This is a genomic window from Streptomyces sp. NPDC048644 (assembly GCF_043199105.1).
Classification (GTDB): Bacteria; Actinomycetota; Actinomycetes; order Streptomycetales; family Streptomycetaceae; genus Streptomyces.
On record NZ_JBICVO010000005.1, the window covers coordinates 112,959 to 170,047 of the forward strand.

General features: G+C 72.9%; 51 protein-coding genes, 1 tRNA gene and 2 pseudogenes (1 of these 54 only partly in view). 35 read left to right on the forward strand and 19 right to left on the reverse strand.

What is annotated here, in order from left to right:
- The 3 genes in view from ACGFNI_RS12890 to ACGFNI_RS12900 are tightly spaced (each overlapping or abutting the next) and all read right to left on the reverse strand, a layout consistent with a single transcriptional unit that may run on beyond the window.
- A protein-coding gene (locus ACGFNI_RS12890; RefSeq protein ID WP_393683227.1) for an SDR family oxidoreductase crosses the window boundary here: on the reverse strand, window positions 1-364 show its 5' end (the start). 518 nt of this gene lie to the left of the window's left edge; only the first 364 of its 882 coding nucleotides appear in the window; it begins with the start codon at window positions 362-364; its stop codon lies off the left edge, out of view.
- Complete coding sequence (locus tag ACGFNI_RS12895) at window positions 361-1,332, reverse strand: alpha/beta fold hydrolase (protein WP_393683228.1); 972 nt, start codon at window positions 1,330-1,332, stop codon at window positions 361-363. Before ACGFNI_RS12895 ends, ACGFNI_RS12890 begins: the two co-directional genes overlap by 4 nt.
- Entirely contained in the window at window positions 1,329-2,849 is a 1,521-nt protein-coding gene (locus ACGFNI_RS12900) for a flavin-containing monooxygenase (protein WP_393683230.1), read from the reverse strand. Before ACGFNI_RS12900 ends, ACGFNI_RS12895 begins: the two co-directional genes overlap by 4 nt.
- 217 nt (window positions 2,850-3,066) lie before the next feature.
- Here ACGFNI_RS12900 and ACGFNI_RS12905 point away from each other — a divergent pair, with 217 nt between their 5' ends.
- A complete protein-coding gene (locus ACGFNI_RS12905; RefSeq protein WP_393683855.1) occupies window positions 3,067-3,807 on the forward strand; it encodes a MerR family transcriptional regulator in 741 nt (246 codons plus the stop codon).
- Window positions 3,808-3,817: 10 nt separating this feature from the next.
- On the opposite strand, the gene ACGFNI_RS12910 is transcribed toward ACGFNI_RS12905, so the two are convergent.
- Entirely contained in the window at window positions 3,818-5,002 is a 1,185-nt protein-coding gene (locus ACGFNI_RS12910) for a methyltransferase domain-containing protein (protein WP_393683231.1), read from the reverse strand.
- A gap of 250 nt (window positions 5,003-5,252) precedes the next feature.
- On the opposite strand from ACGFNI_RS12910, the gene ACGFNI_RS12915 reads away from it, so the two are divergent.
- Window positions 5,253-5,690 (forward strand): hypothetical protein, encoded by a 438-nt coding sequence (locus ACGFNI_RS12915; RefSeq protein WP_393683232.1) that lies wholly within the window; start codon window positions 5,253-5,255, stop codon window positions 5,688-5,690.
- 30 nt (window positions 5,691-5,720) lie between these two features.
- Here ACGFNI_RS12915 and ACGFNI_RS12920 read toward each other — a convergent pair.
- A pseudogene (locus tag ACGFNI_RS12920) lies at window positions 5,721-5,825 on the reverse strand (exodeoxyribonuclease III); the annotation flags it as partial.
- A gap of 60 nt (window positions 5,826-5,885) precedes the next feature.
- Between ACGFNI_RS12920 and ACGFNI_RS12925 the strand changes: the two are divergent.
- From ACGFNI_RS12925 to ACGFNI_RS12935, 3 genes are all read left to right on the forward strand, one after another.
- Complete coding sequence (locus tag ACGFNI_RS12925; protein WP_393683233.1) at window positions 5,886-7,469, forward strand: recombinase family protein; 1,584 nt, start codon at window positions 5,886-5,888, stop codon at window positions 7,467-7,469.
- Between the two features lie 35 nt (window positions 7,470-7,504).
- Entirely contained in the window at window positions 7,505-7,759 is a 255-nt protein-coding gene (locus tag ACGFNI_RS12930; protein ID WP_393683235.1) for a hypothetical protein, read from the forward strand.
- Window positions 7,760-8,488: 729 nt separating this feature from the next.
- Window positions 8,489-9,037 carry a hypothetical protein gene (locus ACGFNI_RS12935; protein ID WP_393683237.1) on the forward strand — a complete coding sequence of 183 codons (549 nt, stop codon included), beginning with the start codon at window positions 8,489-8,491 and terminating at the stop codon, window positions 9,035-9,037.
- 201 nt (window positions 9,038-9,238) lie between these two features.
- Here ACGFNI_RS12935 and ACGFNI_RS12940 read toward each other — a convergent pair.
- Together ACGFNI_RS12940 and ACGFNI_RS12945 are read right to left on the reverse strand one after the other, a co-directional pair.
- Window positions 9,239-9,403, reverse strand: a pseudogene (locus tag ACGFNI_RS12940) (XRE family transcriptional regulator); the annotation flags it as partial.
- Window positions 9,404-9,620: 217 nt separating this feature from the next.
- Window positions 9,621-10,424, reverse strand: coding sequence for an exodeoxyribonuclease III (locus ACGFNI_RS12945; protein WP_393683239.1), 804 nt, complete (start codon window positions 10,422-10,424; stop codon window positions 9,621-9,623).
- A gap of 148 nt (window positions 10,425-10,572) precedes the next feature.
- On the opposite strand from ACGFNI_RS12945, the gene ACGFNI_RS12950 reads away from it, so the two are divergent.
- The 7 genes from ACGFNI_RS12950 to ACGFNI_RS12980 all read left to right on the forward strand — a co-directional run bounded on the left by ACGFNI_RS12950 (window position 10,573) and on the right by ACGFNI_RS12980 (window position 19,535).
- Window positions 10,573-11,064 (forward strand): GNAT family N-acetyltransferase, encoded by a 492-nt coding sequence (locus ACGFNI_RS12950; RefSeq protein WP_393683241.1) that lies wholly within the window; start codon window positions 10,573-10,575, stop codon window positions 11,062-11,064.
- 101 nt (window positions 11,065-11,165) lie between these two features.
- Window positions 11,166-12,092 carry an ABC transporter ATP-binding protein gene (locus ACGFNI_RS12955; RefSeq protein WP_393683243.1) on the forward strand — a complete coding sequence of 309 codons (927 nt, stop codon included), beginning with the start codon at window positions 11,166-11,168 and terminating at the stop codon, window positions 12,090-12,092.
- Entirely contained in the window at window positions 12,089-13,105 is a 1,017-nt protein-coding gene (locus ACGFNI_RS12960; RefSeq protein WP_393683244.1) for an ABC transporter permease subunit, read from the forward strand. Before ACGFNI_RS12955 ends, ACGFNI_RS12960 begins: the two co-directional genes overlap by 4 nt.
- A gap of 118 nt (window positions 13,106-13,223) precedes the next feature.
- Window positions 13,224-13,622, forward strand: coding sequence for a GntR family transcriptional regulator (locus ACGFNI_RS12965; protein WP_393683246.1), 399 nt, complete (start codon window positions 13,224-13,226; stop codon window positions 13,620-13,622).
- A gap of 215 nt (window positions 13,623-13,837) precedes the next feature.
- Window positions 13,838-14,680 carry a MerR family transcriptional regulator gene (locus ACGFNI_RS12970; RefSeq protein WP_393683247.1) on the forward strand — a complete coding sequence of 281 codons (843 nt, stop codon included), beginning with the start codon at window positions 13,838-13,840 and terminating at the stop codon, window positions 14,678-14,680.
- On the forward strand, window positions 14,677-15,996 hold the full coding sequence (locus ACGFNI_RS12975) for a glycosyltransferase (protein WP_393683249.1): 1,320 nt from the start codon (window positions 14,677-14,679) through the stop codon (window positions 15,994-15,996). Before ACGFNI_RS12970 ends, ACGFNI_RS12975 begins: the two co-directional genes overlap by 4 nt.
- Window positions 15,997-16,151: 155 nt before the next feature.
- Window positions 16,152-19,535, forward strand: a complete 3,384-nt coding sequence (locus tag ACGFNI_RS12980) for an ATP-binding domain-containing protein (RefSeq protein ID WP_393683251.1) — start codon at window positions 16,152-16,154, stop codon at window positions 19,533-19,535.
- Between the two features lie 79 nt (window positions 19,536-19,614).
- Here the strand turns inward: ACGFNI_RS12980 and ACGFNI_RS12985 are convergent.
- From ACGFNI_RS12985 to galU, 7 genes are all read right to left on the reverse strand, one after another.
- Window positions 19,615-19,687 (reverse strand) — tRNA-Ala (locus tag ACGFNI_RS12985).
- A gap of 72 nt (window positions 19,688-19,759) precedes the next feature.
- A complete protein-coding gene (locus ACGFNI_RS12990) occupies window positions 19,760-20,839 on the reverse strand; it encodes a hypothetical protein (RefSeq protein ID WP_393683253.1) in 1,080 nt (359 codons plus the stop codon).
- A gap of 151 nt (window positions 20,840-20,990) precedes the next feature.
- Window positions 20,991-21,614, reverse strand: a complete 624-nt coding sequence (locus tag ACGFNI_RS12995) for a GNAT family N-acetyltransferase (RefSeq protein ID WP_393683857.1) — start codon at window positions 21,612-21,614, stop codon at window positions 20,991-20,993.
- Complete coding sequence (locus ACGFNI_RS13000) at window positions 21,611-22,114, reverse strand: molybdenum cofactor biosynthesis protein B (RefSeq protein WP_393683254.1); 504 nt, start codon at window positions 22,112-22,114, stop codon at window positions 21,611-21,613. The genes ACGFNI_RS12995 and ACGFNI_RS13000 overlap by 4 nt, the downstream gene beginning before the upstream one ends.
- Complete coding sequence (gene moaC, locus ACGFNI_RS13005) at window positions 22,111-22,593, reverse strand: cyclic pyranopterin monophosphate synthase MoaC (RefSeq protein ID WP_393683256.1); 483 nt, start codon at window positions 22,591-22,593, stop codon at window positions 22,111-22,113. Before moaC ends, ACGFNI_RS13000 begins: the two co-directional genes overlap by 4 nt.
- Before the next feature lie 78 nt (window positions 22,594-22,671).
- Window positions 22,672-23,988 (reverse strand): gephyrin-like molybdotransferase Glp, encoded by a 1,317-nt coding sequence (glp, locus tag ACGFNI_RS13010; protein WP_393683258.1) that lies wholly within the window; start codon window positions 23,986-23,988, stop codon window positions 22,672-22,674.
- Between the two features lie 4 nt (window positions 23,989-23,992).
- Entirely contained in the window at window positions 23,993-24,895 is a 903-nt protein-coding gene (gene galU, locus ACGFNI_RS13015) for a UTP--glucose-1-phosphate uridylyltransferase GalU (protein WP_393683260.1), read from the reverse strand.
- Window positions 24,896-24,976: 81 nt separating this feature from the next.
- Here galU and ACGFNI_RS13020 point away from each other — a divergent pair, with 81 nt between their 5' ends.
- On the forward strand, window positions 24,977-25,570 hold the full coding sequence (locus ACGFNI_RS13020) for a 5-formyltetrahydrofolate cyclo-ligase (protein ID WP_393683262.1): 594 nt from the start codon (window positions 24,977-24,979) through the stop codon (window positions 25,568-25,570).
- Between the two features lie 203 nt (window positions 25,571-25,773).
- Here ACGFNI_RS13020 and ACGFNI_RS13025 read toward each other — a convergent pair whose 3' ends face one another.
- The gene (locus ACGFNI_RS13025; RefSeq protein ID WP_393683264.1) at window positions 25,774-28,491 is read right to left on the reverse strand and encodes a penicillin acylase family protein; all 2,718 of its coding nucleotides are present in this window, start codon (window positions 28,489-28,491) and stop codon (window positions 25,774-25,776) included.
- A 188-nt stretch (window positions 28,492-28,679) separates the two neighbouring features.
- Between ACGFNI_RS13025 and ACGFNI_RS13030 the strand changes: the two genes are divergently transcribed.
- From ACGFNI_RS13030 to mscL, 6 genes are all read left to right on the forward strand, one after another.
- A complete protein-coding gene (locus ACGFNI_RS13030; RefSeq protein WP_393683859.1) occupies window positions 28,680-30,275 on the forward strand; it encodes a potassium/proton antiporter in 1,596 nt (531 codons plus the stop codon).
- Between the two features lie 331 nt (window positions 30,276-30,606).
- Window positions 30,607-31,950 carry an MFS transporter gene (locus tag ACGFNI_RS13035; protein ID WP_393683265.1) on the forward strand — a complete coding sequence of 448 codons (1,344 nt, stop codon included), beginning with the start codon at window positions 30,607-30,609 and terminating at the stop codon, window positions 31,948-31,950.
- 68 nt (window positions 31,951-32,018) lie between these two features.
- A complete protein-coding gene (locus tag ACGFNI_RS13040; RefSeq protein ID WP_393683267.1) occupies window positions 32,019-32,375 on the forward strand; it encodes an FmdB family zinc ribbon protein in 357 nt (118 codons plus the stop codon).
- A gap of 86 nt (window positions 32,376-32,461) precedes the next feature.
- Window positions 32,462-33,295: an S-methyl-5'-thioadenosine phosphorylase gene (locus ACGFNI_RS13045; protein ID WP_393683269.1), complete on the forward strand. Its 834-nt coding sequence runs from the start codon at window positions 32,462-32,464 to the stop codon at window positions 33,293-33,295.
- Between the two features lie 221 nt (window positions 33,296-33,516).
- Window positions 33,517-33,744: a hypothetical protein gene (locus ACGFNI_RS13050; RefSeq protein ID WP_393683270.1), complete on the forward strand. Its 228-nt coding sequence runs from the start codon at window positions 33,517-33,519 to the stop codon at window positions 33,742-33,744.
- A gap of 250 nt (window positions 33,745-33,994) precedes the next feature.
- Window positions 33,995-34,489 carry a large conductance mechanosensitive channel protein MscL gene (gene mscL, locus ACGFNI_RS13055; protein WP_393683272.1) on the forward strand — a complete coding sequence of 165 codons (495 nt, stop codon included), beginning with the start codon at window positions 33,995-33,997 and terminating at the stop codon, window positions 34,487-34,489.
- Between the two features lie 67 nt (window positions 34,490-34,556).
- Here the strand turns inward: mscL and ACGFNI_RS13060 are convergent, their stop codons facing one another.
- Together ACGFNI_RS13060 and ACGFNI_RS13065 are read right to left on the reverse strand one after the other, a co-directional pair.
- The gene (locus ACGFNI_RS13060) at window positions 34,557-34,913 is read right to left on the reverse strand and encodes a hypothetical protein (protein ID WP_393683274.1); all 357 of its coding nucleotides are present in this window, start codon (window positions 34,911-34,913) and stop codon (window positions 34,557-34,559) included.
- 91 nt (window positions 34,914-35,004) lie between these two features.
- A complete protein-coding gene (locus ACGFNI_RS13065; RefSeq protein WP_393683275.1) occupies window positions 35,005-36,474 on the reverse strand; it encodes an alpha/beta hydrolase in 1,470 nt (489 codons plus the stop codon).
- A gap of 318 nt (window positions 36,475-36,792) precedes the next feature.
- Here ACGFNI_RS13065 and ACGFNI_RS13070 point away from each other — a divergent pair, with 318 nt between their 5' ends.
- From ACGFNI_RS13070 to ACGFNI_RS13115, 10 genes are all read left to right on the forward strand, one after another.
- Window positions 36,793-38,112 (forward strand): ATP-grasp domain-containing protein, encoded by a 1,320-nt coding sequence (locus tag ACGFNI_RS13070; protein WP_393683277.1) that lies wholly within the window; start codon window positions 36,793-36,795, stop codon window positions 38,110-38,112.
- Complete coding sequence (locus tag ACGFNI_RS13075) at window positions 38,109-38,990, forward strand: hypothetical protein (RefSeq protein WP_393683279.1); 882 nt, start codon at window positions 38,109-38,111, stop codon at window positions 38,988-38,990. The genes ACGFNI_RS13070 and ACGFNI_RS13075 overlap by 4 nt, the downstream gene beginning before the upstream one ends.
- A complete protein-coding gene (locus ACGFNI_RS13080; protein WP_393683281.1) occupies window positions 38,987-40,171 on the forward strand; it encodes a PLP-dependent cysteine synthase family protein in 1,185 nt (394 codons plus the stop codon). Before ACGFNI_RS13075 ends, ACGFNI_RS13080 begins: the two co-directional genes overlap by 4 nt.
- Window positions 40,168-41,391: a mandelate racemase/muconate lactonizing enzyme family protein gene (locus ACGFNI_RS13085; RefSeq protein ID WP_393683282.1), complete on the forward strand. Its 1,224-nt coding sequence runs from the start codon at window positions 40,168-40,170 to the stop codon at window positions 41,389-41,391. The genes ACGFNI_RS13080 and ACGFNI_RS13085 overlap by 4 nt, the downstream gene beginning before the upstream one ends.
- Entirely contained in the window at window positions 41,375-42,631 is a 1,257-nt protein-coding gene (locus ACGFNI_RS13090; RefSeq protein ID WP_393683284.1) for an MFS transporter, read from the forward strand. Before ACGFNI_RS13085 ends, ACGFNI_RS13090 begins: the two co-directional genes overlap by 17 nt.
- A gap of 26 nt (window positions 42,632-42,657) precedes the next feature.
- A complete protein-coding gene (locus ACGFNI_RS13095) occupies window positions 42,658-43,488 on the forward strand; it encodes a class I SAM-dependent DNA methyltransferase (protein WP_393683286.1) in 831 nt (276 codons plus the stop codon).
- 367 nt (window positions 43,489-43,855) lie between these two features.
- Window positions 43,856-45,364 (forward strand): ABC transporter substrate-binding protein, encoded by a 1,509-nt coding sequence (locus ACGFNI_RS13100; protein WP_393683861.1) that lies wholly within the window; start codon window positions 43,856-43,858, stop codon window positions 45,362-45,364.
- Complete coding sequence (locus ACGFNI_RS13105; RefSeq protein WP_393683288.1) at window positions 45,361-46,314, forward strand: ABC transporter permease; 954 nt, start codon at window positions 45,361-45,363, stop codon at window positions 46,312-46,314. The genes ACGFNI_RS13100 and ACGFNI_RS13105 overlap by 4 nt, the downstream gene beginning before the upstream one ends.
- On the forward strand, window positions 46,311-47,132 hold the full coding sequence (locus tag ACGFNI_RS13110) for an ABC transporter permease (RefSeq protein ID WP_393683289.1): 822 nt from the start codon (window positions 46,311-46,313) through the stop codon (window positions 47,130-47,132). Before ACGFNI_RS13105 ends, ACGFNI_RS13110 begins: the two co-directional genes overlap by 4 nt.
- Window positions 47,129-48,754 carry an ABC transporter ATP-binding protein gene (locus ACGFNI_RS13115; protein WP_393683290.1) on the forward strand — a complete coding sequence of 542 codons (1,626 nt, stop codon included), beginning with the start codon at window positions 47,129-47,131 and terminating at the stop codon, window positions 48,752-48,754. Before ACGFNI_RS13110 ends, ACGFNI_RS13115 begins: the two co-directional genes overlap by 4 nt.
- 56 nt (window positions 48,755-48,810) lie before the next feature.
- Here the strand turns inward: ACGFNI_RS13115 and ACGFNI_RS13120 are convergent, their stop codons facing one another.
- Complete coding sequence (locus tag ACGFNI_RS13120) at window positions 48,811-49,341, reverse strand: AMP-binding protein (protein ID WP_393683291.1); 531 nt, start codon at window positions 49,339-49,341, stop codon at window positions 48,811-48,813.
- 258 nt (window positions 49,342-49,599) lie between these two features.
- Between ACGFNI_RS13120 and ACGFNI_RS13125 the strand changes: the two genes are divergently transcribed.
- A complete protein-coding gene (locus ACGFNI_RS13125) occupies window positions 49,600-50,952 on the forward strand; it encodes an MFS transporter (protein WP_393683293.1) in 1,353 nt (450 codons plus the stop codon).
- Here the strand turns inward: ACGFNI_RS13125 and ACGFNI_RS13130 are convergent.
- Complete coding sequence (locus tag ACGFNI_RS13130; protein WP_393683295.1) at window positions 50,928-52,295, reverse strand: rhodanese-like domain-containing protein; 1,368 nt, start codon at window positions 52,293-52,295, stop codon at window positions 50,928-50,930. The two genes, ACGFNI_RS13125 and ACGFNI_RS13130, sit on opposite strands and share 25 nt — an antisense overlap.
- Window positions 52,296-52,576: 281 nt before the next feature.
- Between ACGFNI_RS13130 and ACGFNI_RS13135 the strand changes: the two genes are divergently transcribed.
- From ACGFNI_RS13135 to ACGFNI_RS13155, 5 genes are all read left to right on the forward strand, one after another.
- Window positions 52,577-53,380, forward strand: a complete 804-nt coding sequence (locus tag ACGFNI_RS13135) for a GntR family transcriptional regulator (RefSeq protein WP_393683297.1) — start codon at window positions 52,577-52,579, stop codon at window positions 53,378-53,380.
- Window positions 53,365-54,165 carry a sulfite exporter TauE/SafE family protein gene (locus ACGFNI_RS13140; protein WP_393683299.1) on the forward strand — a complete coding sequence of 267 codons (801 nt, stop codon included), beginning with the start codon at window positions 53,365-53,367 and terminating at the stop codon, window positions 54,163-54,165. The genes ACGFNI_RS13135 and ACGFNI_RS13140 overlap by 16 nt, the downstream gene beginning before the upstream one ends.
- A 68-nt stretch (window positions 54,166-54,233) precedes the next feature.
- Window positions 54,234-55,445, forward strand: a complete 1,212-nt coding sequence (locus ACGFNI_RS13145) for an FAD/NAD(P)-binding oxidoreductase (protein WP_393683300.1) — start codon at window positions 54,234-54,236, stop codon at window positions 55,443-55,445.
- 189 nt (window positions 55,446-55,634) lie between these two features.
- Complete coding sequence (locus tag ACGFNI_RS13150; RefSeq protein WP_393683301.1) at window positions 55,635-56,351, forward strand: DUF4232 domain-containing protein; 717 nt, start codon at window positions 55,635-55,637, stop codon at window positions 56,349-56,351.
- A 270-nt stretch (window positions 56,352-56,621) separates the two neighbouring features.
- Window positions 56,622-57,065 carry a hypothetical protein gene (locus ACGFNI_RS13155; RefSeq protein WP_393683303.1) on the forward strand — a complete coding sequence of 148 codons (444 nt, stop codon included), beginning with the start codon at window positions 56,622-56,624 and terminating at the stop codon, window positions 57,063-57,065.
- The last annotated feature ends 24 nt before the right edge of the window (window positions 57,066-57,089 follow it).

Genomic DNA, 57,089 nt, shown 5'->3' on the forward strand with positions numbered 1-57,089 from the left:
CGGTGACCGCGCCGCCGATGAGGTTGACCTCGATGACCCGCCGCCAGGCGACCGGGTCGGAGTCGACGAACGGGCCGCCGGTGGCCACTCCGGCGTTGGCGACGACCACGTCGACCTTCCCGAAGCGCTCCTTGACCTCGCCGGCGACCTGAGCCATCGCCTCGTGGTCGGTGACGTCGGCGTACCAGTGGTGGGCCGGTCCGTGCAGCGAGGCGGCGACCTCGCGCAGCGCGTCCGGTTCCAGTCCGACCAGCGCGAGGGTGGCGCCGCGCGCCGACAGCTTGCGGGCCAGCAGTTCACCCACCCCGCGGGCGGCTCCGGTGACGACGACGACCTGGCCTGTCAGGTTCCTGCGTGCGCTCATGCCGCCTCCTCCTTCTTCTGACGCTTGTTCCGCGACGGGGGCCGGTCCGCTGCGGGCGGTGCCGTCAGGTGTCCCGCGACGAGTTCCCGCAGCCGCCCGGACACCGCTCCGGCGTCCTCCAGGGGCACCATGTGGCCGAGGCCAGGAAGTTCCGTCACGCCGCGGCAGTCGGGCAGGACGGAGGCGAGCCGGCGGGCGTGGACGAGCGGGGTGAGCCGGTCGGCGGTGCCGATGACGACCTCGGTGGGCAGCTCCAGCCTGGCGGCGCCGCCGGTCAGTTCGAGGCCGTACAGGACGCGGCCCCAGCGGGAGCGCACGGCGGGCGGGCAGGCGTGCACGATGCGGGCGCACGCCTCGATCTGCGGGGCGGACGCGCCCGCGCCCATCGTGGCGTAGCGCAGGGTCCGCTTGGTGAGCGCGCTGACCGGACCGAGGGGGGCGCGGGAGACCAGCATCAGCTTGTGGGCGCGGCGGCGGCCCGCGGGGGTGCGCAGCGGGATCACCCGGGACTCGGCGGGCAGGTCGGCGCTGCCGGTGCTGCACAGCAGGGCGGCGGCGGCCCGCTCGCGGAACTCGGGCCGGTCGGCGGCGGCCATGATCGTCATGCCGCCCATGGAGTGCCCGCCGACGACGGCGCGTTCGCCGGGCTGAAGCGTGGCGTCCAGGACGGCGGCGAGGTCGTCGGCGAGTGCCCGGGTGCTGTAGCCGCCGGGGGCGACGGCGGGGGTGCGGCCGTGGCCGCGCAGGTCGTAGAGGATCACCTTGTGGTCGTCGGCGAGTTCCCGCACGACCGGTGCCCAGAAGGCGGTGGAGCAGGTCCAGCCGTGTACGAGGACGACGGCCGGGGCGTCGTCGGGCCCGTGGATCTCGGTGTGCAGCCGGGCGCCGCCGGATGAGTGCACGGTCAGTGTCCGGCGCGGGGCGGGCGGTGCGTAGGGCCCGCCGGTGGCGTGTCCGGGGCGGCTCATGCGGCGACCTCCTCGGTCGTTGCGGGGGTGCGCCGCCCGGCCGGGGGGCGCAGCAGTGTGTACTCGGCCAGATCGACCTGCCGGGTCACCCTCTTGAACTCCGCCGTGGTGCCAGGCCAGGCGGTGGTGTTGCGTCCGTTGGCGTCGAGGTACCAGCTGTCGCAGCCGCCGGTGGTCCACACCGTGCGCTCCATCCGCTGCTGCATGTGGCGGGTCCAGTCGGCGACGGCTTCGGGGCGGGCGTCGAGCGCGATCCGGCCGCCGAGTACGTCGAGTTGGCGCAGGTAGTCGGCCATGTAGGTCAGCTGGGCCTCGATCATGAGGATCATCGAGCTGTTCCCGAGGCCGGTGTTGGGGCCGATGATGGTGAGGAAGTTGGGGAAGCCGGCCGCGCTGGCGCCGCGCAGCGCCTCCATGCCGTCCTTCCACTCCTCGGCGAGCGTGGTGCCGTGGGCGCCGGTGACGCGGTGGCCGATCGGCATGTCCGTGACGTGGAAGCCGGTGCCGAAGATGATCGCGTCGGCTTCCGTCTCGCTCCCGTCCGAGCCGATCAGGGTGGAGCCCCGCACCTCCTTCAGGCCCGCCGCGATCACGTCCACATTCGGCTCGGTGAGCGCCGGGTAGTACGTGTTGGAGAGCAGGATGCGCTTGCAGCCGATGCGGTAGTCAGGGCTGAGCTTGGCGCGCAGCTCGGGGTCCTTGACGGCCTTCTTCATGTGGGCGCGGCCGATCACCTCGACCAGACCCAGCTCGTTGGGGCGCTTGGTGAAGGCGCTGACCTGGAGTTCCCTGATGCCCCAGAGCAGGCCGCGGCGGGCCGCGCGGGTGGCGGGGATCTTGGTGTGCAGCCACTGCTCGGCCGCGGTGATCCTGCGGTCGGCGCGCGGCAGTACCCAGGCGGGGGTGCGCTGGAAGAGGCTGAGGTGGGCCACGTCGGGCTGGATGGCCGGCACGATCTGGACGGCCGACGCACCGGTGCCGATCATCGCGACGCGCTTGCCGCGCAGGTCGTGGTCGTGGTCCCAGCGCGCGGAGTGGAAGACCTTGCCGGGGAACGTGCCGAGGCCCGGGATGTCGGGGATCTTGGGGTCGGACAGCGGCCCGGTCGCCGAGACGACCACGTCGGCCACCAGCGGCCCGCTCGCCGTCTCGATCTCCCACCACAGGTCGTCGTTGCTCCACCGCAGGCTGTGCACCTCGGAGTTGAAGCGCAGGTGCGGGCGGAGCCCGAAGGTGTCGGTGACGTGCTCCAGGTAGGCGCGGATGTGCGGCTGCCCGGAGAAGTTCCGCGGCCACCGGGGATTGGGAGCGAAAGAGAACGAGTACAGATGCGAGGGCACGTCGCAGGCGCACCCCGGATAGCTGTTGTCCCGCCAGGTTCCGCCCACCGATCCGGCCCGTTCCAGGACCACGAAGTCGGTGATTCCCTGCCGGCGCAGCCGGACGGCCGCCCCCAGACCACCGAATCCCGATCCGATCACCGCCACCCGCACATGCTCCCGCTCGCGCTCGGCCATGCCGCCGCCTCCCGAGGTCGCTCCGTAGCCGTCCCAACCGCGCCAGCAATCACTGGCACGATTGGAGCGTAGGGCAGCGCCGTACCGAGCGGTAGGGGTTGAGCGGTGGGAAGTTACCGCTGGTTGCACTCCGATCCGCCGTACGTCACCCGCTTAAGGTGAACGCGTGGCTGCGAACGAGAACCCGCACGAGGTGCCCAAGGACCGCGAATTCCGGATGGCCGAACTGGCCGACGAAGCCGGCATCAGCGTCCGTACGCTGCGCTTCTACCGCGAGCGCAAGCTCATCCCCGCCCCGCGCCGCGAGGGCCGCATCGCCTGGTACAACGAGCACCACCTCGCCCGCCTGCGCACCATCGCCGCCCTCCTCGACCGCGGCCACACCCTCGGCGGCATCGCCGAACTCCTCTCCGCCTTCGAGAACGGCCGGGACGTCGGCGAACTCCTCGGCCTGGAGCAGACCTTCGTCTCCCCCTGGTCCGACGAGACCCCGGTCCGCCTCACCCCCGAGGCCCTGGCCGACCACTTCCGCGACGACGTCACCGCCGAAAACCTCACCGCCTCCCTCGACATCGGCTACATCGCCGTCGACGGCGACGAGTTCGTCCACATCAGCCGCCGCCTGCTGGACGCCTCCACCGCGCTCGTCGCCAAGGGCGTCCCGCTCGCCGATGTCCTGGAGGCGGGCCGCGCCGTCCGCACCCACGCCGACGCCATCGCCGGCATCTTCACCACCCTCATCCGCACCCACCTCCTCACCGACCCCCCGAACCACGGCACCGCCCAAGCCCCCCTCACCCCCCAGGACATCGACCGCATCACCCACACCATCGAAGAGCTGCGCCCCGTCTCCGAAGCCGTCGTCGACGCCGAACTCGCCATGGCCATGGACCGCCGCATCCGGGCGGAACTGGAGGCGTGGGTACGGGGATCAGGCGGCCCTGAAGCCGCGCAGTAGGCCCGCGGCCTCACAGCGGCCACGAACCGGCCGGATCATCCAGCCACGCCGCCTGGCCTTCGGCTGACACCGTCAGGCCGAACCGGTCGTGCCCCGGCCGCCCGTTCCCCGTCCACCACCGGAACGCGGCCTCCGCCTCGTCCCACAGCCGCCGCGGCCCGAACTGCCAGACCCGGGCACCGCCGCCGTCCCGGAACATGCAGCACGCCCAGGATCGGTCGGTGAGCCCGTAGAACCACACCGGACGGGCGCCGCCGCGCTTCTCGGCCAGGACACACAGGCAGCCCGGCACCCGCAGCCCCAGCGCGAACTGCTGCGGACCCAGCCGCTCCCCGACGAACTCCGCCTCCGTGAGGCCCGTGGAACTCTCGTCGCCGTCGGCCACGCTGCCGGTGACGTACGCGGCATGCACCACGGGCGGGAGGCGCTGGGCGCGGAGCTTCATGAACTCCACAGGACCGGTGAACCGCCCCGAAGCGCTCCGCCCGTCCGCCGCGACCCGCAGCCCGGCCACCGCGTCACCGTTGCCGAAGTGCGTCCCCCAGGGAGCGACGACGATCCCGCCCGGACGGCACTGCCCCACCCAGGCCCACGGAATCCGCCGGACACCACAGGTGCAGATCACCCGGTCGTACGGCGCCCCGTCCTGATACCCCTCGGCCCCGTCCCCGTGCACGACCACCGCACCACCGCCGAACGCCGCCAGCCTCGCCCGCGCCGCCCCGGCCACCGCCCCGTCCACCTCCACCGTGACGACCCGGCCCCGCCCGGCACGGTGGCTCAGGAGGGCGGCGTTCCACCCCGTGCCCGTACCGATCTCCAACACCTGGTGACCGGGCCGCAGTTCCAGGTCCTGAAGCATCCGGAAGACCACGCTGGGCATGGACCCGGAACTGGTGGGCACCTCCCCCGGCCCCGCACCGGCGTGCCGGCCGTCGTCCCACTGAACGGTGATCGGGCAGTCGGAATCCGCGTACGCCCGCCACACCTCCGGCTCGTCCGCACGGGAAACGGCCACGCTCCGCCCGCTGTCCGCGTCATAGGGCCACATCACCTCAGGCAGAAACGCGCACCGCGGCACCGCCCCGTACGCCCCCGCCCAGTCGGGCGACAGCGCCCCGCCCGCCAACAGCGCACGCCCCAACTCCACGCGCCCGGCGGCGCCTTCCCTGCCCGCCCGCTCGATGCCGTCCACAGCGCCTCTCCTCCACCGGCCGTCACCGGCCCTCACCGCCCCTCCCGCTTTCTTACGTGCCCCACCACCCCACCAGCCTCTCTTGATCCCCCAACTCCCCCTAAAGAGCTACGAGTTATCCCGCCCCGGTGCGACACCAGCCCATTAGCCACGTGTTAGCGGTGCAACAGCAGCGACCTGCACGCTTACTTCTGTTCGCACCCATCACCCGGCTCCGTCGGCCGGGTGGCACTCTCACAAGGGGAACGCCATGTACCGCTCCACCGCCCGCCGGGCCGGCCGCCTCGCCACCGCCTCGCTGCTCGCCGTCGCCGCCGTCGGACTGACCGCCTCCATCAGTAACGCCGCCACCGCACCCGCAGCGCCCGCCGCCCACCAAACGGCCGCCGCCCACGGAGTCAGCGGCACCTGGCACGGCACCCTGAAGTACCTCGCCCCGGGCAAGCTGACCGTCGCCCCGAAGTCCGGCACCGAGCAGGGCTTCTACGTCGGCCCGCACACCAAGGTGCTGGGCGCCGCCGCCATCTGCGCGTCCAACGGAAACGTCACGGTCGACAAGCACGGCTACGGCACCTCGAAGTGCACCGAGGCCCAGCTGATGAAGGCCGCGAAGATGAACAGCGTCGAGGTCCGCGTCACGGTCAAGGACGGCGTGGCCACCACGGTCGCCGAGCACTACCACCCCTGATCGGGCCGGGGCGGGGGCGGCCCTGTCCGATCACACGTCGAACGTCACCGTGACCGGCGCATGATCGCTCCACCGCTCCTCGTGCGAAGCGGCCCGCTCCACGAGCGCCTTCACCGCGCGCTGCGCCAGGCCAGGATGTCCATCTGGTAGTCGATGTGCTATTCGATCGCAACAGATTCCAGTACGCTCCCCGACGTGACGAACCAACTGCGGGCGCTGAGCGCCATCCGACTGTCCGTCAGAACGGATGAAACGACGTCACCAGGCCGTCAGCGCGCTGCCAACTCCAACGAAGCCGCACGCCGTGGCGCCGTCGTCGTCGGCGAAGCGGAGGACCTGGACGTCTCAGCGACGAAGACGACGCCGTTCAACCGGCCGGAGCTGGGTACCTGGCTGGCCCGCCCAGACGAGTTCGACATGATCATCTGGTGGCGCATGGACCGCGCAGTCCGATCCATGGCGGACATGGCGGAGCTGGGCCGCTGGGCGAAGGGCCACGGAAAGCTCCTGGTGTTCGCTGAAGGTCCGGGAGGCGCACCACTAGAGCTGGACATGCGGACCGTGTCACCCGTGTCGGAGCTCATCATGATGATGCTGGCCTTCAGCGCACAGATGGAGGCCCTGGCCATCAAGGAGCGCGTGACCGGCGCCATGGCTGCTCTCCGCACACAAGGCCGATACTCCGGCGGCCTGGTCCCGTACGGGTACGGGAAGGTGGAGAACCCTGATGGCGAAGGCTTCAAGCTGGCTCCCGACCCGGAGGCCGTGAAGGTCCTGTCCGGCATCATCCGGGACGTCCTGGAGGGACAGTCCCTGACCGCCGTCGCCATGGCGCTGAACGAGAACGGCGTACCTGTACCCAGGGACTACCAGGCCATCAAGGCGGGCCGTGAGCCAGGCGGGACCAGGCGAGGTAACAAGATCGAACGCTTCCGCTGGACAGCGGGGACCATGTCGAAGGTCCTCCGCTCCCCTGCCCTGATGGGGTACCGCATCCACCAGGGGAAGCCCGTCCGCGACCGTGACGGAAACCCGGTCCTGATCGGGGAGCCTGTCCTGGCGCGGGAGGAGTTCGAGACCCTCCAGGACCATCTCTCCACTCTGACGCCCCAGAAGAACCGAACCCGTAAAGACACCCAGGCCATGCTCCTGGGCGTCGCAAAGTGCCGTGGCTGCGGCGGGAATCTGTACCTGTCGAAGCGGGCCGGAGGCAGTGACTACAACTGCCGTGCGACGGCCCGAGGCGAGCGCTGCCAGACCCCCGCGGGCATCCGCGCTGACTGGCTGGAGAAGTACGTGGAGGAGCAGTTCCTGGCCCGCCTAGGACACTTCCAGATGACGAAGGTCATCACGCACAAGGGGTACGACCCGACCCCGGAACTCCGGGAGGTGGAGGAGGAGTTGAGGGCGCTCTACGCAGAGAAGGAGAGCCGCAAGTCCCGGACTGGCCGGATGATCTGGCAAGAGGAGGTAGACGCCCTGGAGCGGCGCGCGGAGGCCCTGGAGGCGACGCCCCGGGCAGAGGCTCGGACTGAGGTAGTGGAGACAGGCGAGACGCACGCCAGTTTCTGGGCCCGGCACGACGCCCCTGGCCGCCGCCAGCTCCTCCTAGACGCCGGCGCACGCGTGACCGTGGCGAAGGGCCGTTCAGGCGGAGGGGCTGAGCGGCTGAAAGGCCCAGACCCGGAGCGGCTGGTGTTCACAATCGGGGCCCACGACGACCGGGCAGCGGTGGCGCTCGAAGCCGCGGAGGAGGAGCGCGCTTCCCCTCTCGGCTGAGCCGACGACAACACGTCCTCAACAGAGGAGCCACCATGATGGCAGACACCCATGTCCACGCCTTTCACGTCCAGGAGCTGACGGAACTCCACCGCCTGGCAGGCGCGCTGTGGACGAAGCTCTTGAGCGGCGACAACACCCCCCACCTTCGTGAACGGATCAACAGCCTTGAAGCCGCCCAATCGACGCTTTTGTGGGAGGCACCGGAGCTGATCGCAGCGTGCAGTTCTGCGGCAGAGCGCCGGAGGGTTGCCAGCCGCCGCGTGATGGCCGCCGCTGGCGCCTGGTGATCGACGGAGAGACGGAGGGCTGGCCCTGGGGCTGGCCCTCTTCGTCGTTCCTGGGGCCACTGAGGGCCCTACGGCTCCGATCCTGACGCCGAGGAACGACGAAGATGCGACAGCAGTGAGGCCCTTATTTTCGTTTCGCCCCACATATCAAAAAGATCTACAACTAGCAGCCCTCTTGGGCTTCACCCCGGGACCTGGGACAGAACACGACTTTCGCATCGTCGACCTGCCCAATCCTGTCCCAGCACCCCGCACGACTAGTGATGGGGGAAGTTCGCTTCCCTTCAGCGGCCAGCTGCGATCACGGGCCTCCATTTGCTTGGCCTCTGGTCAGCACCCCTGGAATCGCACCCAGGCGGAGCGCGTCCGGAGGCCATTTTTCGTACTCCGTCAGGTCCAGCGGCCGGCGCCGGATCACTCCCTTGCCTCGCCACGGGTCGACTCCACATCGCCCGTGTGAACGCTTCCACCGACCGCCACGCGCCCAGGGCTTGGTACTGGCGCACAGAGGCCCCGGCTCCAGCTGGCGGGTCAGTTCCTGATGTGGAGTCGGGGAACTGATCCGCTGTCTGGAGTCGGGGCCTTTGCGTTTGCCTCCCGCCGTGTCACCGGCCACCGCCTCGCCTGTCTGCTACGGGAATTAACGAACTACATGCCCTTTCAGACGCCCACATTGAGGTGCCACGCGAGGCAGCTAATGGCATCACGCTGGTCGGCACAATGAGGGCCATGAAGGAAGCGTTGTTGGCCATCCTGGGGGCCGTGTTGGGGTATTCCGGCCACTGGGGTCAGGCATGGCTCGCACAGAGAAGTGAAGAGAAACAGGCACAGCGGGCCCTCATCAGAGAGATACGTAAGAAGCTGATCGAGTTGAGGGAGTGGCCTGCCGGTCACGACCGATGCAGGGTGCTCATTCAAGAGATCGCCGCAGACGCTGGCCTCTTGGCGGACAAGAGGCTCCGCGAGCGAGTAGCGGAGGGCATGCGTTACGCCCGGAGAGGCACCATCGACTCATGGAACGGAGCGCCCTCAACGTTCGGTGGAGACGCCTTCGAGTGCCTCTCGGCAAGACTGCGCGGTGACCGTCGCCTCCCTGCGCTGAGCCCCGACAGAGAGGTGAGTCAGTTCCTCATGGACACGAACGAGCCCCCGCATGCTCACATAGATGATCTAGCACGGGCCATCATGGAGAGGGAGGACACCCGGGGAGAGTTTCAGGCTTGGAGAGCACGTCGTATTGAAGGCTGGAGGCGTGCCCTGCCCTCCAGGTTCCGGTGAGGACGCCCCGTGAGCCCATCTGTGCCACCGATCGATGAGGTCTGCGCTGACCACCGGACCCAACGTACGTAACACATGGCCATCCCCTCGGTCCGGGCCCCGTTAACGACAGACGCTGAGGAAAGACGCCCAGGGCAGGCAGGGCAGGCAGCGGACAACAGCGGCCGCCTGGTCCAGCTGCCCGGCCGCCGGGCACTGTTCGCATGCCCGCCACTGTCCGTGCCCGTACTTCTCTTCCCGGCCACGGGCCGCCACGTTCGCCGAGTCGGCGCCTCCCAGGGCGATGTGTACCGAGCACCCTGACCCCGCCTTCTCCCGCAGGAGGGGGTTCAGCTTCGGGTACACCTCATGCAGGAACACGGCAGCTGCTCGATAACGCCCCCGTAGGCGACTGCGACGAATGCCAAACCAACTGGAGGCAGCTGAACGCCCTTAAGGCCCAGCACAAGATCACCCAGGCCGCACGCCACGCCACAGCGATCAGAGAACACGCCAGCGGCGCCCACGGCTAACCCTCACGAGACACGTCGGCCCCTGGCTTCCGCTGAGGCCTTCGCTATGTACCCAAGGTCACGACGGCGGCCTAGTGGTCGAACACGACCGTCACAGGAGCATGGTCTGACCAGCGCTCTTCGTGCGATGCAGCCTTCTCCACGTACGCCTTCACAGCGCGCTCAGCAATGCCTGGCGTTGTGCAAACCAGGTCGATCCGCCAGCCCGCGTCGTTGTCGAAGGCCCGGCCGCGGTACGACCACCACGAGTACGGGCCCTCGGTGTCCGGGTGCAGGGCGCGGACCACGTCGACGTATCCGCCGGCCGTCTCCGTCAGGACGTCGGTCAGCCAGGCGCGCTCCTCGGGGAGGAAGCCGGCCTTCTTGCGGTTGGCCTTCCAGTTCTTCAGGTCGGCTTCCTGGTGAGCGATGTTCCAGTCGCCGCAGACCACGACCTCGCGGCCGTCGGCAGCGGAGCGTTTGCGCAGGTCGACGAGGTAGGGGAGGAACTCAGCCAGGAAGCGCTCCTTCTCGTCCTGGCGGTCGGTGCCGACCTCGCCCGACGGCAGGTAGAGGGAGGCCACGGTCACGCCGGGCAGATCCGCCTCGACGTAGCGTCCGCTGCCGTCGAACTCCGCCGAGCCGAATCCCACCCGGACCCGGTCCGGCTCGCGCCGTGTGTAAAGGGACACACCGGCTCGCCCCTTGGCCGCGGCCGGGGCGTGCACGACGTGCCACCCGGCGGGCTCGCGGACCTCGTCGGGCAGCTGGCCGGGCTCCGCCCGTACCTCCTGGAGGCACAGCACGTCGGCGCCGGTCTCCGCCAGCCACGGCACGAAGCCCTTCTTGGCGGCGGCGCGCAGCCCATTCACATTCACGGTGGTCACGGTGAGCAAAGCGTGCTCCTCAGGTTCACAAGCGGCTGTCCCACGCGTTCACGGTCGTCACGGTGAGCATCCCGGCACGATACCGAGCCCGCGCCGCCGACCGGGCATCGCGCCGAGCGGCTCCCGCTGCCGCCCGCACACCCGTACGCTTTCCGGAATGGAGATAGTCCCCGTCCGTTACGACCACCCCGACGCGGTCACGCTCGACGCACTGGTGCAGCAGGAGTACCTGCGGCGCTACGGCGACCCCGACATCACGCCACTGGATCCGGCGATGTTCGTGCCGCCGCACGGCAGGTACCTGCTGGCGTACGACGGCGGGCGTCCGCTGGCCACCGGCGGCTGGCGGGTCCAGGAGGACGCGGCCGATGGGTACGCCCCGGGGGACGCCGAGATCAAGCGGATGTTCGTGGTCACGCAGGCCCGGGGGCGCGGCCTCGCCCGGCGCATCCTGGCGGCGCTGGAGGCGGACGCGCGGGCGGCCGGGCGGACACGGATGGTGCTGGAGACCGGCACCGAGCAGCCCGAGGCCCTCGCCCTGTACGCGTCGTGCGGCTACCGCATGGTCGCGAAGGCGGAGAAGTTCGGGCTGTACCGCACGTACGACGACAGCCGGTGCATGACCAAGGATCTGGCGCCCGCCGCCTGACGGGCGCCAGGCCCGCACCCCCTCCCGTTCGTTGTTTGACAGAGCTCCGGGCCGCTCTCCATACTCATTCCACTAATCAACTAGCTAAAGGGGGGATCCGGGTGAGCGACCCGAGCCCATGGGCGATCGAGGCCGAAGGTCTGGGGAAGAAGTACCGCCGCGGCTGGGCGCTGCGGGACTGCTCGTTCCGTCTCGGCGCGGGCCGCATCTGCGCGTTGGTCGGCCCCAACGGCGCGGGCAAGAGCACCTTCCTCGGCGCCGCGACCCGGCTCGTGCAGCCGACGGCCGGCAGCCTGCGGCTCTTCGGCGTGCCGGTGACCGATCCCGCGGTACTGGAACGGGTCGCCTTCCTCGCGCAGGACAAGCCGCTCTACCCCCGCTTCACCGTGGCCGAGACGCTGCGCCTGGGCCGCGAGCTGAACCCGCACTGGGACCAGGCCCTGGCCGAGCGGATCGTGCGGGCGGGCAACGTCCCCCTCACCGCCCGGATCGGCACCCTCTCCGGCGGCCAGCGCACCCGCGTCGCCTTCGCGCTGGCCTTCGGCAAGCGCCCGAAGCTGCTGCTGCTCGACGAGCCGATGTCCGACCTCGACCCGCTGGCCCGGCACGAGATGTCCGGCCTGCTGATGGCCGAGGCCGCCGAGCACGGCACGACCGTGCTGATGTCGTCCCACATGCTGTCCGAGATGGAGGACATGTGTGACTACCTCCTCGTGCTCGCCGACGGCCGGCTGCGCATGGCGGGCGCGACCGACGAGCTGGTGCCCGCGCACACCCTGGTGACCGGCGTGGCCGCGGGCAACGGCGTGCCCGATGAGCTGACCCGGGCGCACACCGTGGTCGAATCCCGGGTCACCGGGCGGCAGTTCACCGCCCTCATCCGGCCGGGCGGCCCGCTCTCCGACAGCTGGGAGGCGCAGTCGCCCGGCCTGGAAGAGGTGCTGCTTGCCTACCTGCGGTCGCCCGAAGCGCCCACGCTGATCGCGGACGAGGCGCGGCTCGACGGTCCCCAGGGCGCCGCGGCGTGAGCGGCACGACGCAGACGGCGAGCCCGTCCCGCACGGAGGGCGATGACCGCGGCGCCGGTCCGGACGCCGGTCCGGCGCGGCGCGGGCTGCTGCACGGCCTCCCCTGGCTGGTCTGGCGGCGGCACCGGGCAGCGCTCCGCCTCGGCCTGCTGCTCACCGTCGTGGCCTGCGCGGTCTTCGCGTACCAGCGCATGGGGATCATGGACTTCCTCGGCGACAAGAGCCTCGGCACGTACGGCCAACGGACCGAGGAGTTCCAGAAGCGGTTCAGCTCGACGCTCAGGTCCGACCTCGCGTTCCTGACCCTCCTGCCCGGCATCATCGGCGTCTTCCTCGGCGCCCCGCTGATCGCCGGCGAGCACGAGCACGGCACGCTCAAGCTGGTCACCACGCAGTCCGCGAGCCGCGGCCGGTGGCTCACCGCCACCCTCGCGCTGCCGCTGGCCGTCGCGGTGGCGTGCACCACCCTGCTGTCGGTCGTCTTCCACTGGATGTGGGCACCCGTCCACGAAATCGCCTTCTCCGGCGACTGGCTGGACAGCGGCACCTTCGAGAGCACCGGCGCGGTCCTGCCCGCGCTGACGCTGTTCATCACGGTCTGCGGCATCGCCTTCGGCATGCTGGTGAAGCGGGTCGTGACGGCGATGGCCCTCACCGCCGTCTTCGCCACGGTCTTCAGCGTCATCTGGTCGGAACGGATCGTCCACCGGCTCGGCACGCTCCGCAACGCGGTCTACCCGTACGACGGCGACGGCCCCGACCTGCCGCGCGGATCCGTACGGATCGACGATTGGGTCTCCACCGCGGGCGGCAAGCTCTTCGGCTTCAGCACCTGCAACGACGACGAAACCGGTGCCTGCCGGGCGAAGCTGGGCATCGTCAACCGCGTGACGCAGTACTTCGACTACGGACAGATGACGGGGATGCAGTGGCTGGGTGCGGGAATCCTGCTGGCACTGACCGTGGCGGTCCTGGCGTTCGTCATCTGGCGGGCCCGCCGGCGGCCACTCTGAGACCCGCCCGGGTCGGCGCTTTGACACCCGGTACCGGCACGCCGATCATCAAGCGGTCGGACAGCACGGCCCATCCGGCGCGAAAGGCGCGCATGGTGCGGGCGGACGAGGCGGAGAGGTGGTGAGCGTGGTCGAGTTCCGTATCGACCGCCGCAGCGGCGTCGCCACCTACCTCCAGATCGTCCAGCAGGTCCAGCAGGCGCTGCGGCTCGGCACCCTGGTGGAGGGCGACCGGCTGCCGACGGCCGCGCAGGTCGCCGCCACCACCAAGGTCAACCCGAACACCACCCTGAAGGCATACCGGGAGCTGGAGCGGGAGGGCCTGGTCGAGCCGCGGCCCGGCCTCGGCACCTTCGTCAGCCGCACGCTGGCCAGGCCCGATTCGGCCGGGGACGCGCTGCTGCGCGAGGAGCTGCGCTCCTGGATGGACCGCGCCCACGAGGCGGGCCTCGCCCGTGAGGACGTACAGGCGCTCCTGAACTCGGTACTGGAGGACAGGTACCCGGGCGCCCGTTGAGACGACGGGCCGGGCGGCGCAGGGAACCGGGTGAGGCCGGAGCCCGGCGGGACCGCAGGGCGACGGAGAGCGGGGCGACGGAGAGCGGGGCGGGGCGCCGGGTGCGCCCCGCCCCGCCGCGCGTCCGGCACCCGGGTTGACCCTCTCCCCACGTCAGGGCGCAGCCTGAGCAGGTGACGGGCCAGGACGGTCCCCCGACGAAAGGCGCTGCCGCGATGAGTTACCCGGTCGGCCAGGTATCCGGATTCGCCGGTGTCACGGTGCGCACGCTGCACCACTACGACAGGACCGGCCTGCTCTCCCCCAGCGACCGCAGCCCGGCCGGCTACCGCCGCTACAGCGAGTCCGACCTCGTTCGGCTGCAACAGATCTTGTTCTACCGGGAGTTGGGCTTCCCGCTCGACGAGATCGCCGCCATCCTCGCGGACCCGCAGGCCGACGTGCTCGACCACCTGCGCGCCAGGCACCGCCTGCTCAACGAGCAGATCGCCAAGCTGCGGCGGCTGGTCGAGGTCGCCGAACAGGCCATGGAGGTCCAGCGGACGGGGGTGCGCCTGACTCCCGAGGAGCGCTTCGAGGTGTTCGGCGAGATCACCTTCGATCTCAGCTACGCCACCGAAACCCACTGCAAGAGGCAGCACAGCGAGGGGTACCGGCGGGCGATGGCACGGGCCGGCGCCCACACCAAGGAGGACTGGGCCGACATCATGGCCGATGCCACCCGGTGGCGGCAGCGCCTCCTGGCCGCCTTCGATACCGGCGAACCACCGGAAGGCCAGGCGGCGATGGACCTCGCCGAAGAACACCGCAGTCACCTCAGCCGCTGGTTCACCGCCTGCCCCACCGAGATGCACGGCCGGATCGCCGACGACTTCGCCGCCGACCCCCGCGCCTTCGCCCTGATCGTCCCGCCGTCCGAGCAGCGCCCCGGCCTCGCCGGATACCTCCGCACCGCCGTGCACGCCAACGCGGTACGCCAGGAGGACGCGCCCGCCGCCGCACCGGAACCGCCCGCCGACGCCACCGCAGGCCGCACCGCACCCCGGGACGCCCGATGAAGATCCTGATCACGGCCGCCGGCTCGTACGGCGACATCGCCCCGTACACCGGCGTCGGCGCCGCCCTCACCACGGCGGGCCACCAGGTCGCACTCGCCACCCACGACTCCTTCGCCCCCCTGGTACGCGCCGCGGGCCTGGAATTCCGCCGGCTGCCCGCCGACCCGCGCACCGGCCGGCCGGGCCGTACGGAACCAGGACCGCAGGCCACGGAGCCCGGACCGCACGCCCAGGCCGCGCCCCCTCCCGGCGTCGCATCCGGCGGCAAACGGGCCCTGCTGCGCACCGCCGCCGCCTTCCTCCAGGAGCTGGGAGGCGGCATCGCCGAAGCCGTCACCCCCGGCACGGACCTCCTGCTGCTGTCCGCCACCACCGCCCCGCTCGGCCGCCACCTGTGCGAGGCGCACGGCATCCCCGAACTCGAACTCCCCCTCCAACCCACCGCGCCCACCGGCGACTTCGCCCCCGTCATGACCGGCGCCCGCTCCCTGGGCCGCCTGGGCAACCGCGCCGCCGGCCGCCTCTCGCTCCGCGTCGTCGACCGCCTCTACACCGACGCCTCCCGCGACCTGCGCGCCCACATCGGCCTGCCGCCCGCCACACCGGGCGCCGTACGCCGCCGCGCCGAGGCGTCCGGCCGGCCGGTCCTGCACGGTTTCAGCGAGGCCCTGGTGGCGCGGCCCGCCGACTGGCGCCCCGGCCTGGACGTCGTCGGAAACTGGTGGCCCTGGCACGACCCCGACGCGCAACTCCCCGCCGACGTCGAGGACTTCATCGCCGCCGGGCCGCCGCCGGTCTTCATCGGCTTCGGCAGCATGGCGGCGGGCGAGGGCGAACGGCTCGGCGCGCTCGCCGTACGGGCGCTGCGCCGCGCCAAGCTACGCGGCATCCTCCAGTCCGGCTGGGCCGGCCTCACCGCGGAAGCCGTCCCCGCGCACGCCGACCGGTCCGACATCCTCACCATCGGCGAGGTCCCGCACGCGCTCCTCTTCCCCCGCACCGCCGCCGTGGTCCACCACGCAGGCGCCGGCACCGCCGCGGCCGGGCTGCGGGCCGGTGTGCCCGCCGTCCCGGTCCCGGTCACCGCCGACCAGCCGTTCTGGGCCGCTCGGTTGGCGTCCGTGGGTGCCGCGACCGCGCCGGTCCCCTTCGCGGACCTGTCCGGCGAAGCAGCCGCCGACCGGCTGGCCGAAGCCCTCATCGAAGCCACCACGAACCCCGCCCTCCGCACCCGCGCCGCCGCAGCCGCCCGCCGTATGGCCACCGAGCACGGCACACAGGCCGTCGTCCACGCCGTACGCACCATCGCCACCTGACACGCCATCATTTTCCGTCGCCATCAGGCCCGTTCCCCCTCCCCCTGACCGGTTCCCACCACCTGGACCGCCCGACTCTGGTAGTCCTTTTCACCGGGGGACGGGCCCGCGCCCGTCGCAGCGACCTCTGGGGCGCCGCAAGGGAGGGGATGGACATGAGCACCACCACGCGCGACGAGATCATCGCCATCGAGCAGAAGGCGGTGGACCGCGCCTACGACTGCTACCACGCGCGACTCGATGAGCTGAAGGGGAATCCGGTCGCGACGGCATCCGCGAGCGGCAAGGACAGCATCGCCAACCGGCTCGGCGCCGAGGAACGCGCGAAGGCGTACGACGGCCTCGGCAACGAATCGCTGGTCATCGGCCGCGTCGACGTGCAGGCCGAGCCGACACCCTTCTACGTCGGCAGGCGCGCCGTGTCCGACGTCCGCACCCGCGACACCGTCGTCGTGCTCTGGACGAGCAAGCTCGCGAAACAGTGGTCCGACGCGCTGCCCGAAGCCCCGGGCGAGGTGCTGCTGCGGCGGCAACTGCGGTGCGAGCGGCACGTGGTCCAGGACTACTTCGACGAGATCGCCATCGCCGTCGCCGCCCCCGTCCCGACGCCACGGCCGCCCGCCGAGGACGTCGAGAACGTCGAGAACGCCGAGAACAAGGCGGCCGACGCCGAACGCGCGACACCCCCCGAAACCGCGCCGGTGCCGCAACCGCCCGCCCCCACCCCGGCGGCCGTCCCCCGCAGGCGGCGCCCCAAGCCCCAGCAGCCCGACGATTTCCTCCTGCGCGAACTCCAGCGCTCCCGCAGCGGCCGGATGCGCGACATCGTCGAGACCATCCGCCGCGACCAGATGGCGCTGGTCACGGAGTCGCCCACCGACGTCCTCGTCATCCAGGGCGGCCCCGGCACCGGCAAGTCGGCGGTCGGCCTGCACCGCGTGACCTGGCTCGTCAACAACGACCACTTCCACGCCCAGGACATCCTCGTCGTCGGCCCGCACCAGCGCTTTCTGGACTACGTCGGCCACGTCCTGCCCACCCTCGGCACCCGCAACGTCAACGCCGTCCAGCTGACCCGGCTGTGGGACGGCGAGGTCCTGGGCTCCGACACCCCGCGGGCGCGCCGGGTGAAGTCGGACGAGCGGATGGCGGCCGTCCTCCGGCGGCGCGTCGAACACGCCTGCCGCCCCGAGGCCGTCGACGCCCTCACCGCACCTCCCGCCTACGAGGGCGACGAGCCGGCGTTCACCGTCACCGCGGGAAGCACCACCCTGCGCGTCCCGCGCACCGAAGTCCTCGCCCTCATCGACGAGGCCCGCGGCGGCAGCGGCGCCTACCGTGAACGCCGCGACCGCTTCCGCAGCCTGCTCGTCGACCGGCTCCTGAAGGAACTCGTCGCCGTCGCCCCGCGCCGCAGCCGCGACGGCACCATCCGCCGTGACCTGGAACGCAACCGCCGCGTCGGGCAGCTCATCGACCGCGTCTGGCCGTCGCCCGGCGCCAGGGAAGCCCTGCGCACCCTCTACGACTCGCCCGACCTCCTCCGCACCTGCGCCGCCGGCATCCTCGACGACACCGAACTGGCGGACCTGCACCGCCCCAGGGGAGCCTCAGCCGACGACGACTCCTGGACCCTCGACGACCACGTCTGCCTCGAAGAACTCCGGTACCTCATCAGCGGCGATGCCCCGCAGCGCTACGGCCACATCGTCGTGGACGAGGCGCAGGACCTCACCCCCATGCAGGCCCGCGCGCTGCGCCGCCGCTGCGCGGCCAACGGCTCGCTGACGGTACTCGGCGACCTCGCCCAGGCCACCGGGCCGCACACCCACACCAGTTGGGACCGGATCGGCACGCTGCTGTCCGACCACGGCGACTGGCGGATCGCCGAACTCAACACCAGCTACCGCGTCCCGGCCGAAATCATGGAGTTCGTCGCGCCCCTGGCCCGCGCGGTCGCCCCCGCACTGCCCTACCCCCAGGCCGTGCGCCACGCGGGCGATGACGCGGTACGCACCCTGGCCACCGAACCGTGGAAGCTCCTCGACGACACCGTCACCCAGGCCATCCGCCTGGTGGGCACCAGCGACGGCCGCACCCTGCGCTCGGTGGCCGTCATCGTCCCCGACGACTCGGGCTGGCTCGACGAGATCGGCCGCCACCTCGACGAGAGCGCCGACCTCACCCGTCAGGGCCGCGAGGCGGTGTCCGTCCTGGCCGCCGCCCAGGCCAAGGGCATGGAGTACGACCACGTCCTCGTCGTCGAACCCGCCACCATCGCCGACCGCGGCCCGGCCGGCCTGCGCCAGCTCTACGTCGCCCTCACCCGCAGCACCCAGAGCCTGACCGTGCTGCACACATCCCCGCTCCCGGAGATCCTCACGACCACGGACAACGCAGCCGAACCGCCGCCCGACGCACCCGGCCCCGGCACCGCGCCGGAAGACCTCCCCGAGATCGGCTCCGACCTCCGCGTCCAGGTCATCGGCCCGCGCCCCGGAGGCCGCTACAAGGTCAAGGCCCTGTCCCCGGAGATCGACCGCCCCCTGGTCCTGGCCGTCCGGCACGGCTCGGTCCCCCCGCGCGCGGGCGACGAACTGACCTGCTGGGTCTTCGCCAACGAGACGAACCACAGCGTCCTGACCACCGACCAGCGCGGGCGCCGCCCCATCTCCCCCAAGATGGCGGAACGCTACGCGGCGGCACTCGGCGTCATCGACGAACTGCTGGCCGGCGACGGCACGGCGGCAAACCCCCGCGCCCGCCTCGCCGAACTCCAGGGCATGGCCCACCGCGTACTCCGCCGCGACCAGCCGGACTGGGTGGCGGTGCGGCGCGTACTCGGCTCCCCCGACCGGCAGGCCCTGGGCGCCCTGCGCGACCTCGCGGCAAGCACCCACCGCGCACTCAAGGACGACGCACTGGACGTCGGCCGCCTACGGGACGAACTGACGGCATCCGGCTGGGCCCCGGCCCTCGCCACGGCACGGGCCACCCTCACGACCCGCCTCGCCGCCACACCCGAACCGGCCCCCGCCCCCGCCTCCCGGCCCGACCAGAAGGAAACCGCGCCCGTGACCACCGTCGAAGAAGCCCCCGCCGCACCGGCCGTGACCACGAAGGAGGCTTTCCAGCACGCCCTGGAAACCGCGGCAGCCGCCGACCGCACCAGCAAGAAGCACGAGGCCGTACGCCATGCCGTGAAGTCGGCCCTGCTGTGGGCTGACCTCCAGCCCGCCGACTCCCCCGTCGTCGACGTCAGCTGCGCCACCGCCGACGGCCTGTTCCTCTACGAGGTCCTGGGCTCCGGCTGCTCCACCTACCCGGACCTGCGCGCGGGAGCCACCCGCCTCCTGGAGATCAACCACACCCTGCCCACCCCGGCCGACCGTCTCCACCTGGTCCTGTGCGAACCCCCCGCCGACGACTGGTCGGCCGACACCGTCCACGCCGTCTTCGGCATCCACGTCCTGTGGCGCACCCAGGAATCCTGGGGCGGCCACGACACGGAATCCGCACTGTGCCAGGGGCCGCGCTAGCACCACCGTGCGTGCGGCTCCTGCCGTACGACACGTCAAAGCCCCCACCGGGCGGACCCGGTGGGGGCTTTGTGTGCGGTGGACCTGAGGGGATTCGAACCCCTGACCCCCTCGTTGCGAACGAGGTGCGCTACCAGCTGCGCCACAGGCCCTTGCGACGAGTGAAACTCTAGCATCTCGTCGGCGGTGCTCGGAAATCGCTTCCGGTGCTGGTCAGCGGAGGGCTACTCGTTCGCGGCGCGCGGCCGGTCGAGGTCGTCGGGGTATCCGGCATCGCCGTCGGCGGCCGGCGACGGGTTCGCGTACTGGTCGAAGAGCGGGGTACGGCTGCGGTTCCGGCGGCCGGGTCCTGCCGGGCGGCGGGCGGCGGCGCCGGGGCGGTCCTGCTGCGGAGCGTCGGGGTGGTCACCGGCGGAGCTGGAGCGGGCGGAGCTCCAGGCATCGTCGGCGTCCAGGTCGACGTGGCTGGTGGCACGCGGGGCGACCGGGGCGGTGACGTAGGTGGGCAGCGGGACCGGGACCGGCTCCCAACTGCCGGAGCCCGGACGCGGGCGTTCGCGTTCGCGCTGCTGGTCGACCCACTCGGCGTGGTCGGTCTCCTCGACGAGGGCACGGCGGCCCGCGGCCTGGTCGGGCTCGGGGCGCGGCTCCGGAGCGGGCTCGGCGGGAGCGTCAGCGCGGGGTCCTGCCGGGCGGTCGTCGGCGGGCGGCTCGTCGGCCGCCTCCTGAGGGTGGGGCCTGCCCTCCCGCAGTCGCTGGGCTGCCGCCTCCGCCTTGCGCTGGTCCATGGTGAAGGTGAAGCGGCGGCGCTCCTGGGTGCGCAGGTAAATGATGTACGCGCTCAGGAGGAGTGCGGGCAGGGCGGGCGCCCAGAGGAAGGCGATGCCGCCGACGGCCGCCACGACGGCGCCGACGGTGAAGGCCAGGAAGAGGATCGTGATGGTGCGCCGGCGCCTGGCCAGGACCTTGGCGCGCTTGGTGCGTTCGGCGACGGAAGGACGCGGCGGGGCGGCGGGCCGCACGCGGGTATCGGTCGCGGGGTCGTCGAAGGCCCGGACGCCGGCCTCTTCGGGCGCGTGATCCGGGTCCTGCTCGTCGGCGGCATCGTCGGCGGGACACTCTTCCTGCCCCTTGTCGTAACGGCGCTGCATGGCCGCGCGTCCCGACAGGAGCCGGATGGCAGTGCTGAAGCGCTCGGTGGGACGCGCCTCGTTCAGTTCGTCCTGCCTACGGAGCCACATCGGCACCAAATAGGCAGCCCAGGCCCCGACGATGACTGCGTAGATGAGGCCGCTGCTTCTCACAACTCACACGGTAGAGGGGTTTGCGCGGGGCCATCCGCCAATTGAGCCGGTGTGTCGCACGATCTGGCTGATATCTCGAACTTTTTTTGTGATTGTTGAGATCAGCACTCTTCGAATGTGGCCGAAACGGCGATAAATTCGAACACCTATTTTATTTGTGGGGTGTGCTGGGTTTCTGCTGACGCCAGCGGTGCAGCATCCCCTCGGGCACCTCTTCCGCGGTCAGGGCGAATACCGCGTGGTCGCGCCAGCCTCCGTCGATGTGGAGATAGCGCGGGCGCAGGCCCTCCTCGCGAAAGCCGAGCTTTTCCACGACGCGGCGGCTCGGGGTGTTCTCCGGCCGAATGCACACCTCGATGCGGTGCAGTCCCACGGAACGGAAGCAGTGGTCGACGGCGAGGGCGACGGCGGTCGGAATGACACCGCGGCCGGCGACTTCCCGGTCCACCCAGTAACCGATGTGGCCCGAACACATGGAGCCCCAGGTGATGCCGGCGACGGTCAGCTGGCCGACGAGCCGGCCCTGGTATGCGACGACGAACGGCAGCATCCGGCCGGCGTACGCCTCGGACCGCAGATGGCGGACCATCTGGCGGTAGGTGGGGCGGTGCGGGACGGGAATTCCCGGCGGGGGCGGCGGGACGGTGGCTTCCCAGGGGCGCAGCCAGTCGCGGTTGCGGCGGTTGACCTCGCGCCAGTCACGCTGGTCGCGCAGCTTTATCGGCCGGAGGGTGACCTCTCCATCGGTCAGGACGACCGGCCAGGGCGCGTTCAGTGCGGGCTCCGCGGGGGTCTGGGGTGGTCGCCGCCGCGGATCTGGTCGACGGCGTGCGGGAGGAGGTCGGCGAGTACGGCGAGGCCGTCGCGTACGCCGCCGGTCGAGCCCGGGAGGTTGACGATCAGGGTGCGGCCCGCGATGCCGGCCAGGCCGCGGGAGAGGGCCGCGGTGGGGACCTTCGCACGGCCCGCGGCGCGGATCGCCTCGGGGATGCCGGGGATGTCGTGGTCCAGGACGCGGCGGGTGGCGTCGGGGGTGCGGTCGGTGGGCGAGATGCCGGTGCCGCCGGTGGTGAGGACGACGTCGTAGCCGGCGGCGACGGCCGCGCGCAGGGCGGCTTCGACGGGGTCGCCGTCCGGGACGACCTGCGGCCCGTCGACCGTGAAGCCCATGGCGGCCAGGCCGTCGGCGAGCAGCGGGCCGCCCTTGTCGGCGTAGACGCCGGCGGCGGCGCGGTTGGACGCGGTGACGACCAGGGCGCGCGGGGCGGGGCTCATGCCCGGCTCCAGTCGCCGGACTTGCCGCCGGTCTTCGTCTCGACGCGGATGTCGGAGATGACCGCGGCCTTGTCGACGGCCTTGACCATGTCGACGACGGTGAGCGCGGCGACGGAGACGGCGGTGAGGGCCTCCATCTCGACGCCGGTGCGGTCGGTGGTCTTGACCGTGGCGGCGATCTCGACGGCGTCGTCGGTGACCGAGAGGTCGACCGTCACACCGGAGACGGCGAGGGGGTGGCACAGCGGGATCAGGTCGGGGGTGCGTTTGGCGCCCATGATGCCGGCGATCCTGGCGGTGGCCAGCGCATCGCCCTTGGGCACACCCTCGCCGCGCAGCAACTCGACGACCTGCGGCGATACCAGGACGCGACCGCGGGCCGCGGCGGTTCGGGCGGTGACGTCCTTGGCGGAGACGTCGACCATACGGGCCGCGCCCGCCGCGTCGAGATGGGTGAGGTGTTGCTGGCCGCTGCTCATCGTTCTCCCGGTCCTGACTGCCGCCTGTGCGACGACACGGTACCCCTGGCGGGCGGCGGTCAGGGCCGGAGAGCGGCCCTACCCGAGCAGGACGACGTCGACGGTGCTGCCCGCGGCCACCTCCGTGGTGTCCTCGGGCACGACGATCAGCGCGTTGGCGTGGGCGAGTGCCTTGATGAGGTGGGAGCCGGGGCCGCCGACGGGGGTGACCGTGCCGGCGTCGGGGTCGTAGGCGCCGCGCAGGAACTGGCGGCGTCCCTCGGGGGACGAGGTGATGGCGTCGGTGCACTGTGCCGGGATGGTGGGGCGGTGCACGTCGGGCAGGCCCATCAGGGCGCGGATGGCGGGGCGGACGAACAGTTCGAAGGAGACGTAGGAGCTGACGGGGTTGCCGGGCAGGGCCAGCAGCGGGATGCGGTCGGGGCCGATGAGGCCGAAGCCCTGGGGTTTTCCCGGCTGCATGGCGAGCTTGCGGAACTCGACCGTGCCCTCTTCTGCGGAGAGGTCGGTGAGCGTCTCCTTGACCACGTCGTACGCGCCGACGCTGACGCCGCCGCTGGTGACAAGGATGTCGGCCCGGATGAGCTGGTCCTCCAGGGCGGCGCGGAGGGTGTCGGCGTCGTCGGCGACCGCGCCGACGCGGTAGGCGATGGCTCCGGCGTCCCGGGCCGCCGCGGTGAGCTGGAAGCTGTTGGAGTCGTGGATCTGGCCGGGGCCCAACGGCTCGCCCGGCTGGACCAGTTCGCTGCCGGTCGACATGACGACGACGCGGGGGCGGGGGCGGACCCGTACCGTGCCGCGGCCGATGGCGGCGAGCAGGCCGATCTGGGACGGGCCGAGGACGGTGCCGGCGCGCAGTGCGGGTTCGCCCGCGCTGACGTCGCTGCCCTGGGCGCGGATGTGGGCGCCGGCGGCGGCCGGGCGGTGCACGCGGACCTCGCCCGTCGCGCCATCGGGTGCCGCGCTGTGCGCCCGCATGCCGTCGGCGGGGCCCCGGCCGCTGCCGCCGTCGGTCCATTCGACGGGGACGACGGCCTCGGCGCCGGGCGGGAGGGGCGCGCCGGTCATGATACGGGCCGCCTCCCCCGGGCCGACCGCGGGGAGGTCGCCGCTGCCCGCCGCGACGTCGCCGATGACGGTGAGCGCGGCGGGGAACTCCTCGGTGGCGCCCGCCACATCGGCGACACGGACCGCGTAGCCGTCCATGGAGCTGTTGTCGAAGGGCGGCAGGGCCACCGGGACGGTGACGTCCTCCACCAGGACGCAGCCCTGGGCGTCGAGGAGTTGCAGCTCGATCGGCTCCAAGGGGTGGATCTTGGAGAGGACGTCGTCGAGGTGGTCGGCCACCGACCAGACGCGGTGCTGGTGGCTGGTCCGGTCGGTGGTACCGCTCAAAGCCCTACAACTCCTCGGTGACGTAACTCCGCAGCCAGGTCCGGAACTCCGGGCCCAGGTCCTCACGTTCGCATGCCAGTCTGACAATGGCACGGAGGTAATCGCCACGGTCGCCGGTGTCATAGCGGCGGCCCTTGAAGACGACGCCGTGCACGGGCCCGCCCAGGGACGGCTCGGCGGCCAGTGCCTGGAGCGCGTCGGTCAGCTGGATCTCGCCGCCGCGGCCGGGGTCGGTCTTGCGCAGCACGTCGAAGACGGCCGGGTCCAGGACGTAGCGGCCGATGATGGCGAGGTTGGAGGGTGCTTCGGACGGGGCGGGCTTCTCGACCAGGTCGGAGACCACGACCACGTCGTCGTCGGCGGTGGGTGCGGTGGCGGCGCAGCCGTAGAGGTGGATCTGCGCCGGGTCGACCTCCATGAGGGCGATGACGGAGCCGCCGTGCTGTTCCTGCACCTCGACCATGCGCTGGAGCAGCGGGTCGCGCGGGTCGATGAGGTCGTCGCCGAGGAGCACCGCGAAGGGCTGGTCGCCGACGTGCGGGGCGGCGCACAGGACGGCGTGGCCCAGGCCCTTGGGGTCGCCCTGCCGGACGTAGTGCATGGTGGCGAGGTCGCTGGATTCCTGGACCTTGGCGAGGCGGGATTCGTCGCCCTTGCGGTGCAGGGCCTCTTCCAGCTCGTAGTTGCGGTCGAAGTGGTCTTCCAGCGGGCGCTTGTTGCGGCCGGTGACCATGAGGACGTCGGAGAGCCCGGCGGCGGCGGCCTCTTCCACCACGTACTGGATGGCGGGCTTGTCGACGACCGGCAGCATCTCCTTGGGGGTGGCCTTGGTGGCAGGGAGAAAGCGGGTGCCGAGGCCGGCTGCCGGGATGACAGCCTTGCTGATCCGAGTATGCGATGGAGTCATGCGCAGAACGATAACCGGCCCATTGGTAAAGACCGTCAGCGTCCGGTGAATACTGCCTGAGAGCGGGAGCAAGGCCACACGGTGAGCAGAGACCACGATAGGAAACACAGGTTGCGGCGGCGTCTCCTGGAGGTGAGGGGCGCGTTGCCCGCCGATGTCGCGGCGGTGGCCGCCGCCGGTCTCGCGGACCGTGCGCTGGGGCTGCCTGAGCTGGCGGACGCGGGCACGGTCGCCGCGTATGTGTCGGTGGGGCGTGAGCCGTCCACCCGCGCGCTGATCGACCGGTTGCGGGACGCGGGGAAGCGGGTGCTGCTGCCGGTCCTGCTGCCCGACAACGATCTGGACTGGGCCGCGTACGAGGGGGCCGACCGCCTGGTGAAGGCCGGGCGGGGGCTGCTGGAGCCGGCCGGTCCGCGGCTCGGGCCCGCGGCGGTGACCGAGGCGGACGTGGTGCTGCTGCCTGGTCTGGCGGTGGACCGGCGCGGGATGCGTCTGGGGCGCGGGGGCGGCTCGTACGACCGGGTGCTGGAGCGGCTGGAGCGGGCCGCGGTGCATCCGGTGCGGGTGGTGCTGCTGTACAGCAGTGAGGTGCTGGAGGAGGTCCCGGCGGAGCCGCACGACCGGCCGGTGGATGCGGCGGTGACGCCGTCGGAGGTGCACCGGTTCGTGGGGTAGCGGGCCGGTTCCGTACACGATCCGGCGCGGTGTGCGGCGGTCCGGCGGTGGTTCGACGGCGGTCCGGGGCCGGCCGTCGATACGCCGCGTAACGATCCGCCGGTGAACCCGCGGCGAAAATGGCCGAAATCCGATGGCCGGAAAACGAACCGGCCTCCCGCCGCCACGGGGGCGGAGGGAGGCCGGGCGGGGCCGCTACGGGGTCAGGGCGCCAGCGTCAGGGTGTCCTTCGTACCCTTCTTGACGGCGTCCTCGCCGAAGGCCCAGGGGAGCAGTTCGCCCTTGGCCCACTTGTCGGTCTGGTCGTAGTAGTGGGCGTCGTAGGCGTGGCCGGATGCGCCGGTGAGGTTGATCCAGCGGGACTTGTCGAGGTCGGCGAGGTTGACGACCATCCGCATGGAAGGCACCCAGGTGACGCCGTAGCCGCCGGCCGCGTTCCAGCCGGTGGCGTTGACCGCGGCCTCGCCGCCGCCGACGTTCCAGGGGCCGCGGTTGAACAGGCCCTGGAGGATGCCGGGTCCGTCGGTGCCGAGGGTCTGGTTGTTCAGGAACATCTGGTGGAGGCGGCCCCAGCTCCAGTTGTCGATGTTCTTGCCGAGCTTGGCGGTCAGCTCGTAGCGGGCGTCCTTCATGGCGTGCGCGAGGAGTTGGTCGCGGTTCTTGTCGCCGGGGTGGCCCGGACGGTCCTCGGTCTTCCACCAGTCATTGGTGGGGTCGTCGATGATCTTGCGGACCACCTCGTACCAGCGGTCGCCGCCGTCGGGCTGGGCCATGTCGGGGGCGCGCTCGCCGCATTCGCGCACGAACTTGTCGAGGTCGTCGGCGGGGCCGGTCTCGTTCGCCGGGCGGACGTTGAGGCACTGGCCCTCGACGCGCAGCTCCTTGGGCATCTTGTTGCCGAAGGCGAGCTTGAGGAGGTTGCGCCAGACGCCGTTGAAGTACGCGGCTGCGGCGGAGTCGGGCTCCTGGGTGAAGTCCCAGCCGTCCAGCAGCTGCTGGGCGTCGCGGACGTACTTGTCCTTGATGTCGATCTTCGTCAGGTAGGGCGTCAGCAGCCGGGCGATCTCGCTGCTGTTGTCCTGCTGGAAGCTCTGCATGTCATCCGTCGAGACCTTGCCGCCGTCCTTGATCTTCGACTGGATGAGGTCGTTGATCCGCTGGCTGCGGGCGCCGTAGCCCCAGTCCTTGGTGAGGAGGTAGGGGTACTTGTCCTCGTCGATGACGGCCTGGTTGGCGGTGACGATGTAGCCGCGGTCGGGGTTGTACTCCCAGGGCAGGGCCTGCTGCGGGATGACGCCGGTCCAGCGGTACTTCTTGTCCCAGCCGGGCGCCGGGAGGGTGCCGTCGCCCGCGCCGCGCACCGGGATCCGGCCGGGCGCCTGGTAGCCGATGTTGCCCTTGGTGTCGGCGTAGATGAGGTTCTGGGACGGGACCTCGAAGTGGGCCGCGGCCTTGCGGAAGCTCGTCCAGTCCTTGGCGCGGTTCAGCTCGAAGACGGCGTCCATGGACTTGCCGGGATCGAGGGCGGTCCAGCGCAGCGAGATGGCGTAGCCGTCGCCGCGGTCAGGTGCGGCGTTGCCGACGGGCGCCGACTTGCCGACGGTGGCCAGCTCGTCGTCCCGGTCGGAGACTATCGGCCCGTTGTTGGTGGAGCGGACGGTGATCTGGCGGCTCGGCCCGTCGGCAACCTTGATGGTCTCCTTGCGGGTGAGGAACGGCTGCTGCTTGCCGTCGAAGAGGTAGCCGTCGGCGTTGATCTTCTCCAGGTAGAGGTCGGAGACGTCGGCGCCGAGGTTGGTCATGCCCCAGGAGATGTCCTGGTTGTGGCCGATGACGACGCCGGGCATCCCGGAGAAGGTGTAGCCGGAGACGTCGTAGCCGCACTTGGGTCCTACGGTGCGGCAGTGCAGGCCCATTTGGTACCAGAGCGAGGGCATCTGGGGGGCGAGGTGCGGGTCGTTGGCGAGCAGCGGCTTGCCGGTGGTGGTGTGGTCACCGGAGACGACCCACGAGTTGGAGCCGATGCCGTTGCCGTTGGGGCCGAGCAGGGCCGGGATCTCGTCGAGGCTCTTGGAGAGCGAGGAGAGCTGGGACTGGAGGCCCTGGGTGGCGCCGGTGCCGGCGCCGTTCTGGGTGGCGGGGGCGGTGCCCTTGGGGTCGAACTCCTTGGTGACCGGGTTGACCGCGCCGCCCTGGACGATCGGCTTGTTCCGCTTGTACGGGTATGCCGGGTACAGCTCGGCGATCTGCTTCTCGCTGAGGCGGCTGGTCATCAGGGAGCGGTCGATCTCTTCCTGCATGTTGCCGCGCAGGTCCCAGGCCATGGCCTTGAGCCAGGCCACCGAGTCGACGGGGGTCCACTTCTCCGGCGTGTAGTCGTTCTGGAAGTCCAGTGCCGCGTACTCCAGGGACAGCGCCGAGCCCTTGTGATCCTTGAGGTAGGAGTTGACACCGGCCGAGTACGCCTGGAGGTACTTCTTCGTGCTCGGCGACAGCTTGGTGTCGTATTCCTTCTGCGCGACCTCGTGCCACCCGAGGGTGCGCAGGAACGAGTCGGTCTTGACCTGGTCCTTGCCGAACATCTCCGAGAGCCGGCCGGACGTCATGTGCCGCCGGACGTCCATCTCCCAGAAGCGGTCCTGGGCCTGGACGTATCCCTGGGCGCGGAAGAGGTCCTCGTCGGTGTCGGCATAGATCTGCGGAATGCCGTTGGCGTCCCGCTTGACGTCGACCGGGTCGGACAGGCCCGCGAGTTTGAGCGAACCGGTGGTCTGCGGGAGCGAGGCGCGCACGGTGCTCACGCCCCAGAACGCGCCGAAGGCAATGCCCGCCACGAGCAGCAGCACGACCGTGATCGCTACGAGACGGCCGCGCCGTCCCTTCTTCTTTTTGGGGGCCGGACCGGACTTGTTGGCGGGCATCTCTGTCCTTCGAGGGGCAGGGTGGGAGTGCTGGAGCAACCATAGGCGCACGGCTCCGGCGACCCCTACGCGGAGTCACCACCGGCGCATCCGACATTCAAGCAATGGTAAATTGTTAGTCTCAGTAACTAGATACGGTAAGGAAAAGCCTCACTCCGGCTCCGGCACGCGCGCGGAAGGACCAGCTCCTGTCTGTCGACCACCTCAACCAACTCCTGCTGATCTGCTCGCTGGTACTGCTCGTCGCGGTCGCCGCGGTACGGCTCTCCTCGCGCAGTGGGCTCCCCAGCCTGCTCATCTATCTGGGGATAGGCGTCGCCATAGGGCAGGACGGCCTCGGCGGCGTGGTCTTCGACAACGCCGAACTGACCCAACTGCTCGGCTACGCCGCCCTGGTCGTGATCCTGGCCGAGGGCGGCCTCGGCACGAAGTGGAAAGAGATCAGACCGGCGCTGCCCCGGGCGGCGCTGCTCTCGACGTTCGGCGTCGCGGTGAGCGTGGGGGTCACCGCGGCCGGAGCGCACTACCTCGCCGGCCTTGAATGGCGTCAGGCGCTGCTGATCGGCGCCGTGGTGTCCTCCACGGACGCCGCGGCGGTGTTCTCCGTGCTGCGCTCGGTGCCGCTGCCGGCCCGTCTGACCGGTGTGCTGGAAGCCGAATCCGGCTTCAACGACGCCCCGGTGGTCATCCTCGTCGTGGCGTTCTCCACGGCGGGCCCGGTGGAGCACTGGTACGTCCTGCTCGGCGAGATCGCCCTGGAGCTGGCGATCGGCGCCGCCATCGGCCTGGCGGTCGGCTGGCTCGGCTCGTACGGCATGAAGCACGTGGCGCTGCCCGCGTCCGGCCTGTATCCGATCGCCGTCATGGCCATCGCGGTCGCGGCGTACGCGGCCGGCGCCCTGGCGCACGGCTCCGGCTTCCTCGCCGTCTATCTGGCCGCGATGATCCTGGGCAACGCCAAGCTGCCGCACTCGGCGGCGACCCGTGGCTTCGCCGAAGGGGTCGGCTGGATAGGCCAGATCGGCATGTTCGTGCTGCTCGGCCTGCTGGTGACGCCGCACCACCTCCTCGACGACATCGTGCCGGCGCTGGTGATCGGCCTGATCCTGACGATCGTGGCCCGGCCGACATCGGTGTTCCTGAGCCTGCTGCCGTTCCGGGTGCCCTGGCGGGAGAAGACGCTGCTGTCCTGGGCCGGGCTGCGCGGCGCGGTGCCGATCGTCCTGGCCACCATCCCGATGGTGGGCGATGTCCCGGGCAGCGAACGCGTCTTCAACATCGTCTTCGTCCTCGTCGTCGTCTACACCCTCATCCAGGGCCCGACGCTGCCCTGGCTGGCGAGGCGGCTGCGGCTCGGCGACGACGAAGAGGCCGCCGACCTCGGGATCGAATCGGCGCCCCTGGAGCGGCTGCGCGGCCATCTGCTGTCCACCTCGATCGGCCCTTCGTCCCGGATGCACGGGGTCGAGGTCGGCGAGCTGCGGATGCCGGCCGGTGCCGCCGTCACCCTGGTCGTACGGGACGGCACGAGCTTCGTGCCCGCGCCGTCGACGGTGCTGCGGCACGGCGACGAACTGCTGGTGGTGGCCACGGACCCGGTGCGCGACGCGGCGGAGAAGCGGCTGCAGGCGGTGTCGCAGGGCGGCAAGCTGGCCGGCTGGCTCGGCACCGGCGGCGCGGAGCCTGCGGGCGGTCCGCGCCCGGCCGCCCGCAGGTCCAGGGCGGGTGCCGCCCGCCCCGCCGCCCCGCGCGAGCACGGCGCCGGGAAACGACTGCACCACTGACCGCGCCCCGGGGTGGCCGCTCTCGCACGCCGCCCCGGGATGTGCGGTAAATCTCCACCGGTCCGAAGGAAAACCGCGTGCAGCCCTGGGCCGTCCCAGGGCTGCACCGCGTTCCGGCCTGTAGGATTCAACCGGCACATTTACGAACCCACTCTGCCTGAAGCAGAGCTGGCGCGACCGCTCGGCGGCCGCGGTCCCCCTGCCCTGTGCAGCCACCCTCCCGGTGCGGACCACGCGGTATCACTCGGTCCCGCGCGAGAGGACAGCTCTCGGCGCGTTACCCGTGACGATCTCGCGGCTGCGCGCTACCAGGCAGCGGAAAGGCCCGGCCGTGGCATCCGCGGTCCAGGACTCCCGTCCCGGTTACGGACAACTGCTGCGCACCCCCGGTGCGTGGACCTTCCTCCTGCCCGGCTTTCTGGCCAGGCAGCCCTTCGCGATGCTGACCATCGGCATCGTGCTGCTCGTCGAGCACACCACCGGCTCCTACGGCACCGCGGGCGCGGTGTCCGCCACGACCGGTGTCGCCATGGCCCTGTTCGCCCCGCAGAGCGGCAAGCTCGCCGACAGGTTCGGCCAGCGCGCGGTGCTGCTGCCCGGCGTCCTGGTGCACGCGGCCGGCGTCAGCGCCCTGATCGCCCTCGCCCTCGCACACGCGCCCCTGTGGGCGCTGCTCGCCGTGGCCGTCCCCACAGGCGCGTCGACCCCGCAGGTCGGCCCGATGGTGCGGGCGCGCTGGGCGTCGCGGCTGGGCGGCAGTCCGCTGATGCCGACGGCCGCCGCCTTCGAGTCGGTCACCGACGAGTTCACCTTCGTCGTCGGCCCGGTGCTGGCCACCGCCCTGTGCACCGGAGTGCACCCGGCGGCCGGGCTGATCGCCGAGGCCGCCCTGACGCTGGCCGGCGGGCTGCTCTTCGCCTCCCAGCGGCGCAGCCAGCCGCCGGTGCACCGGGCGCACGCCGACGGGGCACCGCCCGTCTCCGCGCTGTCGGTCCCCGGTGTGCGCGTCCTGATCGTGGCGTTCCTCGGCATCGGCTGCGTCTTCGGCGGCATGCAGGTCACGCTGACCGCCTTCACCCAGGACATCGGCCGCCCCGGTATCAACGGCGTCCTCTACGGCATCTTCGCGGCCGGCAACATGCTCGCGGGCGTCGCCTGCGGCGCCATCGCCTGGAAGGTCGGCCCGCGCCGCCGGCTGCTGGTCGCCTACGGGCTGCTGGCGCTGGCCACCACGCCGCTGTGGGCCGTCACCGCGGTGCCGCTGCTGGGCGCCGTCGGCCTGGTCGTCGGGCTGTGCATCGCCCCGGCGCTGATCACCGGCTACACGCTCGTCGAGTCGCTGGTGCCCGCGGGCGCCCGCACCGAGGCGTTCACCTGGCTGACCGGCTCGGTCGCGCTGGGCCAGGCCGCCGCGGCCACCGCCGCCGGCCAGCTGGCCGACCGCTACGCCCCGAGCACCGGCTTCCTGGTGCCGCTGGCCGGCACCGTGCTGGCGCTGACCGTGCTGCTGGCGCTGCGCGCGCATCTGCTGCCGCGTTCCACCGGCCGGATCGTGACTCCCGCCACGGGGGACGCGAGCGCGGACGACGACCTGCGGGCGGCGGCCTGCGACGGGCCGTCCGAGGGCGGTGCGGAGCGTGGGGTCGGTCACCGTACAACCGTCACAGTGGACTGACGGGCCGGAATACTGCACTATGGATCGTCGTTAGCACTCATCGAGTGAGAGTGCCAGGAGGAAGTCAAGTGCCGACCTACCAGTACCAGTGCACCGAGTGCGGCGAGGGCCACGAGGCGGTGCAGAAGTTCACCGACGACGCGCTCACCGAGTGCCCCAGCTGCAACGGACGCCTCAAGAAGGTGTTCTCCGCGGTCGGCATCGTCTTCAAGGGATCCGGGTTCTACCGCAACGACAGCCGCGGCTCGTCGTCCAGCAGCAGCCCCGCGAAGTCCGGCTCCACGACGGCCGCTTCGGACACGTCGTCGTCCTCTTCGGGCTCCGACGCGAAGTCGTCGTCCTCGACGTCCGACGCCAAGCCGGCGTCCTCCTCGACGTCGTCCAGCAGCACATCGGGCTCCAAGAGCAGCAGCTCGGCAGCCTGACCCCACACCTCACGGACCCCGCCGTCGCAGCCGACGGCGGGGTCCGGCGCGTTCGCGCGGCCGACCGCCCCGATAGTGTGCACGGCATGGCTGACGCGGAGATTGGCGTCATCGGCGGATCGGGCTTCTACTCGTTCCTCGACGACGTGACCGAGATCACGGTGGACACTCCCTACGGGCGCCCCAGCGACTCGCTGTTCCTAGGGGAAGTGGCGGGACGCCAGGTCGCGTTCCTGCCGCGGCACGGCCGCGGACACCACCTGCCGCCGCACCGCATCAACTACCGCGCCAACCTGTGGGCACTGCGGTCGGTCGGCGTGCGCCAGGTGTTCGGCCCGTGCGCCGTGGGCGGGCTGCGCCCCGCATACGGGCCCGGCACGCTGCTCATCCCCGACCAGCTGGTCGACCGCACCAAGGCCCGTGTCCAGACCTACTTCGACGGCGAACCGCTGCCCGACGGCAGCGTCCCTAACGTCGTCCACCCGACCTTCGCCGACCCGTACTGCCCCGCGGGGCGCGCCGCCGGGCTCGCGGCGGCCCGCGGCCGGGACTGGGACGCGGTCGACGGCGGCACCCTCGTCGTCATCGAGGGCCCGCGCTTCTCGACCCGCGCGGAGTCGAAGTGGCACGCCGCCCAGGGCTGGTCCGTGGTCGGCATGACGGGCCACCCCGAGGCCGTGCTCGCCCGCGAACTGGGGCTCTGCTACACGTCGTTGACGCTGGTCACGGACCTGGACGCGGGTACCGAGACCGGCGATGGCGTCTCCCACCACGACGTCCTGGAGGTCTTCGGCCAGAACGTCGGGCGGCTGCGCGAGGTCCTCTTCGACGCGGTCGCCGCCCTGCCGGACTCCGGCGACCGCGACTGCCTGTGCACCCGCGCCCTCGACGGCTGGGACCTGGGCATCGAGCTGCCGTAGGGCGCGCCGTCCGGGGGCGTCCGGGGGCGGTTCCCCCTCACGGGTGGCGGAGTTGTCCACACCCCGCGGGGCCGTCCACAGGCCCGCACGGCGGCGGGGAAATGCGGGCACGGTGGTGATCGCCGGGTCCATTTCCCTCGCCGCAGGCGGTGATCACCGTGTCCTTCCCCGCGCCCCGCACGTCGCATCCGCTCCCCTTACCCCCGCCTCCCTCCGCGGGCGTGCCCGCCGCCACCCTTCCCGCCCCCGCTCCGTGTGACGTCCCGCACTTCGCCCCGCTGCGGATCGGTGGCGTGCGGCACCGGTGGCGGCGGTCCTCGCGGCGGCGTCTGCTGGCCGCCGGGCTGGCGATGGCCGCCGCAGCGTGGGCCTGCGGCGCGTTCCAGGACACCGGACGGGCCGCGCCGGCGGCCGGCTGCCGGGCCACGACGGCGCCCGGGGAGCGGTAACCCATGACGCAAGATCGAGTTGTGTCCGCTTCGTCCGCACGCGTAACTTTTGGGGTCGGCGGGATTGTTGCCGCGTCGTTCCGAGGGTGCTCGCCCTCCGTCGCCGGCATCGCCCCATCGATCCGCACTGACGCTCTGGTCGATCGCTGGTTCGTGTTGCGCGACTGGACACCTCTCCCCCGCCTTGACGTAAGTTGCGGTGCTGATTGTTGGTGCACCGCCCGTACCGAACGTGGAAAGAGGCTGACTGGTGAGCGACGAGAACAAGGGCGTCCTCCAGGGATTCAAGGAATTCCTGATGCGCGGAAACGTCATCGAACTCGCGGTCGCGGTGGTCGTCGGTGCGGCGTTCACGAACATCGTGAACTCGGTGGTCAAGGGCGTCATCAACCCGATCATCGGTGCCCTTGGTTCGCAGAACCTCGACAACTACAAGGCGTGCCTCACCACCTGCACCGTCGACAAGAAGTCGGGCGAGTTCACCGACGGGATCTACATCCTGTGGGGCTCGGTGCTCAGTGCCGCGCTGACCTTCCTCATCACCGCAGCGGTGGTCTACTTCCTCATGATCCTTCCGATGAACAAGTGGAAGCAGCGCCAGGAAGCCAAGAAGCCGGTGGACGACGCCCCGGCGGACCCGACCGAGGTCGAGCTGCTGGCGGAGATCCGCGACGCCCTGATCGCGCAGCGCAACGGCTCCTCGTCCGCGAACGGCACGGTCATCACGCAGAAGCAGTCGCAGTAGCAGGACCGCCGCAGCGTCCTGCGCCGCCCCGCCGCCTCACTCAGAGGTGGCGGGGCGGTTGTGCGTCTCAGAGGTGGTGGGGCGGCTTCTCGTCGAGGAAGCGGGCGAGGTCGGCGGCGCCGCCGGAGGCCGCGGGGCCCTCGCCCCAACCCCGGTCGGTGTCGTCCGACGACTGCTGGTTCAGCGGGTCGTCGAAGATCAGAGCCGCCTTGCGGCGCGCGGCGGGAGCGGGCGCGGCGGCCGTGGTCCGGGGCTCGCTGCGGACGGCGTCCTGGCTCGCCGGGGTGGTCTCATCGGGGGCCTGTGGCGCGCCGGTCTCCGGGGCGCCTGACGCGGGCGCTGCGGCTTCGGGGGCGCCGGTGGGTGTGGCCCCGGGGCTCTCGGGAGCGGGGCCGGCCGGGTCGGGTGCGGGGGTGTTGCTCACCTCTTCAGGGTACGGCCGCGGGGGTGGCCGCCGTCCGGCGGCGGCCCGGCCGGGCGGAACGGGCCGCCGGGCCTGCCGTCGCGGGTGTCCGTTACGGGAGTCCGGGCCCCGCGCAGCGGACGTCGGTGGCGGGCACGGTTCCTTCGACGAGGTAGCCGGCGACCGTGCCGTCCACGCAGGCGTTGCCGCGGCTGGCGAAGACGCCGTGCGAGTAGTCGTTGTCGAGGGTGATCAGGCGCGAGCCCGGGAGGGTGCGGCGCAGCGCGCGGGCGCCGGCGGCCGGGGTGACCGGGTCGTGGGCGGAGGAGACGAGGAGGACGGGCGGTGCCTGAGGGCTGCCGAGTGGGGTGCGGCGGGCGGGCCTGTGGTGCCAGTAGGCGCAGGTGGTGGCTTCGAGGCCGGTGAGGAGCGGCAGCGGGTCGGTGCGGCGCAGCGCGCGGATGTCGGCGAGCACGGTGCGCGGGTCGGGCCCGGGTCCGTCGGCGCATTTCACGGTGCGGTTGGCGGCTTCGTAGGTGCGGGACGCGAGTGCGGTGAAGTCGTCGGCCGGCCGGAGTCCGTCGGCGGTGCCTTCCTGGAAGTAGCGGCGCAGGCCGTCGCCGAGCGGGGCCCAGCGTTCGGTGCGGCCCAGCGCACGGTAGACGGCGCGGTCGAAGGCGGCAGACCCGAAGCCGTGGTCGGGGTGGGCGGCCAGGGCTTCGCGGACGCGGGTGTAGGAGGCACGTACGGCGCGCGGGGTGGCGCCGAGCCGGTAGCGGGCGGGGTCGCGGGCGAGCCGGGCGAAGAGGGTGTCGCGCTGCCCGATCAGGGCGTGGGCCTGGCGGACGTCGAAGTCGTGCCAGTCCCAGGGGCCGACGACGCTGTCGAGGACCATGCGGTCGATGCGGTGGGGGTGGGCAGCGGCGTAGGCGGCGCCGAGGTAACTGCCGTAGCTGACGCCGAGGTAGCTGAGGACGGGTTCGCCGAGGGCGGCGCGCAGGTCGTCCATGTCGTCGGCGGTCTCCGCGGTGGAGAGGTGCGGCAGCGCGGCCCCGGCGCCGTGGGCGCAGTCGTCGGCGAGCGCCTTGAGGCTTTGCAGGTGGGCGCGTTCGGCGCGGCGGTCGCGGGGCACCGGGTCGGCGCCGGGGGTGTCGAAGAGGCCGCCCATGGGGCCGCAGTCGGCGGGGGCGCTCGCGCCGGTGCCGCGGGGGTCGAAACCGATGATGTCGTAGGCGCGGCGCACCTGTTCGGGCAGTTTGGCGCGCTTGGTGACGGCGTAGGGGAGGCCGGAGCCGCCGGGTCCTCCGGGGTTGACGAGGAGGATGCCGCGGCGTTCGGCGGGGGTGCCGGTGGCGCGGACCCGGGAGACGGCGATGCGGAGGTGCGGGCCGTCGGGGCGGGTGCGGTCGAGGGGGACGACGAGTGCGCCGCAGTCGACCCGGGCGGGCGGCTCCGGCTCGGGCACGGCGTCGGGGCAGGCACCGAAGGCGAGGGGAGCGGGGCGGGGGTTGGCGGGCCGGGAGTTGGAGGTGTGGGAGTTGGCGGGGCGGGCTCCGGGCGCGCTGCCCCCGGCGGCCGTCAAGCCCACCGCCACACCGGTCCCCCGAGCCGTCGGCCCCATCGGTGCGCTCGGCTCGCCTGCCGCCACGCCCGCCCCCGTAACGGCCAGGAAGCAGCCAACTCCGGCTCCAACGGCGGTGGTTCGGCGGCGGACGGGGTGCGGGGCCGGCAGCGGGCGGGGGTGGCTGGGTACGGGCACCGGGGGCTCCAGGTGGGCAAGGTCGAACATGACAATGAAAATGATTATCGATACCGTGGGGATTCGGTCAACACGGGTCCGCGGCCCCGGGGGCTTCCCTCGGCCTGCCCGGATCCCTCGGCACGGCGGCGATGGGGAGTCATGGGGCATCTGTTGATGGTCGAGAGCTGGGTCGGCGCGATGAGCAGGCTGCTGCCACGCGCGATCGCCGAGGCCGGGCACACGTTCACGTTCCTCACCCGCGATCTGCACCACTACCTGCGGTCGGCGCCCGAAGGGGTCGCCCATCCGCTGCTCGGCGCCCGCAACCTCGTCACCGCCGACACCAACGACCTCTCCGCGCTGCTCCCGCAGGCCGAACGGCTGCACGGAGCGCTGCACTTCGACGGGGTGATCAGCTCCTGCGACTACTACCTGCCGACGGTGGCGGCCATCGCCGGACACCTGGGACTGCCAGGACCCGCGCCGCAGGCCGTCACCGCCGCCTGCCGCAAGGACGCGACCCGGCGCACCCTGCGGGCCGCCGGCGTGCCGGGGCCCCGCTTCGCGGTCTGCGACGGGTTCGCCGCCGCGGCGGTCGCGGCCCGCGAGATCGGCTATCCGCTGGTGTTCAAGCCGGTGGACCTGTGCGCGGGGATGTTCGTGCGGCGGATCGACGACGAGCAGGAGCTGGCCGCCGCGCACCGCGCGCTGGACGCCTTCCCTGTCAACGCACGCGGTCAACAGCGGTCGCCCACCGTCCTGTTGGAGGAGTTGCTGGAAGGGCCCGAGGTCAGCGTCGAGACCGTGTCGTACGGCGGGCGGGCCCACGTCATCGGGGTCACCGACAAGAGCGTGGGCGGTGCGCCCGGCTTCATCGAGACCGGCCACATGTTCCCCGCGGGGCTCGCCGCCGAGGAGACGGAGGCGGCGGCGCACACCGCGGTCGACGCGCTGGAGGCGCTCGGTCTCGACCAGGTCGTGGCACACACCGAGATCAAGCTCACGGCGTCCGGCCCCCGGGTCGTCGAGGTCAATCCGCGGCCCGCCGGCAACCGCATCACCGAACTCGTCCGGCACGTCACCGGCATCGATCTGGCCGCCGCCTGCGTGGACCTGGCCCTGGGCCGGGAGCCGGAGCTGGAGTCGCGTGAGACCGGCGTACCGAGCGCGGCGATCGGCTTCCTGCTGCCGGCGGCCGATGGCGTGCTCACCGGGTACGACCTGGCGGGGGACGGCGCCCACCCGCAAAGAGAGAGCGAAGTGCCGGATGTGACGGCTGAGTTGGAGAAGGCGCCCGGCGTCCTGGAGGTGCGGCTGGCCGAGCCGGGCACGCGGGTGCGGGCCGCCGCCGACAACAACGGCTACCTGGGCCACCTCATGGCCTCCGGTGCCGCCCCCGGTTCCGGCCCCGGCGACGCCCGTACGCGCGTCGCGTCGCTGCTCGCCCCGGTCAGGCCGCGCGTGGTGGCGGCCCGATGAGCACCCCGTCCGCGACCACCACGGCCACCTCGCCCACGACCGCCACGGGCCGTGCCCCGCTCACCGGCTGGTCCGATCCCGACGTGCTCCAACAGGCCGTACTCGACGGCGAGTTCGGGCCGGATCCGCGGCTGCTGCGGATCTCCACGGCCTTCGCGACCACCCAGGCCGTACGGCACGACGGGCGGGCAGGCGGCTACCGCAACGAGGTGCTCAGCCTGCGTCTCGGCGCGGCCGTCGGGTCGTGCGCGGCCGAGCCCGGCGCGCTGCCGGACGCGGCCGTGGCGGACGCCGTCGGCACGGACGTGGCGACGCTGCTCGGCCACCGGCTGCCGGTGGTGCGGGTCGCCGCGCTCGACGCGTACCTGATGCACTGCGCGCCGCACGCCCCTGAGTACGGGGCGCGGCCGGTGCCGCTGCCCGCGGGGTCCTCGCTGGAGAAGTCACGGGCCAGGGCGCGGGCCGTCGTGGAACTGCTGGCGCCCGCCGTGCCCGCCGGGGCGCGGGTGCTGGTCGTCGGCGTCGTCAACTCGCTGCTCGAAGCGCTGCGTTCGTGCGGCCTGCGGTATGTGCCGTGCGACTTGAAGGGGGGCGTGACGGAGTGGGGCGAGCCGGTGGTGACCGACGCCCTGGCCGCCGCAGCGGAGTGCGATGCGGTCCTCGCGTCGGGGATGACCCTCGGCAACGGGAGTTTCGGCCCGCTGCGTGCGCTCGCCGCCGGCCGCGGGCTGCCGCTGGTGCTGTTCGCGCAGACCGGCAGCGCGGTACTGCCCCGCTTCCTGGGCGCGGGGGTGCACGCCGTGTGCGCCGAGCCGTACCCGTTCTTCTGGCTCGACGGCGGCCCGGGAACCGTCCACCGCTACGGAGGAATCCGATGAACGCCCTCACGTCAGCCCCGCCGTGTACCGGCACCGCCGACGGCGGCCCGGCGGTCGGCGGCGGCCCCGGCGCCGGTGCGCACCTGCTGCGTCTCGTCGGCCGTACGCCGCTGGCCCGGATCGGCGGGGAACTGCCCGCCCCGCACCCCGGGTTCTGGGCGAAGCTGGAGGGGCACGGCGTGGGCGGCATGAAGGCACGCGCGGCGGTGTCGATGCTGCTGGGCGCGCGGAAGCGGGGCGAACTGCGGCCGGGCGCACCGGTGGTGGAGTCCACGTCCGGCACCCTCGGCGTCGGCCTGGCCTTCGCGGGCCAGGCGCTCGGCCATCCCGTCGTCCTGGTGGGCGACACCGAGCTGGAGCCGTCCATGCGCCGGCTGCTGCGCGCGTACGGCGCCCGCCTCGATCTGGCGGACCGGCCGGCCGCGCAGGGCGGCTGGCAGGCCGCGCGGCTGGCCCGGCTGCGCGCGGTGCTGGCGGAGCTGCCCGGGGCGTACTGGCCCGATCAGTACAACAACCCCGACAACAGGGCGGGTTACGCGTCGCTGGCCGCCGAGATCACCGCCGAGCTGCCGCATCTGGACATCCTGGTGTGCAGCGTCGGCACCGGCGGGCACAGCGCCGGGATCGCGGAACCGCTGCGCAGGCACTGGCCGCGGCTGCGGCTGATCGGCGTGGACGCCACCGGCTCGACGATCTTCGGGCAGCCCGCGCGGCCCCGGCTGATGCGCGGGCTCGGCAGCAGCATCCAGCCGCGGAACGTGGCCTATGGCGCGTTCGACGAGGTGCACTGGGTGGGCCCGGCCGAATCCGCCGACACCTGCCGGCGGCTGGCCCGTACCAGCTTCGTCAGCGGCGGCTGGAGCACCGGGGCCGCCGCGCTGGTGGCGGCCTGGGCGGCGCGGGTACACCCGGGCGCGGTGGTCGCCACGGTCTTCCCCGACGGGCCGCACCGCTACCTGTCGTCGGTCTACGACGACGACTTCACCACCGCGCACGGCGTGGACTGCGCGAGCGCCCGCACCCGCCCCGTCGAGATCCCGCACCCGCGCGCCGCCGAGGCCACCGGGTGGATGCGCTGCACGACGGTGATCGACCCGTGCGCACCCGCAGGCCAGGCCGCCCCGCCCCGCTCCGGCGCGTCCGTACCGCCGTCATCGCCCTCGCAGGAGGCCCCCGCGTGAAGACCACCGTGCGCACCACGCGTCTCGAACTCGCCGAGCCGCTGCGGATCTCCCGCGCCACGATGGCGGCCAGGGACGCGGTCTGGCTGACCGTGGAGCGGGGCGGCCTGCGCGGCCACGGCGAGGCGGTGGCCAGCGCCTATTACGGCCTGGACGCGCGGACGCTGGTGCGGCTGCTGCGCGAGGCGGCCACCGCGATCGCACGGTGCGGCGACCCGGAAACCGCGCTCGGCGCCGTACGGGCCGGTGAGCTGCCGGGGCCCGGCACCCCGCCCGCGGTGCTCTCGGCCGTCGAGTCGGCGCTGCTCGACCTGGCGGGCAAGCGGGCCGGCACCGCCGTGCACCAGTTGCTGGGGGCACCGGCCCCGCCCGCGGCGGCGACCGCCCGCACCATCGGCATCACGTCCCCCGCGCGGGCCGCGGTGCTGGCCGCCAGGCTCGCCGACAGCGGCTTCACCCTCATCAAGGTCAAGGCGGGCGCCACCGACCCCGATGAGGACCTGGCGCGGATCCGCGCGGTGCGGGAACACGCCCCGGACGCCGTCGTGCTGGTCGACCCGAACGGTGCGTGGAGCGTCCGGCAGGCCGACGCGCTGCTGCCGCGCTGCGCGGAGCTGGGGGTGGCGGCCGTGGAGCAGCCGCTCGCGCCGGGCGACCCGGAGGGGCTTGCGGCGCTCGCGGCCCGTTCGCCGCTGCCGGTGATCGCCGACGAGGACGCGGTGTCCTACGAGGACGCGCGGCGGCTGGCCGGGCGGGTGCAGGGCATCAACGTCAAACTCGCCAAGTGCGGCGGGGTGTTCGCGGCCCTGCGGATCGCCGAACTGCTCGCCGGCAGCGGCACCGACCTGATGCTGGGCTGCCTGACGGCCAGCACGCTGGGTATCGCGCCGGCCGTCCATCTGGTGCACCGGGCCCGCTGGGTCGACCTGGACGGGCACCTGCTGCTGGCCCGCGACCCGTGGACCGGCATCGGCGGTACGGACGGCACGGTCCGGGTCAGCGACCGGCTCGGCCTGGGCGTCCGCCCCCGTACGCCGGGGGCAGGGGCCGCCGCGCTCTCCCGGGCCACGTCCGCCGCTTCCTCGTCCGCTTCCGCCACTGCCCCGTCCGCTCCCGCCGCCACCTCGCCCGCTCCCGCCGTCGCCCCGTCCGTATCCGTCGCAGGCCGCGCCGCAGCGGCCCGCCCCAGTGAAAGGCCGCGCCGTGCAGACCTGGCGTGAGATGCGGAAATTCCCGCTCGCCAGCCGCCTCCTGCTGGTCAACCAGCTCGGCGTGAACACCGGCTTCTACCTCCTCATCCCCTACCTGGCCACGCATCTGGGCGACGACCTGGGCATGTCGGCCGCGGTCGTCGGCATCGTCCTGGGGGTGCGCAACCTCAGCCAGCAGGGCCTGTTCCTGATCGGCGGTTCGGCCGCCGACCGGCTCGGCGCCCGCCGGGTGATCATCGCCGGGTGTGCCCTGCGGACGCTCGGCTTCGCCCTGTTCGCGCTGGGCGACGGGCTGCCCGTGCTGCTGGCCGCGTCCATACTCAGCGGGCTCGCCGGAGCCCTCTTCAATCCGGCCGTACGCGCCTACCTGGCGCAGGAGGCGGGCGACCGCAAGGCGGAGGCGTTCGCGCTGTTCAACGTCTTCGCGATGACCGGGGCACTGGTGGGGCCGCTGCTGGGCAGCGCGCTGCTGCTCGTCGGGTTCCGGGCCTCCGCGGTCACCGCCGCCGTGATCTTCGGGCTGCTGACCGTCGCCCAGGCCCTGGTCCTGCCGGCCCGCGAGGTGCCGCCCGCGCGGTCCAGCGTGCTCGGCGACTGGCGCGAAGTGGTCGGCAACCGCGCCTTCCTGGCCTTCGCGCTGGCCATGGTCGGCATGTTCACCATGGAGAACCAGCTGTACCTGCTGCTGCCCGACGGGGCGCGGCACGCCACCGGCTGGGCGGGCGCGGCCGGACTCGTCTTCCTCACCGGGACGCTCGCCAACCTCACTCTCCAACTGCGGGTCACCCGGGCGCTCAAGGCCCGCGGCACCCGGGGCCGCTGGATCGCCGTGGGGCTGGCCCTGATGGGCCTCGCCTTCGTGCCGCCGATGGCGGTGGCGGGCGCCGGGCACCCGGACGGCACGGCCGCCTCGCTGCTCGGGCTGCTGCCGGTGCTGGCCGGCACGCTGCTGCTCTACCTCGGCGTGATGATCGCCCAGCCGTTCGTGATGGAGCTGATACCCGACTTCGGCCGCCCCGAGCTGACCGGCACGTACTTCGGGGTGTTCTACGTCGTGTCCGGCGTCGCCGCCGCGGCCGGCAACGCGCTCGTCGGCTGGGCGATGGACGCCGGCACCACCCACCGCACGCCCTGGCTGCCCTGGGTCTGCTGCCTCGCGTTCGGCCTGCTCTCGGCGGCCGTCGTCGCCCGGCTGCGGACCCTGCCCGAACGGGCCCCCGCACCGGCTCCCGTGACGGTCGCGGCCTGATGACGACCTCACGAGGAGCGGACCGCATGCCGCCCACCGAACCCCCATCGACCGCCTCCAGTAAGGCAGTTGACGGGAATCTACTGACCGACCACCCGGAGCTGTACGAGGCCAGGTTCCCCGACCCCGACGGGATCGCCGCCCGCTGGGCCGAAGACACCCTGCGGCGGTACCGCGCCGGTACGCGCGTCCTCGACCTGGGCTGCGGCACCGGCCGGGACGCGGCCCGCCTTCAGGCCGCAGGGCGCCGGGTGGTGGGCGCCGACCTGTCCGACGCGATGCTCGACCACGCCCGCAGCCGGCACCCCGGGCCCGCCTACACCCGCGCCGACCTGCGCCGCTTCGCCCTCGGGACGCGCGCGTTCGACGCCGTCGTCTGCCTGGACAGCGCGCTGCTGTACTGCCACACCAACGACGAGTTGGACGGCCTGCTGGACTCCTGCCGGCACGCCCTGGAACCGGGCGGCCTGCTGATCGCCGAACTCCGCAACGGCGCCTACTTCCTGGGCCGCACGGACCTGCTGAACACCCCGCGGGCGGACGGCTTCACCTGGCACGGCACGTCCTACCGCTCGCACACCACCCTCTCGGTGGACCGCACCGCGCAACTGCTGCGCCGCCACCGGGTGTGGACCACGGACGACGGCGCCCCGCCGGTCACCCAGCGCTCCGCCTGGCGCCTGCTGTTCCCCCTGGAGCTGCGGCGGTTCCTGGCCGCGCACGGTTTCACGGTGCTGGCGCTGTACGACGGCCCCGGACCGCGGACCGAGCCGCGCTGGCAGGAGGGCGACGTCCCCGGGGAGCGTACCGACGCCGACCGGCTGCACCTCGTCGCACGCCTGACGTCCGCACCGTGACGTCCGCACCGCGGCCTCCGCACCGGGACATCCGCACCGGGACATCCGCACCGCGGCCTCCGGCCATGAACCCCGGCCATGAACCCCGGCACCCTGACCACGAGGCCGTGACTGCGGCACTCTGACTGCGGCCCCGGCTGCCGCAGCCGAGGTGCCGCAGCGCCTGCCCTCCGGGCGCCCCGTCCCGCCCGTTCGCCTCTTCTTCGCTCTTCTCCCTCCCCGCAAGGAGTACGCCATGCGCGCCGACGACCGTCCCGTCCCCGGCCGGACAGGCCCCGCGCCGGAGCCGCCCGCCGCCCCCGACGCCTTCCTCTACCCGGCGCTGCACCGCCGCGGCTTCCTCGCCGCCGCGTCCGGCGCCGCCGCGATGGGCGCGCTGGCCCTCGCCGGGTGCGGCACCGGCGGATCCGGAGGCGAAGGGTCCGGCGGCGACGCGGGCCCGCCGCGCCGCGGTGGCCGGCTGCGCGCCGCGTTCGCCGGCGGCGGCGCGAACGAGACCCTCGACCCACATCTGGCCAACTTGTTCTCCGATGTGGCCCGCGCCAAGGCGCTGTTCGACAAGCTCGCCGACTTCGGCGCCGACCTGGCACCGCGCCCCCGCCTCGCGTCCTCCTGGCAGCCGAACACGACGCTGGACCGCTGGACGGTGACGCTGCGCAAGGCCGCCTTCCACAACGGCCGCCAGGTCACCGCCGACGACGTCCTGTTCAGCTTCCGCCGCATAGCCGACCCGGCGAAGGCGTTCCGCTCCAAGGCGGACCTGGACCCCATCGACCTGAAGGCGAGCCGCGCCAAGGGCCCGCGCACCGTCGAGTTCCACCTGAAGCGGCCCACCGCCGAATTCCCCGACGTGCTGGCCGCGTTCGGCGCGTACATCGTGCCCGCCGGCACCCGCTCCTTCGACGAGCCGGTCGGCTCGGGCCCGTTCCGCTTCGTCTCGTTCGCGCCCGGCAGGTCGACCGTGCTGCGCCGCTTCGACGGCTACTGGGACGGCGCCCCGCACCTGGACGAGCTGGAGTTCGTCGCCGCCGACGAGGAGTCCGCCCGGGTCAACGCGCTGCTCGGCGGGCAGGTCGAGTACGCGCACGAGCTGAGCCCGACCACCGCGCGCGCCCACGAGGGGCGCGGGCAGATCCGGATCGTGCGGCTGAAGAACAGCGCCATGCAGGCGTTCGCGATGAAGACCGACCGGCCGCCCTTCGACGACAAGCGGGTGCGGCAGGCGTTCTTCCTGCTGGCCGACCGCGCCGAGCTGGTGCGCGGCGCGCTGTCCGGCGCCGGGGAGATCGGCAACGACCTGTTCGGCAAGGGCTACGCGTCCTACGCGGACGATCTGCCGCAGCGCACCCAGGACTTGGACCGGGCCCGGCAGTTGCTCAAGCAGGCCGGGGCGCAGAACCTGAAGGTCACCCTCGACACGTCGGACGTGGCCTCCGGGTTCGCCGAGGCGGCCGGCATCTTCCGCGACCAGGCGGCCGAGGCGGGCGTACGGATCACCGTGCGCAACCGCGACAAGGACAGCTACTGGAGCGACATCCTCGAATCCGGGACGCTGTGCTCCTACCGGTCCGGCGCCATGCCCATCGAAATGCACCTCTCCCAGCGGCTGCTGACCGACTCCACCACCAACGCCACCCACTGGCACCACAAGGACTTCGACGCGCTCTACCGGCAGGCCCAGTCCACCGCCGACCGCAGCGAGCGGACCGCGCTCTACGGCAGGATGCAGCGCCGGCTGCACTCCGAAGGCGGCTTCCTGGTCTGGGGGTTCGCCGACTGGATCGTCGGCACCGCGCAGCGTGTGCGGGGCGTGGCCCGCGCGGCGCCCGCCAACTCCCTCGACTGGGCCCGCTTCGACAAGGTCTGGCTGGCGTGAGCGGCCTGCGGTCGTTCGTGGTGCGGCGGCTGGTCCTGGGCGCGGGCCAGACCGCGGGGGTGGTGCTGCTGGTCTTCGCGCTGACCGAGGCGCTGCCTGGCGACGCCGCCGTCGCCCTGGCAGGTGACCGGCCCGACCCGGAACGCATCGCCGCGATCCGCGCGTCGATGCGGCTGGACCTGCCCGCGTACGAGCGGCTCGCGCACTGGGCGGGTGGCCTGCTGCACGGTGACCTCGGCAGATCGCTGGTCACCGGCCGCCCGGTCACCGGCTACCTCGCCGACGGTCTTGCGCCGACCCTGCTGCTGGCGGCGCTCACCGTCGCCCTGCTGGTACCCGTAGGCGTCGGCCTCGGGGTGCTGGCCGCGCGCCGCGAGGGCGGTCGCGCCGACCGGCTGATCAGCTCGGTGACGCTGGGGATCTACGCCGTGCCGGAGTTCGCCTTCGGCGTCCTGCTGGTCTCCGTCTTCGCGCTGCGCCTCGGCTGGCTGCCGCCGACCGCGGTGGGCTACGGCGGCGATCTGCTCGCCCATCCGGCGGCGCTGGTGCTGCCCGTCGCGGTGCTGCTGGCCCGCCCGGTCTGCTCGATCAGCCGCCTGGTGCGGGCCGGCATGCTCGACGCGCTGGCCTCCCCGTACGTCGCGCAGGCCCGCCGCTACGGCATCGGGGCCGCCCGGATCCGCTACGCGCACGCGCTGCCGAACGCGGTGGCGCCCGCCGTGCAGCAGCTGGCGCGGACCGTCGACTGGCTGCTGGGCGGGGTGATCGTGGTCGAGGCGCTGTTCGTCGTCCCCGGCTTGGGGACGGTGCTGCTGACCGCGGTGTCGGCCCGCGACATCCCGGTCGTCCAGGGCCTCGCCGTCGTCTTCGGCACGCTCACCGTCACCCTGAACCTCGCCGCTGACCTGGTCACCCACCGCCTCGCGCCCCGTGCGGGGGTGGCGGCATGACGGCGCGGACCGCCACCGCGCGGCCGTGGGCGCGCTTCACTCTCGGGGCGCTGCTGGTGTGCCTGCCGCTGGCGCTGGCGCTGCTGGGGCCTCTGTGCGCCGGTGAACCGGGGCCGCGCGGGGCGTCGTTCACGTCGGACGGCACCCTGCTCGGCACCGACTTCGCGGGGCAGGACGTGGCGCGGCAGGTGCTGCTGGGCGGCCGGTCGGTGGTGCTGATCGCGCTTTCCGCGACGGTGCTCGCCTACGCCGTCGCCCTGCCGTTGGCCTTCGCGGCGGCCCTCACCCACCGGACGTGGCTTGAGGAACTGCTGATGCGACCGCTGGACGTGCTGCTCGCGGTGCCTTCGCTGCTGATGGTGCTGCTGGTGGCGACGGTGTTCGAGCCGGGCGCGGCCGGGCTCGCGGTGCTGGTGGCGCTGGTCAACGTGCCGGACGCGGCCCGCATCGTGCGGGCTTCGGCCGCCGATGCCGCCGCCCGCCCGGCCGTCGAGGCGCTGCGGATGCAGGGCGAGAGCGGGTGGCGGATCGCCGTCGGCTACGTGGCCCGCAGCTGCCTGCGGACCCTCGCGGCCGACGCGGGGGTGCGGATGACCGGCGTGCTGTATCTGGTGGCGACCGCCGCGTTCCTGGGTGTCGGCGTCGATCCGGACGCCGCGGACTGGGCGGTGATGGTCGACCGCAACCGCACCGGCCTCTTCGTCCAGCCGTGGGCCGTGGTGGTGCCCGCGCTGCTGATCGTGGCGCTGTCGATGGGCACCAATCTGCTCGGCGACGCGGGCCTGGCGGGCCGTACGAGAAAGGGACATGTCAGGTGAGCGGGCAGGACACGGGGAAGCCGCAGGGCGCGGCGCCGGAGTGGGCCGCGTGCGTCGAGGGGCTGCGGATCGAGGTGCCGGGCGGGCGGCGGCTCGTCGACGGGGTGTCGCTGACGGTACGCGCCGGAGCGGTCACCGCGCTGGTCGGCGCGTCCGGCAGCGGCAAGACGACCACCGGCCTCGCGCTGCTGGGCGCGTACCCGGCCGGGGCCGAGGTCGCGGGCCGGGTACGGGTGGCGGACGGCGGTCCGGTCGGCTACGTGCCGCAGCATCCGGCGGCGGTGCTCAACCCGGCCCGGCGGGTCGGGGCGCTGCTGTACGACATCGCCCGCGCCCAGTTGCCCGCGCTGCCCCGCAGGGAGCGCCGCGCGGCGGTCCGCGCCCGGGTCCTGTCGGCCCTGGCGCTCGCCCAGCTTCCCGAAGGCCCGGCGGGCGAGGCCCTGTTGCGCCGCCATCCGCACCAGCTGTCCGGCGGGCAGCAGCAGCGGGTGGTGCTGGCGCAGGCGCTGCTGCTGGGCGCCAAGGTGATCGTCGCCGATGAGCCGACCACCGGGCAGGACGCCCTGACCAAGCACCGCATCGTCACCGAACTGGCCCGCCTCACCGGCCAGGGCATCGCCGTCCTCCTGCTCAGCCACGACCTGGACGTGGTGCACGCGCTCGCCGACGAGGTGGTGGTGCTGCGCGCGGGCCGGGTGGTCGAATCCGGCCCCGCGGACCGTATCCGCACCGCGCCCCGGCACCCGTACACGCGGGAACTTCTGGCGGGGGGTGGGGAGTTCACCACTCAGGAAAGCGACCAGGAGGATGCGGCCCCCGCCGCGCCGCCACGCTCCGGCGGCCTCCGCGTCCGCCTGGCCGCCGCCCGCTACCGGGACCGCTCGCATCCCGGCGGCACCGTCACCGCCCTGCGCGACACCGCCCTGGACGTCGTCCCCGGCGACTGCCTGGCCGTAGTGGGACGGTCCGGCAGCGGCAAGACCACCCTGGGCCGGTGCCTGGCCGGGCTGCACCGCGACTGGGACGGCACACTCACCCTGGACGGCGCCGCCCTGCCGCGCAGCGTCCGCGCCCGCACCCGGGGGCAGCTCGCCGCCGTGCAGTACGTCTTCCAGGACGCGCGGGCCGCGTTCGACGAGTACCGCACGGTGGAGGCGCAGACCGCGCGGACCGCGGTGCGGCTGCGCGGCACACCGGCCGACGCGGCGCTGGCCGAGGCGCGGGCCACCCTCGCCCGGGTCGGCCTGGACGCCGCGCTCGCCGCCCGCACCCCCGGCAGGCTCTCCGGCGGCGAACTGCAACGCGCCGCCCTGGCCCGCGCGTTGACGGCCAGGCCCCGGATGTTGGTGTGCGACGAGATCACCTCGGGCCTGGACGCGGTCAGCCGCCGGGAGATCGTCGCGCTGCTCGGCGAGCTGCTGCGGGAACGGGACGGGATGGGCCTGGTCCTGATCACCCACGACCTGGATACCGCGGCGGCGCTGGCCGACCGGGTCGCCGTGCTGGACGGCGGCGCGCTCGTCGAGGCGGGCCCGGCACGGCGGCTGCTGACCGCGCCCACCCATCCGTTCACCGCCTCACTGGTGGCGGCGGCCCACCGGCGCGCCCCCACGCGCGGGTGAGCCGGGGCCCACACGGCCCCATCGGGCGGACCCCTGCCCCGCCAGGGGCCGCCCGCTCAGCCATCCGCCAGCGCCTCGTGCCACCACCGGTCCCGGCCCGGTACCCACCGCACCGGGCGGGAACAGCGGTTGACCACCAGAACGGGGCACTGCGCCGCACGGGGGCCGGCCGCGTCCCGCGCCAGAGCCCGGTCGAGTACCGCCTTGACCGGCCTGATGGCACCGTCCCAGAACGCCGCGTCCGCGGTGACCAGCACCCGGGCGTCCATCTCCCGGGCCCGCTCGGCGAGTTCGGGTGCGGTCAGCGACACCGGCAGGGTCCTGCGGATCGCGTCCAGCTGCCCGCAGGCCAGGGTGACGATCACCGATTCGGGGACCAGCGGCAGATGCACCGCGACCCGGTCACCGGCGCGGACGCCGAGACCGCGGAGCGCGACGGCGGCCCGCTCGGCCTGGTCGAGCAGCATGCCGTGCGTCAGCTCCTCCAGGCGGCCCGGCTCCCCCGACCAGGTCAGCGCGACCCGAGAGGTGCGCGGCCGGTGGGTGGCTTGCGGTTCGCTGGCATCATCTGCATGCTCTGAGGTCACACGGCGCAACATGCGGACCAGCTTGATGATCACGCATCAACGTTCGATGAACGTCCGCTGTACACGGCATCTTCCGCCGCCCCGCCGCAGGTCACCGGGGCCGCCGACCGGCCACCACCGGCACGCCGCCGCCCCCTCGTACGGTACCCGCCGCCCGCCCCTGCGGGCCCGCGCCCCTTCCTGCCCCGCCTCGGGGCGCCTCTCCCCACCTCTCCCTCCCGCACCCACCACGCGCCCCACCCGAGAGGCGGCCTCCGCATGCCCGAGCCCACACCCCCGCCCACACCCCTGCCCCCCGGCCTGCCCCGCGCCGCGGCCCGCTGGACGTGGACGGCCGTCGCCGTCGGCGCCTTCTGCGTCCAGCTCGACGCCTTCGCGCTGAACCTCGCGCTGCCCGTCATCCGACGTGACCTGCCGGGCCCACCGGCCCTCGTGCCCTGGGTGATCGGCGGCTACCTCCTGGCGGCCGGCGCCCTGATGCCGGCCGCCGGACGGCTCGGCGACCTGTACGGCAGACGCCGGGTGCTGGCCATCGGCCTGGCACTCTTCGCCACCGCTGCGGCCGGCTGCGCGCTCGCGCCGTCGCTGCCGCTCCTGGTGGCGGCCAGGGTGGTCCAGGGGGCGGGCGGCGCGCTGATCATGCCGGCCGGTCTCGCGCTGCTGACCAACGCCTTCCCCGGCGGGCACGGGCGGCGGATGACCGGCCGGGCGCTCGGCCTCGCCGGACTGGCCACCGCCTGCGGCCCGTTCGCCGGCGGCGTGCTGGCGCAGAGCCTGTCCTGGCGTGCGGTGTTCTGGCTGACGGTGGTGCCGACCGTGGCCGCCGCCTGCTGCGCCCGGCGCGCCACCGAGTCCCGCGACCCGGCCGCGGCCGGCACCCCCGACCTGCCCGGCGCCGCCGCCGTGACCGGCCTGTGCGGCTGCCTCGCCCTGTCCGTCGCCGGTGTCGCCCCCTGGGCGTGGGCGGGCGGCGCGGTGCTGCTGGGCGCGGTGTTCATCCGCGCCGAACGCCGCTCCCGCGCGCCCCTGGTGGACCTCGCGCTGTTCCGCAACGGCCGCTACGTCAGGCTGACGGCGGCCGGCGCCGTCGCCAACACCGCGACCGTCGCCCTCCTGTACGTGATCCCGTCGGCCCTCCAGCAGTTGTACGGGCTGTCGCCGATGAGCGCGGGACTGGCCTTTCTCGCACCGGCCGCCGCGCTGGCCGCCGGCGGCCCGGCAGCCGGCCGGGTGCGTCCCGAGGCGAGCGTCCCGGTGATGGCCCTCTGCCTGGCCACCGCCGCAGTCGCACTGTGGCTGACCCCCCGGGGCGGCCCGCACGGCCCCTCCCCCGCCACCCTCCTCCTTGTGTCGACCGCTGCCGCCGCCGCCCTGGGAGTGGCAGGCGCCCTGGCCCTCACCGCCACCCAGGCCGCCGTACGCCCCGACCGCGCGGGCGAGGCATCCGGCGTGACCAAGGCCGTCCTCACCATCACCGCGGGCCTCGGTCTGACCGGGAGCGGCAACCACCCCTCCCTCCACCTCCCGGCCGCGGCCTGCCTGGTGGCGGCGGCGGCCCTGGCGGCCTCAACCGCCAGAAAGCCCCCTCACCCCACCACCACCGCCTCGTAACCCCCCACCACATCGCACACATCCCCGAACCCCCGCGACTCCAGCAGTGCCGCGGCGATCACCGAGCGGTTGCCGGTGCGGCAGTACAGGGTGACGGGACGGCCGGGGTCCAGCGAGTCGATGTGGGACGGGAGGGCGGCGAGCGGGATGTTGCGGGCGCCGGGGAGGGCGCCTGCGGCGTACTCGGCGGGGTTGCGGACGTCCACCAACTGGTCGGGGTCCGCGGGGATTTCGTGTGTGGTGATGCGGTGGCTCGTGACCGTGAGGGCGGGGTGGGCGGCGAGTGCGGCGGACGGGTCGGGGACGTGGCCGATGACCTGGTCGTAGCCGATGCGCGCGAGGCGGGTCCTGGCCTCGCTCTCCTTTCCCGGCTCCGCGAGCAGCACGAGCGGGGTGTCCGGTGCGATGACGCTGCCCGCGTACTCGGCGAACCGGGTGTCGAGTCCTGCGTGCAGGGATCCCGCGACGTGGGCGCGGGTGTAGGCGCTCAGCGGGCGGCAGTCGAGGAGCGCCGCCGCGCGCGCGTCGCGGGCGGCGACGGCCTCGTCGAGGGTGAGGGCGGGCGGCGGCGTCTGCTCCAGGAGCGGGTGGCCGTCGCGGTTGAGGGCCACGTCGTGCGCGAAGTAGCCGGGGGTGGCGGGCTGGTCGGCGGTGACCAGGCGGACGAAGGCGTCCTGCGACATGGGTTGCAGCGCGTAGTTGAGGCGGCGCTGGGCGCCGATGGTGGAGCTGGTCTCGGTGGAGAGGTTGCGGCCACAGGCCGATCCGGCGCCGTGGGCGGGGAAGACGCGGGTGGCGTCGGGGAGCGGCAGAAGCTTGCTGTGCAGCGAGCGGTACAGGTGGCCCCCCATGTCCTGCGGGCTGCGCCCGGCGGCGGAGAGCAGGTCGGGCCTGCCGACGTCGCCGACGAAGAGCGTGTCGCCGGTCAGCACGCCGAACGGCTCGGCGTCCTGCGGGTCCTCGTGGACGAGAAGGCATATCGATTCGGGGGTGTGGCCGGGGGTGGCGAGCACGGTGAGGGTGACGCCGGTCGCGTCGTCGGGGCCGAGGTGGAGGCGTTCGCCGTCGTGCAGCCGCCGGGAGGGGAAGCCGGTTTCGGCGGCTGCGCCGAAGGCGATGGCGGCGCCGGTGGCCCGCGCCAGCTCCAGGTGCCCGGAGAGGAAATCGGCGTGAATGTGCGTCTCGATGACGAGTTCTATGCGCAGCCCGGACGCCTCCGCGTCGGCAAGATACGCGTCGATGTCGCGGCGCGGGTCGACCAGGACGGCCCGCCCGGTGGTCTCGTCGCCGATCAGGTACGACGCCTGGGAAAGGCAGTCGAGGTAGTACTGCGCGAAATGCACGGTCGGCCTCCAGAGGTCGTCCTACGGAACGCGTGTGGTCCCCGCGGTCCCCGGGACGTGCCGTCGCCACGGGGGTCCGGCCTCCCGCGCTGAACGGACGTCCGGACAGGCCGCGTTGTGCGGATGCACGGATGTACGTACATTAGGCAGCCGCCGGATTGACGACAAGTCAGGGGCGGGGCGTCCTAAGGAGCGACGGGGCGCCCTGCGGGCGGGGCACCCGCCATCGTGCGTCCCGCCGACCGGCGTTCACCACCCGTACGTCCGCGAAGGAACCGATCATGACGACCGAGCCACCCCGGCAGGGCGCATCAGGGCCGCGCCCGCTGGACCGGCGCTCGCCGCTGCCGCTGTGGGCCCAGCTCTCCGCCGACCTGCGCCGCCGCATGGAAGCCGGCGAGTTCACCGCGCAGTTCCCGGCCGAGCACCGGCTCACCGCCGAGTACGAGGTCAGCCGGCACACCGTCCGCGAGGCACTGCGCACGCTGCGCGCGGACGGCCTGGTGATCGCCGAACGCGGTCGCGCCAGCCGCCTGGACACCCGGCGCATACAGCAGCCGCTCGGCTCGCTCTACAGCCTCTTCCGCGAGCTGGAGGGGCAGGGGGTCGAGCAGCGCAGCGAGGTGCTGCGGCTGGAGCGGACGGCGGACGCCACCGTCGCCGGGCACCTGGAGCTGGTGGCCGACGCGCCGCTGGTCGTCCTGGAGCGGCTGCGGCTCGCGGACGGCGAGCCGCTCGCCCACGACACCGCGTACCTGCCCGCCGAGTTCGCCGAGCCGCTGCTGGCGGCCGACTTCGGGCACACCTCGCTCTACGGGGAGCTGTCCGGCCGCTGCGGCGTGAAGGTCACCGGCGGCCGGGAGCGGATCCAGCCGTTCCTGCCGGACATCCGGCAGGCGTGGCTGCTGGGACTCGCCGACCGGGAACCGGCGTTCGCGATCGAACGGCTCGGGCACTCCGGCCCCCGCCCGGTGGAGTGGCGCGAGACGGTGGTGCGCGGCGACCGCTTCGCGTTCGTCGCCGAGTGGTCCGACGACAGCCGGGCGGTCGCCCTCGCGCCGCGGGCCGCGTGTCCGTCCTCATAGCCGCAGCCGCGCTGCCGTGCGGGCTGCTGATCGGCCTGCTGCTCGGCGCGCTGGGCGGCGGCGGTTCGGTACTCGCGGTGCCCGCGCTGGTCTACGTGGCGGGGCAGTCGCCGCAGGAGGCCACGACGGGCGCGCTGGTCGTGGTCGGCGTCGGCGCGGTCACCGGGCTCGCCTGCCACGGCCGTGCCGGGCGGGTCCGCTGGGCGGCGGGCGGCGCGTTCGGCGCGCTGGGCACGGCGGGCAGCTACCTCGGCTCCCGGTGGAGCGCGGCGGCGGATCCGACGGTCCTCATGGCGGCCTTCGCCGGCCTGCTGCTGCTCGTCGCCGCGGCGCTGGTGACACGGACCCTGCGCGGGCGCCACCCGCAGGGGGACGGGGAGCAACCCCTAGGGGATCCCCCCGCGCCATCGCGCCGTATCCGCCCCGTCCGGGTGGCGGTCACCGCGACCGGCGTCGGGCTGCTGACCGGGTTCTTCGGCGTCGGCGGCGGGTTCGTCGTCGTCCCCGCCCTCAGCCTGGTGCTCGGCCTCGACCTGCCGGCCGCCGTCGGCACCTCGCTCCTGGTCATCCTCATCAACTCGGCCACCGCGCTGGCCACCCGGGCGGACGGCGGCCCGCTGGACTGGCCGCTGCTGACCGCCTTCGCGCTGTGCACCGCGCTCGGCAGCTGCCTCGGCAACCGGATCACCACCCGCCTGCCGCCCCGCGCCCTGGCCGGTGCCTTCGCCGCCCTCCTGGCCGCCATCGCCCTGACCATGGCGGCCACCACCATCCCCCGCCTCTGAAGGAGCACACCCCGGCAACGCCCCTACGACGACCGTCCCTTCCCGCATCCCGTCACCAGGAGACCCTCATGACATCCGCCGTCAGCCCCTCCCACCACCAGGTACTCGTCGTCGGGGGCGGCACCGCAGGACTCACCGTCGCCGCCCGCCTGCGCCGGGCCGGGGCCCGCGACGTGGCCGTGCTCGAACCGTCCGAAACGCACTGGTACCAGCCGCTGTGGACGCTGGTCGGCGGCGGCCAGGCACCGCTGCGGGCCGCCCTGCGCACCGAGGCCGAGCTGATACCGGACGGCGTGCGCTGGCTGCGCGAGCGCGCCACCGCCGTCGACCCGGCCGCGCGCACCGTCACCACCGCCGCCGGACGCACCCTCTCCTACGGCAGGCTGGTGCTCGCCCCCGGTCTCCGCCTCGACTGGGACGGCGTGCCCGGCCTGGCACCGGCGCTCGGCCACGGCGGCGTGTCCAGCAACTACCGGCCCGATCTCGCGCCGCTCACCTGGGAGTTGATCCGCGGGATGCGGCGCGGTACGGCCGTCTTCACCATGCCGTCCGGACCCGTCAAGTGCGGCGGCGCCCCGCAGAAGATCGCGTATCTGGCCGCCGACCACTGGCGCAAACGCGGGGTCCTGGACGCGATCCGGGTGGTCCTGGTGCTGCCCGAACCCTCGCTGTTCAAGGTCCCGGTCTTCAACAGCGCGCTGGAGGCGACCGCGCGGCGCTACGGCATCGAGGTCCGGCTGCGCTCGGAGGTGACGGCCGTCGACGGTCCCGCGCAGCAGGTGGCGGTCACCGACCACGCCACCGGCTCCACCGAGACCCTGCGCTACGACCTGCTGCACGCCGTGCCGCCGCAGCGCGCACCCGAGTGGCTGGCAACCGGCCCGCTGGCCGACCCCGACTCCCCCTACGGCTACGTCAAGGCCGACCGCGCGACCCTCCAACACCCGGACTTCCCCGAGGTGTTCACGCTCGGCGACGCGGCGAACCTGCCGACGTCGAAGACCGGCGCGGCCATCCGCAAGCAGGCCCCGGTCGTCGTCGACCACCTCCGGGCGAGCCTCACCGGCCGCCCCGCCACCACCCGTTACGACGGCTACACCTCCTGCCCCCTGGTCACCGCCCGCCACAAAATGCTGCTCGCCGAGTTCGACTACGACCTGGCGCCCGCCCCCTCGTTCCCCTTCATCGACACCACCCGCGAACGCACCGACATGTGGTTCCTCAAGCGCTACGGGCTGCCGCAGATGTACTTCCGCGGCATGCTCAAGGGCCTGGCCTGAGCCGTGGCCGGTAGCGGCTCGGGACTCGGGACTCGGCACCCAACACCGCGCCGCCGAGCGCGCGTTCGCCCGTCCGCGCCGGTGTTAGCCGGGTGTTAGCGGGGCGGCAGCCTCGCGCCAGCGGCCCCGGGCAGGGTGAGTGACGTACCGAGGAGAGCACGACACCGACTGCCCCAGGGGGAACCCGAAATGAGCACCCGCACCGCCCGTCGCCGCACCCTGCGCATCGCCGCCGCGGCTCTCACCGCCGCCGCCGGCCTGACCCTGACCGCCTGCTCCGGCTCTGACACCGCGGGCGCGAAGTCCTCGGGCCAGGTCAACGCGGCGGTGGCCGCCGCGGACTCCGATGGCGCGGGCTCATCCGCCGCGGTGCCGGACTCCGGGCCCCGGGCGGACTCCGGACCGAAGGCCGACGCCGAGGCGGGGACCGCGGGCAAGCAGGCGGGCAGCGCGCCCGCCGCCGGCGGCCGGACGGCCTCGGGCGTCGAGCGCTGCCACACCTCCGGCCTGAAGGCGTCGTTCGCCACGGGCGACGACGCGGCCCCTGACCCGGACGCGGACGGTGCGACGACCACCAGCGTCGTGCTGACCAACAAGGGCGGCCACACCTGCAAGATCGGCGGCTTCCCCGGCGTGGACCTCAAGTCGGAGAACGGCGGTGAGCGCTGGTCGCTGCAGCGCTCGTCGGCCACGTACGGCTCGATCACCCTGAATCCCGGGGACAGCACCGACTTCACGATCAACGTCGCCATGACCAAGGCGGATGACGGCTTCTACCAGCCCGCCTGGGCGGACATCACCCCGCCCAACGAGACCACCTCACTGACCGTGGAATGGCCCTGGGGCACGCTCGTCGACCAGCGGGGCGCCACCCGCCCGGCCACCTTCGTCAACCCCATCGGCTGACCGTCCCCTGAGCGGCCGTTCCGGGGCCGGGTGCCCGAAGACGCGCCCGTCCCCGGAGTGGCCGGACTCGGTCCCGGCCCCCTCTCGAAGACCACTTCGTCCGGAGTCCTCAGGGGCACCGGCCCGCATCCACTACGGGGCCGCCCCCACGGCCCCCCGAGACCGGCCGTTGCGCGTCTCGTCCAGGTGAACGATGAAGGCACGGCGAGCGGGTCCGATCCTGATAACTGCCCGCCAGGAGCGGGTGATTCAGGAAATGGAGGCCCTCTCATGACCACCCGCAAGACACCCGCCGCCACGGTTCCGGCGCAAGCCCTGAGCCATCCGCGCACCCGGCGGGCGCTGCGCAGCACCACCCGCCTCGTCGGCTGGTACGCCGCCCTCAGCGCGCTCACCCTCGGCGCCGTCATCGCGCTGCGCGACCATCCCGGCCTGGTGAACGACGCCGTCTGGGTCCGCTCGGCCATCGTCGTCGCCACGTCCCTGCTGATGGTCTCCTTCGCCGTCCGCACCGCCCGCGGCCACCGCCGCTCCTACCTCCGGCTGCGGCTGGCCTCCGGGATCATGCTGGTGGCCATCGCCGTCATCCTCGCGCTGCCGGGCGACTTCCCGCTGTGGCTGAAAAGCGAACAGGCCGTGTGCGGCGTCCTGTTGCTCCTGGTCGTCCTGATCGCGAACGGCCGCCGGCTGCGCTCGGCCTTCGCCACCGAGTAGCCCGCGCCCGCCCGCACCCACCGG

Coding starts and splice junctions, on each gene's coding strand:
- ACGFNI_RS12895 (WP_393683228.1), bottom strand. CDS start 1,332: ATGAGCCGCCCCGGACACGCCACCGGCGGGCCCTACGCACCGCCCGCC.
- ACGFNI_RS12900 (WP_393683230.1), bottom strand. CDS start 2,849: ATGGCCGAGCGCGAGCGGGAGCATGTGCGGGTGGCGGTGATCGGATCG.
- ACGFNI_RS12905 (WP_393683855.1), top strand. CDS start 3,067: ATGGCCGAACTGGCCGACGAAGCCGGCATCAGCGTCCGTACGCTGCGC.
- ACGFNI_RS12915 (WP_393683232.1), top strand. CDS start 5,253: ATGTACCGCTCCACCGCCCGCCGGGCCGGCCGCCTCGCCACCGCCTCG.
- ACGFNI_RS12930 (WP_393683235.1), top strand. CDS start 7,505: ATGATGGCAGACACCCATGTCCACGCCTTTCACGTCCAGGAGCTGACG.
- ACGFNI_RS12935 (WP_393683237.1), top strand. CDS start 8,489: ATGAAGGAAGCGTTGTTGGCCATCCTGGGGGCCGTGTTGGGGTATTCC.
- ACGFNI_RS12950 (WP_393683241.1), top strand. CDS start 10,573: ATGGAGATAGTCCCCGTCCGTTACGACCACCCCGACGCGGTCACGCTC.
- ACGFNI_RS12970 (WP_393683247.1), top strand. CDS start 13,838: ATGAGTTACCCGGTCGGCCAGGTATCCGGATTCGCCGGTGTCACGGTG.
- ACGFNI_RS12975 (WP_393683249.1), top strand. CDS start 14,677: ATGAAGATCCTGATCACGGCCGCCGGCTCGTACGGCGACATCGCCCCG.
- ACGFNI_RS12980 (WP_393683251.1), top strand. CDS start 16,152: ATGAGCACCACCACGCGCGACGAGATCATCGCCATCGAGCAGAAGGCG.
- ACGFNI_RS13000 (WP_393683254.1), bottom strand. CDS start 22,114: ATGAGCCCCGCCCCGCGCGCCCTGGTCGTCACCGCGTCCAACCGCGCC.
- moaC (WP_393683256.1), bottom strand. CDS start 22,593: ATGAGCAGCGGCCAGCAACACCTCACCCATCTCGACGCGGCGGGCGCG.
- galU (WP_393683260.1), bottom strand. CDS start 24,895: ATGACTCCATCGCATACTCGGATCAGCAAGGCTGTCATCCCGGCAGCC.
- ACGFNI_RS13025 (WP_393683264.1), bottom strand. CDS start 28,491: ATGCCCGCCAACAAGTCCGGTCCGGCCCCCAAAAAGAAGAAGGGACGG.
- ACGFNI_RS13045 (WP_393683269.1), top strand. CDS start 32,462: ATGGCTGACGCGGAGATTGGCGTCATCGGCGGATCGGGCTTCTACTCG.
- ACGFNI_RS13070 (WP_393683277.1), top strand. CDS start 36,793: ATGGGGCATCTGTTGATGGTCGAGAGCTGGGTCGGCGCGATGAGCAGG.
- ACGFNI_RS13075 (WP_393683279.1), top strand. CDS start 38,109: ATGAGCACCCCGTCCGCGACCACCACGGCCACCTCGCCCACGACCGCC.
- ACGFNI_RS13080 (WP_393683281.1), top strand. CDS start 38,987: ATGAACGCCCTCACGTCAGCCCCGCCGTGTACCGGCACCGCCGACGGC.
- ACGFNI_RS13095 (WP_393683286.1), top strand. CDS start 42,658: ATGCCGCCCACCGAACCCCCATCGACCGCCTCCAGTAAGGCAGTTGAC.
- ACGFNI_RS13100 (WP_393683861.1), top strand. CDS start 43,856: ATGGGCGCGCTGGCCCTCGCCGGGTGCGGCACCGGCGGATCCGGAGGC.
- ACGFNI_RS13110 (WP_393683289.1), top strand. CDS start 46,311: ATGACGGCGCGGACCGCCACCGCGCGGCCGTGGGCGCGCTTCACTCTC.
- ACGFNI_RS13125 (WP_393683293.1), top strand. CDS start 49,600: ATGCCCGAGCCCACACCCCCGCCCACACCCCTGCCCCCCGGCCTGCCC.
- ACGFNI_RS13135 (WP_393683297.1), top strand. CDS start 52,577: ATGACGACCGAGCCACCCCGGCAGGGCGCATCAGGGCCGCGCCCGCTG.
- ACGFNI_RS13145 (WP_393683300.1), top strand. CDS start 54,234: ATGACATCCGCCGTCAGCCCCTCCCACCACCAGGTACTCGTCGTCGGG.
- ACGFNI_RS13150 (WP_393683301.1), top strand. CDS start 55,635: ATGAGCACCCGCACCGCCCGTCGCCGCACCCTGCGCATCGCCGCCGCG.
- ACGFNI_RS13155 (WP_393683303.1), top strand. CDS start 56,622: ATGACCACCCGCAAGACACCCGCCGCCACGGTTCCGGCGCAAGCCCTG.